Here is a 50741-nt window from a genome sequence, read left to right as displayed (position 1 = left end):
GGGCAACACCGACCGAGATGTACGATTCGGCGACCGTCGCCGAGCAGCCCAACGCGGCCGCCATCTCGGTGCGCCCGTACCGGCTGTAATGCTTGAACTTGGAATCGTGGGTGATCCAGGTCCGATGAACGTCGTAGCAGGCGGCAATCTTGCGGAACGCATGCTGGTTTTCTGCCTGCGCAGCGGCGGTCAACGCCTCCAACGACACGATCGGTACTGCACCCATTTTTCACCCCCCGGTGAGCAACTATTCAGAACATGCGTTCGAACTGAATGAAGACTATCTCGACCCACCGACAAGAACGCGCAAGCCGCAAAAAGGTCGGCTGGCCTGCCACTATTCGCCGAATCGTTCTACACTCCGACCCATGACCGAGCCCGACTCCACAGCGGCTGAGCTGGCCGCGTTACGCGCCCAGGCAAGCGAAGGCGATCAGGATGCACTCGACCAGTTGGTCGAACTCGCAGGCTCTCGGAACGACCTCGACGAACTGCGCTCCCTCGCCGACGCAGGCAGTACCGATGCCGTCGACATCCTCGTCGAACTTGCCGGAGAACGCGGTGATCGCGCCGAACTGCAGAGACTGGCGGAAGCAGGCAGCCAGGACGCCGCAGACATTCTGGACGAGCTCGACAGCTAGCCGGGGCTGGGCCGCTCCCCCAGTTGCACTGTGAGTCGGTGCGCCGCGTCGAGGAGCATCTTTCCCAGCTCCCGTCGTCGATCGTCGCGAAATCGCGTCTCGACACCCGTCAAACTCAGCGCCCACGCCGGCTTCTCGGCGCGATCGAACACGGCGGCACCGAGTCCCCAGCTACCCTCCACGAGCAGTGCCGGATTGACGGCAAATCCCGTGGTACGGGTATGCGTTATCCGTCTGCGTATCTCCGCCGCGCAGTGGCTCTCCCCCCACTCCGACACCAGGTCCACGCCATCGAGATACTCGTCGACCTCCCGATCCGGTAAATGCGCGAGAATGGCCAACCCTGCGGATGCCACTCCGAGCGGCAGCCGAATTCCCTCGTAGAGCACGTGCGAGCGCAGGGGAAAACTACCCTCCACTCGAAGTAAGCACACCGTCTCCGAACCACGTCGAGCAGACAGGAAGGCACTCTCACCACTGTCGGTCGCCAACGCCTGCACCACTTTTCGCGCTTGGTCCGTGATGTCGTACCGCAGAGCCGCCATGGACCCCAGCAGGTAGATCTCCGGTCCCAGCGACCAGCGACCGGTACCGGCGTCGCGATCCACGAATCCCTGCTCGGCGAGTGTGGACAGCAAGCGGTGGGTGGTGGGCCGCGCGATGCCTGCCGCCCGCGCGAGGGCCGTGGTGGAGGCCCCGGACGGCTCCTCGGCTCCGGCTGCACGCAGCAACGAACAGATCTTTCCGATCACACTCGCGTTGGCTTCCGCTGACGTCACCCCAGGATCATACGTCCACTCAATGGACACCAACTGCAGAACTGTTCATCGAACGAGCAATCCGGGCCATTCCTGCCACATCGAACTGCAGCTCAGGTTCACTGACAGTCATCGTTTGCTCAACGAACACACCAGGAGTTCTTGTGACAGGAAAGACCTACGCGTCCGCTGCCGACGCGGTCGTGGACATCGGCCGTGGGGCGACCATCGCGGTCGGCGGCTTCGGGCTCTGCGGTATTCCGGACGCTCTCATCGAGGCCATCGCCAACACCGACGCCGACGAGCTCGAGGTGTTCTCCAACAACTGCGGCGTCGACGGCTACGGACTCGGAATACTGTTGGCCGCCGGACGTATTCGCCGAGTCACCGCCTCGTACGTCGGAGAGAACAAGGAGTTCGCCCGGCAGTATCTCGCCGGAGAACTCGAGGTCGAACTGACCCCTCAGGGCACGCTCGCCGAGCGACTTCGCGCCGGCGGCAACGGCGTTCCCGCATTCTTCACCCCCGCCGGGGTCGGCAGCCCCATCGCCGACGGCGGAATGCCGTGGCGCTACAACGCGGACGGTTCGGTGTCCATCGCATCGCCGCCCAAGGAAACTCGGGTGTTCGGCGACAAGCGCTACGTCCTCGAAGAGTCGATCAATGCCGACTTCGCGCTGGTGCACGCCGAAACTGGCGACACAGCAGGAAATCTCGTGTTCGACAAGACCGCGATGAACTTCAACCCCCTCGCCGCGATGGCCGGCAAGATCACCATCGCGCAGGTCGAGAATCTCGTGGAGCCGGGCGAGATCGACCCAGCACACGTACATCTGCCCGGCGTGTTCGTCCAACGCGTCGTCCACACCGGCCCCCAGGACAAGCGCATCGAAAAGCGCACCGTCAGTTCAGGAGTTCGAGCATGAGTGCAGGATGGACCCGCGAACAGATGGCCGAACGCGCGGCGGCGGAGATGGTCGACGGCGAGTACGTCAACCTCGGCATCGGACTGCCGACGCTGATCCCGGGCTACCTGACCGATGACGTCAAGGTCACCCTGCACTCGGAGAACGGCATCCTGGGTACCGGGCCCTACCCCACCGAGGACAAGGTCGACGCCAATCTCATCAACGCGGGCAAGGAGACCGTCACCGTCAATCCCGGTGCCGCATACTTCGATTCGTCCCTGAGCTTCGGCATGATACGCGGCGGACACATCGATACCGCGGTACTCGGCGGCATGCAGGTCTCCCGCACCGGCGACCTCGCCAACTGGATGGTCCCCGGCAAGATGGTCAAGGGCATGGGCGGCGCGATGGACCTCGTACACGGTGCCCGACGTGTCATCGTCGTCATGGAACACACCGACCGCGAGGGCAATCCGAAGATCCTGGACGCGTGCACTCTGCCGCTGACCGGCCAAGGCGTGGTGGATCGCATCATCACCAACCTCGCCGTCATCGACGTGGTCGGCGATGGCACGCTCGAACTGGTGGAACTCGCACCGGGTGTGACAGCCGAGCAGGTCACCGCCGCTACGGGATCGACTCTGAAGCACTGATCACCTGAAGCACCGATCGAACGAAGCACCGAGAGAACGAAGCACCGAGAGAACGAAGCACCGAGAGAACAACTGTGGGCCCGAACGTCCGAAGACGTTCGGGCCCACAGTGTTACGAACTAGTCCGGAATCATGTCGAACGTGTCCGGGTTCGGTCCGTTACGTCCCTGCTCACCCTTGTCCAGAGCCGTGATGGCGTCGACATCGGCAGAGCTGAGCTCGAAGTCGAAGATCTCGAAGTTGGCCTTCACCCTCTCCGGCGTCACCGACTTCGGGAAGATGATGTTGCCGCGCTGAATGTGCCAGCGGAGCACCACCTGCGCGACGGATTTGCCTGCAGCGTCGGCGATTCGCTTCAGTTCCGCGTCGTCGAGGACGTTGCCCTGGGCGATCGGCGACCACGCCTCGGTGGGGATGGCGTGCTCGCGGCCGTAGGCCCACACGTCGTTGTTGACGAAGTACGGGTGCACCTCGATCTGGTTCACCGCGGGGACCGTATCGGTCTCCTCCGCCAGGCGATCGAGGTGGGCGGGCTGGAAGTTGGAGACACCGATGTTGCGGGCGCGGCCGTCGGCTGCGAACTCCTCCAACGTCTTCCACGTGGAGACGAAATCGCCGTCGTAACGGGTGGGGAGGGGCCAGTGGATGAGGAAAAGGTCGACGTAGTCGGTTCCGAGGTCGCTGAGCGTCTTGTCGAATGCCGAGCGCGCGTCGTCGGGTCGATGGAAGCCGTTGTTGAGCTTGCTGGTGACGAAGACCGATTCGCGATCGAGTCCGGAGTTACGGATGCCCTCGCCGACCTGCTTCTCGTTGCCGTACATCTCGGCGGTGTCGATGTGCCGGTAGCCGATCTCGAGCGCCGTTTCCACGGCCTTCGCGGTCTTCTCCGGGTCGATCTGGAAGACACCGTAGCCGAGCTGGGGAATCTGCTTGCCGTTTCTGAGCGTGACGTTGGGTACCTGAGTCATATCGCCGGGGTGCCCGCCCACTGGCGCGTTCAAACCGGGTGAAATGATGCCCACGTGATAGTGCAGCGCATCCGGCGCGTCGTCGACGGAGTTGCCGAGAAGTTCGGCCGGTCCACCTCCGCTCTGATCGCCCCCGAGCGCGATTTCGACCCGGCGCACCCGTGGTTCCTCACCGCGCCCGAGCGTGGCAACGACGACACCCGGATTTCGGCGTGGACCGAGGGCAACCGCGTCGAGAATCTGGTGCACGGCAAGACGTACTTCGCGGCGCTCGCCGGGGCACTCGAGCAGACCGAGCGCGACGATCTGGTGCTGTTCACCGATTGGCGCGGAGACCCGGAGCAGCTGCTCACCGACGACGGTGTGACCGTCGAGGATGCCCTGGCCGCCGTCGCGCACCGCGGTGGCGTCGTCAAAGGCATGGTGTGGCGCTCCCACATGGAGACCCTGGGTTTCACCGGACCGAAGAACCGCAAGCTTGCGCTGCGGCTGGAGGAAGCGGGCGGCGAGGTCATTCTCGACCAGCGTGTGCTGGTGACCGGAAGCCACCACCAGAAGTTCGTCGTCATCCGGTACGGCAGGAAAGATCTGCCCGACGTCGCGTTCGTCGGAGGCATCGATCTGGCCCGTGCTCGACGCGACGATGCCGATCACTTCGGTGATCCCGTCTCTCGTCCCTTCCCGCCCGAGTACGGCGAGATTCCCGCCTGGCACGACGTGCAGGTGCAGATCGAGGGCCCGGCGGTACGAGACGTGGAGGACGTCTTCCGCGAACGCTGGGAAGATCCCGCGGCTCTCTCACGCCTACCGTGGCATGCGATACCCGACTTCCTGCGCGGAGTGACGCGTGAGCCGTCGGAACTTCCTCCTGCTGCGCCGGCTCCGGATCCACAGGGCACGTGTTCGGTGCAGTTGTTACGCACCTATCCCCGCCGACGCCCCGCATACCCGTTCGCCACGAAGGGCGAGCGCAGCGCGGCCCGCGCGTACGCCAAAGCGCTCGACAGGGCCACCGAGCTGATCTACATAGAGGATCAGTACCTGTGGTCGGTCGACGTCGCGAGGGTGTTCGCCGCGGCACTGCGGCGCAAGCCTGACCTGCGTTTGGTGGTGGTGGTTCCCAAACACCTCGACGACGACAGCAACTTGACCATTCCTTCTGCGCTGCTGGGACACTCGGCCGCGCTCGGGGTCATCCGCGCGGCCGGTGGTGATCGCGTATTGGTACTCGACATCGAAAACGACCGTGGCATACCGGTATACGTGCACTCGAAGGTCTGCATCATCGACGACGTGTGGACCGCGGTGGGATCGGACAACTTCAATCGCCGCTCCTGGACCCATGATTCGGAGCTGACCGCGGCCATCGTCGACGAGCAGCGTGACGATCGGGCACCCTTGGACCCGGCAGGCCTCGGCGACGGTGCCAGAACCCATGCACGCAACCTCAGACTCGAACTGATTCGCGAGCACCTCGGACGGGCCGACGGCGACGACGCAGACCTCGTCGACCCGCAGCAGTTCTTCGATGTGATCGCGGCCAGCGCGACCGCTCTGGACAACTGGCATCGCAACCCGTCCGCGAAGTCCCGGCCCGTCGGCCGACTGCGCAAGCACGAGATCTCGGTGCCGCCCGTCTGGCAGCAGCGACTCGCAGCGCTCGCCTACCGGTTGTTCGTCGATCCCGACGGACGCCCGATCGGGATGCGCCTGCGTCGTCGATTCTGATGTGCTTGCCGTTTCGGACCTGACAAATCGGGCATTCGCCATCGGTGCCTTCTTCCTCTCGTACACCCACTGCCCTCGTCTTCGCACCGTCTCCGCTTCTGACGGTGACTCTCGACGCCGCCCCGAACGGCAGTACCGAACTGCACGTACACGCAGGTGGTCAGGGTCATTGGATCGCCCGGATGGCGTCGGTGCTCGGTCTCGATGTCACGCTCGCCGGAGTCTTCGGCGGCGAGATCGGCACGGTACTGCGCGGTATCGTCGAGAGTGAGGGCATCTCCGTCGTCTCCATCGATATCGGCCAGGAGAGTGGCTCCTACGTGCACGATCGACGCAGCGGCGAACGAGAGGTGCTGGCCACGGTGGATCCACCGCCGTTGGCCAGGCACGCGCTCGACGATCTGTTCGGCGCGGCACTCGCCACCGGCGCCCGCAGCGACGTCGCCATCCTCGGCGGTCCGCATGCCGACGAGATCGTGCCGCCCGAGGTGTACGAGCGGCTGTGCGCAGACCTCCGTGCGCTCGAGGTACCGGTGATCGCCGACCTGTCGGGACCGACGATGCAGGCCGCGATCTCCGGCGGACTCACGGTGCTCAAGGTCAGTCACGAGGATCTCATCGCCGACGGCGAAGCCGAATCCGAGGACCCCAAGCACCTGATCGATTCGATGAAGAAGATGCACGACGCCGGAGCGGAGGTCGTCGTGATCTCCCGGGCGGGAGATCCCGCGTTGGCATTGGTGGACGGAGACGTACTCGAGATCGTCACCCCGGGTCTACGGATGGTCGACCATCACGGCGCAGGCGATTCGATGAGCGCCGGTATCGCCGCTGGAATTGCTCAGGGAATGTCGATGCCGGAGGCGCTACGACTGGGCGGAGGCGCGGGCACCGCCAACGTCACCCGCCGCGGACTGGGCAGTGGCCGAAAAGATCTGGTGCTCGGGCTGACCGAATCGGTGGACGTTCGCCCGTACGGCAAGGCGGGCAAGAAATGAGAGCCCTGATCACCAACGACGACGGCGTGCGAAGCGACGGCATCGCCCTGCTGGCACGGGTGGCCCTCGATGCCGGCCTCGACGTTGTGGTGGCCGCACCCCACGAGGAGCGCAGTGGCGCCAGCGCATCGTTGACGGGAATGGGCGTCGACGACCACCTCGGTATCGAAGTGACCGAGATCGAGGGGCTACCCGATGTGACGGCCTACGCGGTGCAGGCCTCGCCTGCCCTCATCGCGTTCGTCGCCACGAGAGGAGCGTTCGGCGACGCCCCGGACCTCGTGCTCTCGGGTATCAATCACGGCCCCAATACCGGTGCTGCCGTTCTGCATTCGGGAACGGTGGGCGCGGCGCTGACCGCCCTGACGCACGGGGTTCCTGCTATGGCGTTGTCCTCGCTTGCCACCCGGCCGTCGCACTGGGAGACCGCCGAACACGTCGCACATCTGGCCGTGACCTGGATGGTCACGCACCTGACCGTCGATGCCGTGGTCAACGTCAACATTCCCGACGTTCCCCTCGCCGACTTCGCCGGCATCGTCCCGGCGTCTCTGGCTCGCTACGGCGCGGTGCAGGCCGAAATAGGAGACCGTGGAGAGGATTTCGTCACCGTCCGGTTCGACGCGATCCACGCGGAGGACGACGACTCCGACGCCTCCTTGCTGGCCCGGAACTGGGCGACCGTCACCGCGCTGCGTCCCCCGAGCGAGGTGGAGAGCATCGATCTGTCGACGCTGCGTGAGTGAGTCTGCGGTTGGAGATCAGGAATTGTCGGTGGTCTCGGGCACACTGGAAACCATCACCGCACATGCCACGGACCTAGGGGGTCACCGCGTATGACGTTCCATTCGGTAGTTCCACCGTTTCTGCTCGAACGGCTCCAGGGAGCCGGTGCCCGCGCAACACTGCTGGCCGACCGCGAGATGCGGGCCGGACGAGAAGTCGTCCAGGCACGTACCGCCATCGCGCCGCGGACCGGCGGCACACTCGAACGCACCATCTCCGACGCGAAATCGACCCGCGACCTCCCGGGCCGGCAGGTTCGCGCCGAGGGTGAGGACCCCACCGGCGATGCCGCGACCGACGAGGCATACGACGGTCTCGGCGCGACCTACGCGTTCTTCCAGGAGGTCTACGGCTACTCGAGTCTCGACGGCAGCGGCCTACCGCTCGATGCGACGGTGCACTACGGCCAGGACTACGACAACGCGTTCTGGGACGGCTCACGCATGGTGTTCGGCGACGGTGACGGTGAGGTGTTCGCGCGATTCACCGTCTCGGTCGGCGTCATCGCGCACGAGCTCGCACACGGGTTCACGCAGTACACCACTCCGCTCGAGTACAAGGACCAGGCCGGCGCACTGAACGAATCGGTCTCCGATGTGTTCGGCGCACTCGTGGAGCAGTACACCGCGAAGCAGAACGCCGAGGACGCGTCCTGGCTGATCGGTGAAGGTCTGTTCCTGCCTGCTGTGCAGGGAAAGGCTCTGCGCTCGCTGCTCGAGCCGGGCACCGCGTACGACGACGATGTGTTGGGCAAGGATCCGCAGCCGGCAAGTATGGACGACTTCGTCGTCACCACCGAGGACGACGGCGGGGTGCACATCAATTCTGGTATCCCCAACCGCGCGTTCGCCGTTGCAGCCACCACTTTGGGAGGTCCCGCCTGGGATCGCGTCGGGCAGGTCTGGTTCGACACGATGACCGTCGGCGGACTCGCGCCGACGGTGGACTTCGCCGGCTTTGCCGCCGCAACTCTCGCGGCGGCGAACAAGCGGTTCGGTGCCGATTCCGATGTTGCCGAGGCCGTGGCCACCGGTTGGTCTACCGTGGGAGTTCAGTCAACACGGGAGCCGAGCGACGATCGGGTGTGATCGAGGGGCATGAGCCTGCGCATCGAGGTACTGCGAACCGGCGGGATCGCTGGGATGTCCAAGCGCGGAGTGGTCGAGACCGACGAGCCGGAATGGCAGTCGCTGGTCGAGGCTGCGCGCCCGTACCTCGCTGAGCCGCCCCCACCCGAGCCGGCCGAGTCGCAGGCCCGCGACACCTTCGTGTGGAACGTGTCGGTGGGCGAGCAATCGTGCCGGGTCGGCGATTCGGCCCTGACCGGTCCCCTACGCGACCTCGCGGAGCGCACGCTCCGCGAGGGCCGCATCAGGTAAGCCCTGCAGTCGGGCCGTCAGGCCTTCCACTCCTCGCTGCGCTCTTCGGTTGCCTGGCTCAATGCCTCGATGGTGGCGTCGACTCCGAAGTCCTTGCCGTAGACCGGCGAACCCGGCTGCTGTCGCCACGAGTCTTCGAGAGTTCCGGCATCGACCGGGTCGAAGCCGAGCTGGTCGATGACAGTGAACACGAACTTCTTCGAGTCGGCGTCGTTACCGGCGATCGGCAGCGCGATACGCCCATCGGTCCCGGCCGGTACGCCCTTCTCGAGCAAGTGCTTGTACCAAATTCCGTTGAAGGCCTTGATCACCGGCTCACCGAGTTGTTGGGCCACCCAGACGCTTTCGGGTGTTCCGCCTTCGATCTCCTCGATGAGCCCGTCGCGCTGTTGCGGGTAGTAGTTGTTCGTTTCGATGATCGGCGCTCCGGCCTTGCGAGCACCGGTGATTCCCGGAGCGAGATCCGGAACGTTCTTCTGCGGGATACTCAGAATCACGAGGTCTGCATCCTCCGCGGCATCCGCGGCCCACACCGCGGTCGCTCCGGTTTCTGCCGCCAGGTCGGCGAGAGTCTCCGGATCACGCGAGTTGGAGAACCGAACCTCGTGACCGAGTGCTGCGAGTCGGCGCGTGAGCGTGCCACCGATCTGTCCACTTCCGATGATGCCAATTTTCATGTCCGGAACAAACGATCCAGGACGAGATCTATTCCCGTCAGGAACCGACAGAGACCTTCGTTCGAGGCCGCCCGAACTTCATGGCCTTGTCCACGAGCTTGCCGTACCGCAGAACCGGTAGGTCGCGGAAGTAGTTCATTCGCAGCTTCCACGGAGTTTCGCTGCCCTGCCTCGGGAAGTTGTCGACGGCGCGCAGCACGTAACCGGCGGCGAAGTCGAGGAACGGTTCTTCGTCGACGGAGGGATCGCGTTCGAGCTCGACGGTGCTGTACCCGTTCTCGTCCATGTGCACGAGGAGTCGCATGACGTAGTTCGAGACCATGTCGGCCTTGAGCGTCCACGATGCATTGGTGTACCCGACGACGAAAGCGAAGTTGGGGATTCCGGTGAGCATCATGCCCTTGTACGCCATCGTGCTGGGCAGATCCACGTCCTTGCCGTCGACGCGGAAGGTCGCGCCGCCGAGTGCGGACAGGTTCAATCCCGTTGCGGTGACGACGATATCGGCGTCGAGGTGCTGGCCGGACTTCAACTTCAGGCCGGTCTCGGTGAAGCTGTCGATGTGATCGGTGACGATCGAGACCTCGTCCTTACGGATCGAGCGGAACAGGTCGTTGTCGGGCACCAGGCACAAGCGCTGATCCCACGGGTTGTACGACGGCGTGAAGTGGGTGTCGAGGTCGTATCCCTTCGGCAGCCAACCCTCCTGCAGCTTCCGGATTCGCTTCTTCATGAATTCCGGGTACTTCTGACTCAAGGAGAAGATCAGCATGGCCATCGACACGTTCTTGAGCCGAGTCACGCTGTAGGCCAGCTTCTTCGGCAGGCGCTTGCGCAGTGTCTGCGCGATCGGGTCCTTGGAGGGCAAAGACAGGATGTAGCTCGGCGAGCGCTGCAGCAGAGTCACATGCTCGGCCTCGCGGGCGAGGTTGGGTGCCAATGTAATTGCCGTTGCACCACTGCCGATGACGACGATCTTCTTGCCCGCGTAGTCCAGATCCTCCGGCCAGTGCTGCGGGTGGATCACCTGCCCGCCGAAGTTCTCCTGGCCGACGAACTCGGGACTGAAGCCCTTGTCGTAGTTGTAGTAACCGCTGCAGGAGAAGACGAACGACGCGGTGATCGTGACGGTCTCGTTCGTATCGCTACGCTGCGCAGTGACCGTCCAGAACTGCTGCTCGCTGGACCATTCGAGGGCAACGACCTTGTGGTGGTACCGAATATGCTTGTCGACGCCGGCTTCTCGGGCAGTTTCGACGATGTAATTGCGAATGTCGGTGCCGTCGGCGATGGACTTCTCGCCCATCCACGGCTTGAAGCTGTACCCGAGGGTGTACATATCCGAATCCGAGCGAATACCGGGGTAGCGGAACAGATCCCACGTGCCACCGATTGCCCCGCGGCTTTCCAGGATGGTGTACGTCTTCCCGGGCAGATCGTGCCCGAGGTGACGCGCGGCCCCGATCCCGGACAGGCCGGCACCGATGATGAGGACATCGACCTCGGGGGTAGTCAATACGGCAGTCATGGCAACGATTCCTTCGGTGGGGGTCAGCTGGTCTTGTTGCGTGCGCTCTCGGACCTACCGAGGCGCGCTACTTCTTCGTCCATCTTGGGCAGGATCGTCGGCACGTGCTCGAGCATGCTTCGATCACCGACGCGGGAGGTGATGACGGCCTTGAACCAGGACGCGGCACCCACCCATCGCGGCACGTACACGCGACGCTTGCGCTTGGCCAGGCCGTCGACGAACGCGTCGACGCACTGCTCGACGGTCATCGTCTTGCCCAGGGGGCCGGGCAGCACCGCGAGCAAATCCTGGAACGCCGTGAGATCGGATTTGGCGTCCTGCACCATCGGGGTGTCGATCCAGGCCATATGAGCCGAGCCGACGTCGACTCCCCGGTAGTTCACTTCCAGCCGAAGCGCATTCGCGAAGTGTTCGGCCGCGGCCTTGCTCGCGTTGTAGGCCGCCAGGCCGGGGCACGGGGTGAACGCCGCGAGCGAGGAGACGACGAGGATGTAGCCGTTACGTTCGATCAAGGACGGCAGGGCCGCGCGGACGGTGTTGAACACGCCCATCACGTTGATGTCCATGACGCGTTGGAACGTGGCCGGATCCACCTGCATGATCGATCCGTAGCTGGCGATTCCGGCGTTGGCGAGCACCAGATCGATGCCCCCGTAGGCCGCGATGCCGCCGTCGACCGCGCGCTGCATGTCGTCCAGATTTCGGACGTCGGCCACGAACGCCTCGGCCTTCAGTTGCGTCGCCAGCTCGCGCAGCGGGGTCTCGTCGACGTCGACGAGTACCAGCCGGGCACCCTTGCCTGCCAGGTCACGCGCGGTGGCGGCACCGATTCCCCGTGCTGCTCCGGTGATCAGAACCACCTTGTTTCGTAGCGTCGACGCCGCCATGTTCTCCCCCTCGATCCGAATGCTTGTCTGCCAACACTTTGCATCTGATACCGAGCGGTGTCAAGATCTGTGTGTGACCAACCATCACAGTGAAGTCGGCCGCACCTACCGAGGTGCCGATCCGCAGCAGCGGCAGCAGGAGCGTCGGATCCGCCTGCTCGACGCAGCCGTCGAGGTCTTCGGCACCACCGGATACCGGACAGCGACTGTGGAGAAGGTATGCACCGAGGCCGGGCTGACCAAGCGCTACTTCTACGAGTCCTTCACCAACAGCGAGGACTTGCTGATGGCCACGTACGCCCGGGCCACCGACGCGATGCGCGAGAGCATCCTCATCGGAGCAGCCGCAGAAACGGATTCCAGCGAACAGGTACTCCGAGGGGCCCTCACCGGCTTCTTCACGTTCGTCGCCGAGCAGCCCAAATCGGCTCGAATTGCCTTCGTCGAGATCCTCGGCGTATCGCCTACCGTCGACGCGCTGTACCGCAAGACCACCACCTCGTTTTCCACGACCGTGCTACAGGTGGCCGAGACCGTGGGGTCCAGCCGTGGCCTGGCCGGGCCGAACCGTCGGACCCTGGCCATGGGTCTGGTGGGTGCCGTCCTCACCATCGCTCAGCAGTGGCTGCTGTCCCCCGAACGCGAACCTCTCGATTCCGTGATCGCGAGTGCTCACACCATCCTGGCCGCGGTGGTGTTCGGACGCGTCGACGGCTGAGCAGTTGTCAGGCCCTGCTCTGCAGCGGCTCCACCGGCTCGTCGGCGGTGACGCGTTCACCGGATTTGACGACGACGACGCCGAGCAGAATCAGTGCGCCACCGGCCAATTGGATCGGTCCCGGTGCCTGGCCGAGCAACAGCCACGCGAACACCAGTGCCGCAACCACTTCCATCAAACCCATGAACGACGCCAGCCGAGAGCCGAGGCGTCGACCGGCCGCAATTCCGAGCACGTAGGCCAACGCGGCAGTCACCACACCGAGGCCGATGATCGGAACCCACCACGGGACAACAGCATCGACGAACGCGACGTCGGTCAGCGGGGCCGCGAACGGGACGATGCCGACCAGACCGGCGGCGAGCAGAATGAGTCCACCCGCGAGCAGGCCGCCCCCAGCAAGCACGATCGGCGGCAAACCGTTGCTCTCGTCGGCCGAGAGCACCCAGTAGACGGCCGCTCCCGCCATCGCACCGAGCGCCCACAGCACCCCGACGGTGTCGACGTCCGCGCCGGAGATCAGGTCGAGCACCAGGACGAGACCCATCGCGGCCAACAGTGCGCCCACCAAAGTCAGCCGGCCGGGACGCTGCTGGTGCCGAAACCACATCCAGCCGATGACGGCCACGGGCGAGGTGAATTCGATCAACAGCGCCACGCCCACCTCCATGCGTCCGACGGCATTGAAGAAGGCGAGCTGGCAGCCGGCGACCGCAAATGCTCCGTACGCGGCGATCAACTTCCAGTTCTTGGCCAGCAAGCCCCATCGGCCGCGCAGTGCCAGGATCGACGGAATCAACAAGACGGCAGCAGCGAGCAGGATGCGCGCGGTCACCGCAGCGCCGGCAGTCCAGCCGGCGTCGAGGAGGCCGGTGGCCAGCGAGCCGGACAGGCCGAACGACGCGGCGGACGCCAACGCGAACACGAGACCGGACAGGCGCCTGGACCGCGCAGCAGCGGTGGTGGACGCGAGCTGCGCGTCTGCGTCATGAGTGAAAGCCGTCATGACATGTGACAGTAGAGGGCGGCTTGGTAAGGTGTCAATGTGCTTTTCGCTCATGACACCGAACTGTCGTTGCTGGCGGCCGTGGCGTTGGTCAATTCCGCGGAGGACCCGGACACGTTGACCACGCGCGAGGAACTGGCCGAGTTCTTCACCGAGCAGGGCTACTCCGGAAGATTCGACGGTGACGACGACGAGCTCGACGCGGTCAGAGCACTGCGGCCGACGCTGCGATCACTGCTCACCAGCAGCCGCGACGACGCCGTGGTCGAGGTCAACCGACTTCTGGCCGAGTCCTCCGCCCTGCCTCGACTGGTCCGGCACGACACACTCGACTGGCATATCCACGCCGTCGCAGACGACAGTCCCCTGGGAACCCGCATCGTCGTCGAAACCGCGATGGCAATGATCGACGTCATCCGCGCCGACGAGCTGTCCCGCTTCGACGTCTGTGCCGATCCGGACTGCAACGGTTTGGTTCTCGACCTGTCCCGAAACCGCTCTCGACGGTTCTGCAGCACCACCTGCGGAAACCGCGCGGCCGTTGCTGCATACCGGGCACGTAAGGCCCAGTAACGGGTATCACTGGAGGACCGGCGGCATATTCGACCGACTTTCGGGTAATCCTGCGATCGAGCTGATCGAAAGGAACTACCCCCATGGTCGAGAAAAGGCCTCCCGTATCAAGCATGTCCAGAGCTGTCGTGAACATGCTGGCCGTCCTCATGATATTTGCCGGAATCGCCGCAGCCGGCGGATTGATCGCAGCACTCGCCGGCGGTTTCGAGGGCTGGGCAATCGTTGCCGGCATCGCTGTGATCGCGCTGTTCACCGGCGGCTTCTTCGCAGTTCGCGAGGGCGCGCGCCGTCGGGCTCTCGAGTCCAGCCAGGTGGTCTACGCACCCGACAACACCGACCAACTGTTCGACGTCGACCCGACAACAGGTGAGCGCACTCCGCACCGGGATTAGTGCGCCACCCGCTGCCACGCGTATCGGATTCCCCACACCAGTTGTGCTCACTGTCCACAATTTGCCTCGCAAGGCCGAATCCCGTCGTTGACGGCGAATTGTGGACACTCAGCACACCTGCGACGTCGGAGAGTTAGCCCTTATCCGCCCGCAACGCCGCCAACATACTCGAGCTGTTCGCGCGGCGACTGATCCACGTTGCCTGAACCGCGTGATAGAGGTCCGGCTTTCCGCTCCACACCGCGGCCGCCGGCGAGTTGTCGGAGTCGAGTTCGTGATGCCAGGACCCACCGACGTAGTCGATGAACGATTCGGCGGCGACGTCCCACCATTCGCGATAGTCGTTGTCGTACCGATCTTCTCCGGTGTGTCGGCCCAGCGTTGCAGCAGCGGCAATTGCCTCGCACAGAACCCAGTGCAGACGCTCGGTGACCACCGGCTTCCCGGCCCAGTCGGTCGTGTAGACGAAACCGGGCGTCGGTCCGGCCTGCCAACCATCCTGCGTCGCACGGTGGTACAGGGACGCGGCGCTGGCTACGTAGTCGTGTCCGCCGGGGCTGGCGGCCACCGAACTCGCTTGAACGAGAAGCCGCGCCCACTCGAATCCGTGACCGACGGTGGCCCCGTACGGCTTGAACTGATTCGCGGTGTCGTCGCTGTTGAATTCGAGCATCGGTACCCACCCTGCGGTGAAGTGCTCGGGAATGCGATGTTCGTTGGCCTGCGACCACCCGATCACGTTGTCGCAGATGCGTACTGCGCGGTTCCGCCAGATTTCGGGTGCACCTGCGTCCGCCGCCGCCAACAGCGCTTCGACCATGTGCATGTTGGCGTTGATACCGCGATAGCCGTCGAGCTCGGTCCAGTCCGCGTTCCAGGTATCCGCGCACATTCCGTACCCGTCGTCCCAGAATCGCCGGTCCACGATATCGAGGGCTTCGTCGAGAAGCGCGCGTCCTCTCGCGTGGCCGGCCGCCGTGGCTGCTGCCGCCGCCAACACCACGAAGGCATGTGTGTAGGCCGTCTTCGTCGCTTCGGGTGACGAGGCATCGGCGCTCGACTCGAACCACCCGCCGTTCGCGTGGTCCCGCAATGTCGTCAGCAGACCGTCGAACACTCGATCGGCTTTCCTACGAGACCCGGGATACCCCTGGACCGACGCCAGGAAATGCACGTGCGCCATCCGCGCAGTGATGTAGGTCAGTGCCGGGTGATCGAGATCGGGGTTCCCCCGATCGTCCAACCACGCTGCGCCACCGGCAGGGTGCTCGAGTGAAGTTCCGAACCGAAGGAGCCGAGCTGCTTCGGCATCGAGCCACAGCTGGTGCACGGGCAAGGTCCACCACTGACGGTGCTCTCGGAATGTCATGCTTTCATTCTGCGTGATCCGGCGCGATCACCGAACCACTTTGTAACGCAAATACATCCAGCCCGTCGAGGGGAAGTGCTTCTGTTCTTCCAAAACGAGGTCCAGGCGGTGACCCACGGGAAAGTACGGCTTTCCACCACCGAGGATCGTCGGAACGAGGATGACCTCGTATTGGTCGATCGAGTCGACCAACGAGGCGGCCAAGCCCGCCCCACCGACGGCCAAGGTCCCCTCGGTCTCGCGCTTCAGTCGCTCCACTTCGGCGACGGCATCTGCGCTGCGGACCAGTCGACAACCGTCGGGCACCGCGGTGAGGGTGTCGGAGAAGATCACCCGAGGAGTCGCCTTGTAGAGCTCGGCGAACTCGGCCTCGACGGGGTCGCCGCCCACACGTTCGGGGTCGGTCCAGTAATCCTCCATGGCCTCGTACAGCCGCCGGCCGAACAGAAAGGTGCTCGTCGCCTCGGTCTGCCGGTTGGAGAATTTATGCGATTCCTCGTCGGGCACCGAGAAGTCGAGGCTGCCGGCTGGGTCCTCGATGTAGCCGTCGAGGGAAACATGCATGTTGTAGGTCAGAATGGCCATGTCACTCCTGAAGTCGGGTGGGTTTGTCAGTATCGACCGCCGCACCGGCGAGAAGTAACCGGCCTATCCGCGTATTCAGTCCAGAATGGCCGTTGCCTCGATCTCGACGAGTACGTCGGGCTCGAAGAGATAGTCCACCCCGATCAGTGATGCCGGCGGCATCGGAGTCGGCAGTCCGATCTCGTCGGCGACGCGTGTGACGCCGTCCATGAACTCACCGATCTGTTCGGGAGCCCAGTGCGTGACATAGAACGTCAGCCGGAGGACATGGTCGAAAGTTGCTCCGGCACCGGTCAATCCGATTGCGGTATTTCGGAGCGCCTGCGCAACCTGACCGGCGAGGTCGTTTTCGGCAATCGCTGACCCGTCATCGCGCCGGCCGATCTGACCACTGACGTGGATGTGTCGAGAACCCTGACCCACCGCCACGTGGTGATACGGGGTCGGTTGCATCATGCCTGACGGGGTGAATCGAGTGACGCTCATGGCGTTCCCTTCGTCGTTGAAATTCAGGTATAACGTTGATACCTGGTACACAAAGGACACTTCAAGGGAACCTGGTTTCATGACCGATACCACCGACGGCGACGCAGAACTGACGATCACCGCCCCCCACCGCGAACTGCTGGAGCAGGTGCTCGACAAATGGTCGCTGCACGTACTGAACGAATTGTGCGAGCGCCCCTGCCGATTCAACGATCTGCGCCGAGCGATTCCCGAGGTGACTCAGAAGTCCCTCACCGCAACTCTGAGAAAACTCGAACGCAACGGGATCATCGAACGCACGGTTCTGAGCACCCGCCCGGTGGCGGTGGAATATCGAATCACCCCACTCGGCAAAACGCTTCGAGCTCCCGTCGACGTTCTGCTGGCGTGGGCAACCGCGCACATGGACGACATCGAGCGAGCGCGAGACCGATTCGATGCCCTATGACGGTTCACGTCCAGTAGAGCAGCTGTGCCTCGGGCAGAACGCTACGAAGTTCGTCGGTGAACCAACTGCGCATCTCCGCCATCGTGTCCTTCGGATAGACGTATTTGACTCCACCGAACTTGTTTCTCTTCGCGGTGCGAGCATTTTCGTCCATTTCCAGTTTCGTTCCTGGATACCAGCTCAGCAGCACGTCTTTGCTCGACGGCGTGAACCGATGAGTGATGATTTCGGCGGTCAGGTCAAGGTCGGGGACGTCGCGCAACGCGTACGCGACATCTGAGAGCAGCCGGCCGTATTGCTCGCGCCACTGCGGAATCGGCATGATCGGCGCGATGGTCAAGCCCACGCGGTAACCGGCCAGCGCCAAGTGTCGAAGCGCGGCGATGCGGGCAGGCATGCGTGCAGTGCCACCCTCGAATCGGTGTGCGATGTCATCTGCGTTGACCGACAAGCGAACTCGAGTACGTCGACCGTGATCGAGCGTCACCAGCTCGTTGACGTCGTCGAACTTGGTCGTGAAACGCAGCGATACGTCGTCGCCGTACGCACCCGCGCCTACTCTGCGAATGGCCTCCGCAAGGGACCCCGTCACGTGTTCGATCCCCAACGGATCTGTGTAGCAGGACAACTCGAAGGTGGTGCCCTCATGGCCCCGTTCCTCGGTGCCGGAGGTGATGGAACCGCGGCCGGCATGCGTACCGATACCGGCCAAGACGTCGTCGAGATTGGCAAACACTCTGGTGATCGGGGGGCCTGACAACGAGCCCGCGAGATAGCAGTACTGACAGTGCGCCGGGCAACCCTTCGCCAGATCGATACGCCAGTCTGCACTCGGCGGAATGGGTTGGGGTTTCAACACACTCGGCGGCGCGACCACGACGGCCATGGTCGTCTTGGCACGCGCGTAGGTCTCTCGTTCGGACTCACCACGCAGTCCGGTCAGACGATCTCCCGGGAGGATGTCGATGTCGGCAACCCCTGCCGCCTCGCAACGGCGAAGGATTTCCGCAGTGTGCGGCAACTCGGACGCGGACTGGGTGACCAGGACACGAGAGGGCGTCCAGAGTCGAGTGGGGGCAACCAGGAGATCATCCATTACCCGTGTTCAACACAGCCGAGCGCGCAAAGCTTCCCGTTCACCGCCGTTCACCGCCGTTCACGCGAGAAATTCAGGAACCCCAGCTGTCCGACGGGATCTCGTTCGGTCGACCCAACAGGTAGCCCTGTCCTCGAACGGAATTCGGCAATGCATCGAGTTGGTCGAGAGTCTCGATGCCTTCCACCACACAACCCAGATTCAGATCGCGGGCGAGATTGATGATCGCCAGAACGATGCTGCTGCTCGTCGAATCGCTGGTCATGGTGGCGGTGAACGAACGGTCGATCTTCACGGCGCTGACCGGGAGAGTGGCGAGGTACCGCAGGCTCGCGAACCCGGTGCCGAAGTCGTCGATGGCGATTCCTACCCCCGATGCGCGCAGTTCACCGATCTGACGCAGCATCGAAGAACCCGACTCGAGCAGCACCGACTCCGTCAGCTCGAGGACAAGATCCACCGGTGCCATGTCGTGCCGAGCGAGGGCTGCACCCACCGCTGCGGACATGTCGACGTGTTGAGCCTGCCGGGCACTGAAGTTCACTGCCATAGTCACCGGGGCGTTGGACGCAGAGGTGGGCGGGTTCGCGGAGCGCCATTGCACGAGAGTGCTCAGCGCGTCGTCGAGCACGCGCTCACCGAGCTCGGAAATGAGCCCGGTGTCCTCTGCCACCGGGATGAACCTGTCGGGTGCGATGTCTGTTCCGTCGTCGTCGCGCAAGCGAGCCAGCGCCTCGAAACTCGCCAGTTGCCGACTCTCGAGGTCGTAGACGGGCTGATAAGCGACGCTCAGCCTCGCTGCACCGGTCCGTCCGGAATCGAGTGCACTCCGCAGAGTCTGCTCGACATAGGCACGCTCGAGCGCGTTCGCGCGCAACGCGTCGTCGAACAGTTCGATTCGGTCCTTGCCGAGTTGCTTCGCCCGGTACATCGCGGAGTCCGCGTCCCGCAGCACCTCCTGCGCGCTTGCCCCCTTACGAACCAGCACCATCCCGACACTGGCGGACACCACGTACTGACGTCCTCGATGAACGATCGGCTCCGCGAGCACCGTTCGGATGCGCTCGGCCACGCGCTCGGCCAATCCGCCTCCCGCTCGCTTGCCGAATCCGCGGTCGGCGGGCAGCGATTCGATGACGAGCACGAACTCGTCACCACCCACTCGGGCGATCGAATCGTTGGCTCGCAGCACAGAGCGCAAACGTCGAGCAACCTCTACGAGTACCGCGTCACCGGCAGCGTGCCCGCCGGTGTCGTTGACTCGTTTGAATCCGTCGAGATCGCAGAACAACACCGCAGCAGCAGCCCCCGTACTCGCGCCGCGCTCGATCGCCGAGCCGATTCGGTCCAGCAACAGCATCCGGTTGGGAAGACCGGTCAACGGATCCTGCAGGGCTGCCCGCTCCAGGGCGCGCTCTGCCTCCACGACGTCGGTCACCTCCCGCACTACCGAGAGCACCTCCGCCGCGGCACCCGACTGCCCATGCCGAAACGGGGTGCTGCGTCGTGAGAGCCACCGCACGGTGCCGTCGGACGCCCGTACCCGATACCGAATGGTGATGCTTTCACCCTCCGGCAGCGATACCGCTTCCCGGTCTGCGGCCCGGACGACGTCGACATCTTCTTCGACCACCCCGTCCAGTCGATCCTCACCGGCACTCGCATCGTCGGGCAGACCGAGCCCGTTCCACGGTGCCCGATCTTCGTCGACCGATCCGTCCGCGGGCGGTCCGTCCAACAGCGATCCGAGGCTACGAGAAGCCCACGTCACACGCCCGGTGTCGACGGCCGTCACGGTGGTGATGTCCGGAGAAGCCGTCAACACCGCGTCACGAAAAGCTCGGGCCTGTTCGAGCTCGGATCGTGCCTGCCGCTCGGCGGTGACGTCCTCGGACAGCACCATCGCGCCGATGATCCGACCTGAACTATCACGCAGCGAACTGGCCTTCACCTGAAAAATTGCGCCCGTTCGCACACTGACCGTGTCGAAAGAGGACTCTGTGCCGGCGAGAGCCGACCGATAGTGCGGCTCGAGTCGGGCATAGACATCCGGTGGCACGATGTCCCGGAGCAACTGCCCCTCCATCCGTTTCGGGTCGTAGCCCTCCTCCACCAGGTTCGCACCTTCTACGAGGACGAATCGCAAATCCGTATCCACAAGGAAAACCGCTGTGTGCGGCAGATTCGCGGCCAGTTGTCGGTACCGGGCTTCGCTGGCAACGTCGAACATCGCAGGCGAGCCGAGCAACGGACCGTAGAAGCGACGCATCCCCAGGTAGACGACACCGGCGATCGCCGTCGACGCCGTCACCGCAACGTCGACGCTTCCACCCATCGACTCGCGCATCGCGTCGAGCATGCTCGTGTCGGAGCCTGCCCCGAGATGCGAGGCGTGACTGTCGAACCCCGCCAGCAAGTGCACCGCGTGAACCAGGTGATGAGCGGCGCAGGTCAGGAAGATCGCTGCCGTCGCGACCGCCAACCGGTTGGTTCGGAGCTGCCCTGTTCGCAACAGTCCTCTGACGATGAACAGCACGATTCCCAGATATGCCGCCGCGGTGATTCCGTTGAGAATCACCACCGAAAGCCATCCGCTCACGGTGACACTTCACCCGATCGGAACGAGAGACTTACGTCTCGGTTCGACTCGGCATCGACGACTGGAACCACGCGCCCCCCAGGGTTGTAGCTCTCCGCGCAGAATGCCCGAGCCGGAACCGGAGTCGATATGTCCCCACTCGAAACCCGAGTCGACCAGCACTTCAGCGCTTTGTTGTTGCGCGAAGGCTATCCCACTCCGATTCATACCGTTGCTATTGTCTCAGCTTCGAAGAAGATTGTTGCCCTGGTGATTTCAGACTTGTGCGATGCCGGCAACGACCGGTCGGGCCCCCCTGCCACGTAGAACTCTATCTGCAAACCGCCAGCAATCGCTACCGACGCGGCTGTTCAGGGCTCGGCCTTCAGTCACGGAGTCACGGAGTCACGGAGTCACGGAGTCGACTGGGACGCGTCGCACCCTCAGGTGGATCAGCGCGCGCCCAGTCAGTTGCGCGGCGCCCAAGGCAGTCGCAGCCGCAAAGTACGCCGAGGAGTCCAGTCGATCGGCGCACCGCCTCGCTGAGCTGTCCAGTGAAATCGGACCGAATTGCTGACGCGCCTCGACGGGAAAGTCGTCTGGGAACTGGGCGGTGAGCATGTCATCGGGTCGCGGGTCCACTACGGACCCACAGGCGACCCTCCGTGGGTCCGTGGTGTCACCGACGCGAATGCTTTTGTCCCCGAACAACTCTCTTCCCGCTATTCCGAAGAGGCCGAGGGCGCAGACGCTGAGGACGACGGCAGACGTCCAACGCCATATTTGCCGTCGCCGCCCCATCGATATTTCGGAGTAGGGCTTCGACCATGCGACGAGGGCGGCCACGGCCACCGCAGTGATCCCGACGGTCCACCACCACTCGCCAGTCATGGCAAACAGCGAACCGTACAGCGACACCGGAACCGTGCACCAGAACAGCGCCGACCACGGCCACGACCGATCGCGGAGTTTCAGTACAACCGACACGTTGCGGACTGTACTTCCTGCCCAACCCTGCGGCGTTCGGGGATCAACAGCACGTGGAGTAAGAACCTCTCATGCCCTTCGCCGACGAACTCATCGGACCGGACACCGCTCGCGCGCTGTATCGGACCGTTCGCACCGCCGCACCGAGCGCTGATCTGTCGTCACTCGACGCCGCGTCAGGTCTTCTGGGCCCACTCGCGCTTCGAGCGCGCGCCGATCTTCTGCGTGATGCGCTCCTGACCGGACTGCCGGGCAACTACGTCCACTTCGCCGGCATCATCCGACGGGCAGCCACGGACCCGGACTTCCAGGGCTGGTTGGTCTGGCCGGTCACGAGCGCTGTCGCAGCGAAGGCCGTCGAGGAGAACACCACGACCGCGTTCGACGACGGGATGTCGTTGCTCGCCGAGCTCACCGGCCGACTCAGCTCGGAATTCGCCATCCGCACTTTCCTTCGAGCCGATCTGGATCGTGCTCTCGCCATCGCGCTCGACTGGACGCAGTCACCGGACGAGCACGTCCGCCGTCTGGCGTCGGAAGGGACCCGCCCGTATCTGCCGTGGGCAGTGCGTGTCCCGGAGATACTTGCGCGTCCGGGGAGCACGGTGCCGATTCTGGACCGGCTGTACCGCGACGACAGTGACTACGTTCGGCGTTCGGTTGCCAACCATCTCAACGATTTCAGTCGAGATGTCCCGGACGTCGTCGTCGGGGCCGCAGCACGATGGCTCGACGACCCGGATGCGAACACCGGCCGGCTCGTTCGGCAGGCGCTGCGGACGGTAATCAAGAAGGGAAACATCGATGCGCTTGCGCTACTGGGGTTTGCGCCGGCCGAACTGGCAGTGACGGGCCCGGCCCTCGACGTTCCGAAACTACTCATCGGGGGAAGCCTCGAATTCACAGCCTCGATCCGCAACCTGGGCCTCGAACCCGCACAGGTCGTGATCGACTACATCGTTCATCACACGAAGGCCAACGGTCGGATGACCGGAAAAACGTTCAAGCTGAGGACAACAACGATTGCGCCCGGCGAGAGCGTCGATGTGCGTCGGCGACATTCGTTCAAGGCGTTGACCACACGCAAGTACTACCCCGGCCCCCACGCGATCGAGCTCCAGATCAACGGTGTGAGTTACGGACGCGCGGACTTCGAGCTCGGGAGCGAGCAGCAACGGTGAAACGAACCGTCTGCGGAGAAAAGAGTCGACCGCGGTGCTCACGCCTGCTACTTCGGCGCGGCGGGATTCGTGGAACGTTCGGATGCGGCCATACGGAAGCGGCGAGGAGTGGTGTTCCACCATCGGTTCGCGTAGCGGCTCAAACTGGCGGGACTTTCGAGTCCGACCACGGCGGCGACCTGACTCAGTGGCAATGTTGTTGTGCGCAGGAAATGTTCGGCTTGCTCGCGTCGGGCCTCGTCGAGACACGCACCGAAGGTCGTGCCCTCGGATTCGAGATGGCGTTGCAGTGAGCGCGGCGCCATCGCCATCTCGCGCGCCGTCGCATCGAGGGAGGGTCGGACGGTTCCCAGCGTTCGCCGAAGATACGCCTTCACCCGCGTCGTCACAGCAGCAGTGCTGTTGTCCTGATGCTGCAGGTATCGAAGTGCGAGGTCGTGAGCTGCTCGACTACGGCCACTGATCTGTTGCACGGCAAGGCGATCGGGCACCCGTAGCAACGCAGCAGAACAGTGGAACTGTACGGCGGCGACGCCGAACAACGACTCGTACCGTGTCGGCTCCGCCGCGGGCGCGTGGGGAATCTCGACACTCCGCAAGCCGTACGGGCCGCCGGCAAGGTTGGTTATCGCTCGGTGTAGAAAAAGTAAGCCCATGTCGACGCTCTGCGGCGGGGCATCGACACCAGGCGGGTAACCGTAGCGATATGCGACCACACCGCGGGCCCCGTGGGGGTCGGGAATCGCTGCGACACTGAGACCCCGGGCATGCACGAACAGGTATCGCGACGTGCAGTCCAATGCTTCTCCGATCGACTCCGAGTTTCCCACCGCAAGCGCGAGCGGCCCGAGCAAGTTCAGATCCTGACGGAGCGCGACCCTCAATCCGAAATCGGGGCAGCCGAGTTCGGACGCCGCGAGTTCCAGGAGCGCGGCAACAGAGGTATCCCTGACCAAGATTTCATCGTCGTCGAGTACTCCAGGCGGGAGCCCCACGCGCGTCGTCAGCCCCACCGCATCGCCGTCCAAGCTCTCGATCACCTGCCGAACGCCGCGTAGACCCGCCGAACGCACCCATGCCATACCTGCCATCGTATGGCGGGATCGGTCACATCTGTGGCGGGATCGGTCAACTTCGACGGTCGCCGACCGTGCAGCGTGAAGGCATGGACTTCACCCCGTCAGCACGCGCCCGCGATTCGGCCGAAGGGTCCGCACAATGAACACAGCACCGAGGCCTCGGCGAGGCTCCATCGTCATCACCGGTGCCAGCGCAGGACTGGGCTCCGAGATGGCACGCCAATTCGCCGCCCTCGGTTACGATCTCGGGCTGGCTGCCCGCAGGCTCGACCGTTTGGACTCGCTGAGGGACGAAATCACAGCGCGCTACCCCACCCGCCGAGTCGAAGTCATCGAACTCGACGTCACCGACGGCGACGCGGTTCACGATGCCGTCAACCGGTTCGATGTCCTACTCGGCGGAATAGATCGACTCATCGCCAACGCCGGCAGCGGCAAGGGTGCCGCCCTGGGGACCGGCGGCTGGGAAGCCAACCGGCAGACGGCAGAAACGAACTTCGTCGGTGTTCTAGCGCAAGCAGATGCAGCGATGGGCGTGTTCCGCCGCCAACGGAGCGGCCATATGGTGCTGATCTCGTCGATGTCGGCCGTCCGGGGCATGCGTCGATCGATGACCACGTATGCCGCCAGCAAAGCCGGTGTGGCCGCTATCGCCGAGGGGTTGCGTGCGGAGAACCTCGAGGGCATCGACGTCTCGGTGATTCTCCCCGGCTACATCGCGTCGGAGATGAACGCGCATGTCCGCGAACGCACCCCATTCCTTGTCGACACCGAAACCGGAGTCGCGGCCATGGTTGCCGCGATAGAGCGTCGACGCGCCAAGGCCTTCGTGCCCGCCTGGCCCTGGGCACTGGTGGGCATGGCCATGCGGATTCTTCCACTTCGAGTAGTCAGGAAACTCACGTGAGCGGTGTTCGCAGTGAGGACGAATTCGACGTGTGCGCCGCGGCGAGTTGGATCCGTGCCAACATCGGGGCGCCGCAGCTGAGCACGCTGCTGAACGACTTGCCGACCGTGACTCAATTCTCCGGCGGCGCATCCAACCTGACCTACCTGCTGACCTACCCCAGCGGAGCCCGGATGATTCTCCGGCGTCCACCGACAGGCAGGAAGTCCGTTGGTGCGCACAACATGTCGCGCGAATTCCGGCTACAGAAAAGGCTGCACCCCCACTTTTCACTCATCGCCGAACCGTATGCACTGTGCGAGGATTCGGGGGTAATCGGAAATCCGTTCTACGTGATGGAATACGTCTCCGGTCCCATCGCGCGACGGGAGCTTCCGCAGCGACTCACCGAAGATCCGCGCGCGGTGTCCATTCTGTGCCGACGGGTGGTGGACATTCTGATCGATCTGCACGCGGTGCCGGTGGAGGACGCCGGGCTGAGCGACGTGGACCGAGGCGGCGGCTACGTCGCCCGGCAAGTGGAGGGGTGGGCCGCGCGGTACGCCGAGGCGCGCACCCGCAACGTGGGATCGTTTGCCACCGTTGTCGAGTGGTTGCGTGCACATCGACCCGAGGATCTTCCGAGTGTGATCGTGCACAACGACTTTCGGTTCGACAACATAGTGCTCCAGCCGGAGGACCCGACGGTACCGAAGGCGTTGCTGGACTGGGAGATGGCCACCGTCGGCGACCCCTTGATGGATCTCGGCGGCGCACTGGCTTACTGGGTTCAGGCCGATGACGGCTGGTTGTTTCGCCGGTTTCGTCGTCAACCCACCCACGTTCCCGGCATGATGACGCGACGTGAGGTGATCGCGTACTACAGCAGTCGCACCGGACTGCCTGTGACGGAGGAGCAGTGGTCGTTCTACGAAGTGTTCGGGCTGTTTCGACTGGCAGCGATCTGCCAACAGATCTACTACCGCTACTACCATCGTCAGACCACCAACAGCTCGTTCAGATTCTTCGGGATCGCCGTGGTAGCACTGGAATTACGCTGTCGACGCATCATCAGGCGAATCGAGCGGCAACGCCGGCGGGGTACCGCCGACTCCCCCATCGTGTCGGGAAGACCTCGATGACGACTCAGACTGCCGCACTGCTCGGTTCGAAGACCCGGAGGTATCGATGACCGATCACTTCATCCCCACGACGCTGGGGACTGTTCACGCGCAAGTGTCGGGTACGGGCGACCCGATGATGTTGTGGCCGAGCATGCTCACCGACCACTCCCTGTGGGACCGGCAGGTCGAGTACTTTGCAGACCGTTACACGACAATCGCGATCGATCCGCCTGGACATGGGCGCAGCGAGCCTGTGACGCGTCACTTCGATTTCGCGGAGTGTGCGCGCTGCTATGTCGAGATCCTGGACGCGCTCGGTCTCGAATGGGCTCACCTCGTCGGCAACTCATGGGGCGCGATGATCGGCGCGACCATCACCGCCACTTATCCGGACCGGGTCGGCTGCGCAGTGCTGATGAACGGTACGGCGTCGGTGGCACCGCCACTGCAACGGGTGAAGGTCATGGCGCAGGCCCGACTGGGGTGGCTGAGCGCCCGTCTGCCCGCAGCCTTCGAATTGCGTGTGTCACGGCCGCTCGTCGACCGCAGCGTCCTGCGGATGTTTCTCGGTCCGACCGCACGGCGAGACAAACCCGAACTGGTGGAACGTATCTCCGCACTCGTTCACAGCCATGACGTGAGATCGGTCGGCCTGGCCGGGGAGAGCGTCGTCTCGCGTCGGCCGGATCAACACCGCCTGCTCGCCTCGATCACCGCGCCCGTTCTGGTGCTCGCCGGCCGCGAAGACACGACATTCCCCGTCGACGAGGTTTCTCGCATGGCGGCCGCAATCACCGACAGCGAGTTCGTCGTCATCGAGAACGCGGCACATCTGTTGGCAGCCGAAATGCCGGACGAGGTGAACGCGCTCATCGCGGATTTCTTGAACCGGCACCCGATCGACCGGTAGTCACCGACCCTCGTAGTACGCCTTCCGATGTCGGTGAACGCGGCCGTCGCCTCGGCCGGAGATTTCGTCGCGCGTGTACGTATATCCGTAATGTGACGCGAATGAGCAACGAGGGTCATCGGACCTTGATGCGTGCGGACCGAATTCTCGAGTACGTCGCGCGCTGCGACGAACCGCCCACACTGTCCGCGCTCGCGCGTTCGATCGAGGCACCGGTGAGTTCGACGCAGGACCTCGTCAAGGAATTGTGTGCACTCGGATACTTGACGATGGCCGGCAAGCGGTATGCCCTCGGCCTGCGCGCGCACATGCTGGCAACGATCGCCGGATCGGCGACCGCGTCAGGGGTGGACCACGCCGAGCTCGTCCGCCTGAGCGAAGTGGCCAGGGCACCGATCGGTATCGCTGCCCTGGTGGGGCACGAGATCTACTACCTCGACCACGCAGGGCCGCGCGCACCCGACCACATCCAGATAGTGGCCGACGACCACCGGCCGCGACCCACATTACGCACTGCGGCGGGACGACTCCTGCTCGCCAGCGCCGATGAGCCCGCACGTGAAAAGATCCTGAGCGGACTACGTGGAGACGACCCGGAAGGAGCCGCGCAGTTTCAGCAGGAGCTCCCGAGAATTCGTCGAGATCGATTGGCTCGAAGCGACGGACTCGCCGATCCCGACATCGCCGCGATCGCCGTCCCCACCTCTGGGGCCACCGCGGCGTTCGTTCTGTTCGCGCGGCGCGCGCCACGAGGTGGGCGAGTTCCTGCCCTCGAATCGGCCGCCCGGCGTCTGCAGAACGAACTCGGTAGGTGAAGCGGTTCCGGACGCCTTCGACGGCCGTGACCACTGTCGGACCGCGCCTTTGGGCCGCAACGGGTTTTAACGGTTGTGATCACTCGATCTCTATCCCAGGATGTCGTCCAGTTCGGTCAGGAATCGATCGGCGTCGCTGAGCCCGAACGTCATCGGAGGCCTGATCTTCAGTACGTTCGCGTGTTTTCCTGAAGCGCTGATCAGGATGCGGCGCGTGCGTAGCTCGTCGACGACGAAGGCGGCGATAGCAGGGTCGGGGGTGAGACCGTCCTCGGTGACGAACTCGGCTGCAACGAACAACCCACACCCACGGACATCACCGAGGGCCCGATGGCGTGCTGCGATGTTTCGGAGCCCGGTATCGAGGTGCTCGCCGACGCGACGAGCGTTGTCCAACAACGACTCTTGTTCGATGACATCGAGGACCGCTGTGGCGGCCGCGATGCTGACGGGGTTTCCACCGAAGGTGTTGAAGTACCGGATGTCACGACCGAAGCTGTCCATCGCGTCCTCGGTTCCTACGACCGCGGCGACGGGGACTCCGTTCCCCATGGGCTTTCCCAACACGACCATGTCGGGTGCGATGCCGTGGCGAGCGAATCCCCACCACTGCACCCCGAGTCTGCCGAAGCCCGGCTGTACCTCGTCGGCGATCCAAAGACCACCGGCTTCGTGGACAACGTCGACCGCCTCGCGAAGAAGATCGGTTGGGTGCGACTGCACTCCGTCGCTGGAGAGGATGGAATCGACGATCATCGCGGCGATACCGAGTCCGCGGGCGTTCAACTCGTCCACCGCCTGGCGGACACGGGAAGCGAAGTCCGCCGCGGCGGTCTCGCGGTTGTCGCGCAGGAGATCCGGGGCATCGACCAGCACCACGTTGGGCCCGATCAGGTTGTTCGGCCCCAGGCTGGGTGACACTTCTGCTGCCGCGGCGGTCGTACCGTGGTAGGCGTGTCTCGTGCAGATCACTCCGGTCGCGCCGGTGCGGTATCGAGCCATGCGTAACGCGAGGTCGACCGATTCGCTACCGGTACAGGTGTATACGACCTTCGACAACTCTTGGGGGAACAGCGCGAGCAGTCGCTCGGAGTAGGCGACCACAGGTTCCGTCAGGTAGCGCGTGTGCGTGTTCAGTACACCGAGTTGTTCGGAGACGAGCCGCTGAACATGGGGGTGACTGTGTCCGATCGCGGGAACGTTGTTGTAGACGTCGAGGTATTCACGTCCGTCTGCGTCGTAGAGGTATACACCCGAACCTCTCACCGGGACAACAGGATCGCGGTAGAACAAACGATAGCTCGTGCCCAGTACGGCGTCGCGGCGCTCGATCAGCGCCCGCGTGTTCGGATCCAGCGACGCCAGGTTGGACCCGTCGTAGGCGTTGGCCATGTACATCTGTTTGGGATTCATCTTCTCTTCCTCGTCGATTTCCGCAGGTGCGACGTCCTGCATGATTCGGTCAGTCTCGGGCAGCGTGATAGAGCCGCTCGATTCGTGCACCGCGTTCTCGTCGTGCCTGTAGGGCATCGTCTATGCCGATCTTCGAAAGGCGCACGCAATCCGGTGCTTTCATCTGCGCGAGGCGGTCTATGTCGCAGTTGATGATCGTGCCGACCGTGGCGTATCCGCCTCCGGTGACACCGTCCCGAAGCAGGCAGATCAGTTCCTCGCCGCCCGGTACTTGAATGGAACCCACGGGGTATCCCAAATCGACCACGTTGCTCGGGTTGTCGCCGGCACCGAATGGTGGTTCTCGTTCCACGAAGTCCAACTGCGGACCGCTGAGACGGTATCCGACGCGATTCGCTTCTGTTCCGACCGTGAAGGGCGATGTGAACATGCGCTCCAAGCTCTCGGGCGTGAAGCGGTAGCTGCACAGGCCGAGTACCACTCGTACGTCCTGTGTTCGGCCGAGATCGGGTCGGTCGTCGTGTTCGACCGAAAATCCGAGCTTGGGGTACGGACCGAGGTCGACTCCGCTGGGGAGGACATCACCGGCACGAAGTGCGCGCCCGTCGAGGCCGCCGATAGCCGAGGACAGATACGTCGATCGGCTACCCATGACCGGTGTCGTTCCGATGCCGCCGCGCACCGCGACATAGCTGCGGGCACCACGGAGGGCGGAGCCGACGGTCAGGACGGAACCGGCGGTGACGGGCAGAGTCGTCCACGTCGGCATGGACCTGCCGTTCACCCGCAGATCGACATCGGCCCCGGTCACTGCGACGACGGTGTCGCGACGGAAATGCAGTTCGGGACCCACGTACACCGATTCCAAGGTCGCGGCGTCCGGTGAGTTGCCGACCAACGCGTTGGCCGCGTGGTGAGACCACAGGTCCATGGGGCCCGATGGTGGGAGTCCGATAGCGAAATGTCCACTGCGCCCGGAGTCCTGGACGAGGGTCTGCACACCCGGCGCGCCGACATCGATCACGAGTTCAGCTCCTGGAGCAGAGTTCGGTTGTACAGCAGCGGATCCTGGGTGAACTCGGCCAACGAGAACGACACCGGCCGCCGTAGATAGCGATACGAGCAGGCGTCGACTTCTTGTCTGATGTCGTCGTACTCGTCTCGGACGATCGGGCGGTATTTCACCAGCATGCCGGCCCGGGCGAGAACCGGGTTCTCGGCGAAATCCGGGAGCGATTGCGACAGGTCGAACACCGGCGTAGCTGCGCGGCCGACCAGTTGGTAGCCGCCCGCTCCGCGTGCCGGGTAGATCGTCGCGAACGCACCTCCGTGCCCGAGGGCGCGTTCGGGTGTGTCGGTGCGTGGCCTGATGTACTTCGGTGCCTGCAGCTGCATGTCGTGGTTCACCAGTTGCATCGACTCGGCGTTCCCGGGGACGAAGCACATGAACGTCACGATGTAGGGATTGCGCGCGTGAGCCACCACGAAATCGGCTGTGGTATCGAAACCGTTGATGCGCGTGATGTATTCGAGGTCGGTCTCTGTTCGAGACTGATGTCGATCTCGGAATCGCATGACTGTTTCGGTACTCCACGGGTCGTCGTACAGCACCGGCACTTCGAGGATCTCGGTCTCGAGCACCACGTCGGAGGTGTCCTCGAAGCGTCGGTGTAGGTCACGCAGAGGATCGACGAGCGATCGTGGATCACAAATGTCGGGATCGACGCGGAGCATGTAACTTGCGTTCGACGGGCAGATGTCCAACACGCCTTCGATCGCGGCAGTCGTCAGGGAGTCGGTGATGGCCTGTATCCGGAGTGCGCCCGACAGCGACATGTGTTCGGTGAGTTCGACGAAGACGAACTCCTCACCACCGAACGAGAGACGAGACCCGTCGTTCAGTTGGATCACGAGGCCCCTCGTGTGGTTGCTGTTCCGGTCCGATCGACCGCAGATCGGACCTCGACTCCGGCACCGGTGAGTGCGCGCTTCACGGCTCGCGCGACCTCCACGACATTGGGTCGATCCCCGTGTACGCACACAGAGTCCACAGGCATGTCGATCTCCCGACCGGAAACGGTCAGCACCGTGCCGTGTGCCATGCGAAGAGCCTGCGCTGCAACTACTTCGGGGTCCCGTTCACCCGGCCTGGGCTCGATGATGTTGTTGCCGTCCTCGTCGAAATCGAGATCGCACGCGTTGTCGGCAACGGCGGGAAGTCCGGCAGCGCGGATCGCAGCGAACCCGACGCCCGGAGCGATCAACATCGGTAGCCCGAGCTGGAGAGTTTGAAGTGCCGTGGCGATCGCAACAGCACGATCCGCACTGCGAGCGATTGTCCCGTAGAACGCACCGTGCGGTTTCACATGGGTCAGTGTCGCGCCGGCTCGCGAGGCGACTCCCATCAGCGCACCGACCTGATAGAGCGTGTAGTCGACGGCGTCACTGTCGGAGATCGCCATTGCGCGACGTCCGAAACCCAGCAAATCCGGAAACCCAGGATGGGCACCGATGTTCACGCCTGCACGGACACCGCTTTCCACTGCCTCGCGCATCGTGGACGGGTCACCGGCGTGCCAACCGCACGCCACGTTGACCGACGTGACCAGCTGCATCAGTTCGCTGTCGGAACCGAGGTTCCAGCGTCCGAAGCTTTCACCGATATCTGCATTGATGTCGATTCGCTTGTTCATTTGCTGCCCTTTCACGGACGTTCGGGTGGAGCGGTTCAGGATCGAACGCAGCCGGTCAAACCGGACGGGTTCTGGCCGTCGGTCACGGTTCCCACCGTCCAGCCGTCATCACACGATTTTCGGGTGTACATCCGACGAGACTCCGGTTGCGCAAATTTCGAAATGTCGCCGAGCGGTTCGAGGCCCTCCATCGGCTGCCCGGTCAGCGCAGCTGTGAGGGAGCTCTGCGGCAACAGCTCCCGCTGGAAAATCTCGGTGACGAACGTGTCGGACTCGTTCGGGAAGAAATTGCATCCGTCGACGAATTCGCTTCCTGGACAGGCTTTAGCCGTGTCCGTGGTCACCCAGGGTAGCGGCATTTCGATGTCGTGCGGTACCGAGTCGGGCCCGTTCTCGAGGATACGAAGACCCACTTGCATCGCGACCGCTGCCTGGGCCGGTGGTGAACCGGAAGACACTCCCGGCCACCCTTCGCTCAGCATTTTGCGGAAATAGTTGCCGTTCTCGCCGGTCACGGGAATCTCCAACCCCGCCGCCTGCAGTGCTTTGACAACTCCTACTTCGCCGTCCTGCGACCACACCCCGTCGACGTCGGGGTGCGCCGCCAATGCTTTGGCAGTTTCTTGTTGACTGACCGCACTGTCCCATTTGCCGTAATACTCGGACACCACGTCGATGTCGGGGTACCGATCGAACACCGCCTTGGCGGTGTCGTAGTGGACTTGATCGGTCGAGGTGCCGGCAACGCCGCGATTCATGAAAATTCTTCCCTTGCCCCCGAGTAGGTCGACGAGGGCTTGGGCAGTCTGAGCTCCGAAGAACGCGTCCTGCGGCTTGTCCGCGCGGGCGCCGGTGATGAACGCGACGTTGTATGCGCACGGCTCTCGCACGGTGGAGTCGTAGACGACGAAGGTGACACCGCGCTCACACCCTTGGCGAATGGTCGGGTTCAGAGCGGTCGGTGACAGCGGGTACAGAACCACCAGCTTCGCCTCGGCAGCGATCATGGACTGCACATCCGAAATTTGTTTCTGGATGTCGGTTCCCGAAATCTGCTTCGTGACGCTGTATCGATCGGCATACGGCGCGGAACGAGCCACGGACAGCGCGAGATTGGCGGCTTCGTCCTGCCAATTGTTCCCGCTGTAGCTCAAGTCGAGATAAATTTTGTCCTTACCGGTCTCCGGAGCCGAGCACGCGCTGAACGGAACGATCGCGGCCAGTGCGGCGAGCGCCGCGAGGTGTCTTCTCGTGAGGATGCGTCTCATCGTGAGTGCCTGTTCTGTTGAGTCCGAAATCGAGTGGTACTCATTGACGCCGCCCGGCGAGTCTCGCTCCGAGCAACGCGAGGACGATCACCAGTCCGTACACGATCTGCTTGTACCCCTCGGCAAGTCCGGTGGCGCTGATGTCGATGCCGATCAGTGTGAGCAGCAATGCTCCTGCCAGCGTGCCGCTGAACGAACCGGCACCTCCTCGGATGGAGGATCCACCCACCACCACGGCCGCGATACTCGGCAGCAACCACGGCTCACCGACGTTGAGATCCGCTCCTGACGAGTACCCCAGTAGCATCACGCCGCCCAAGCCGTAGGCCACACCGGACACGCTGTAGACCGAGACGGTCGCGCGGTGGACACGCACACGTGCGTTCTTCGATGCGGCAACACTGTTCCCCAGTGCGTAGGTACGCATGCCGAGGGTCGTGCGGTGTTGCACCACGAGACCGACCGCGGCAATCACGACGAAGAGCCAGATCGCGACCGGAATTCCCAACAACGTCGTCGATCGAGCGAACAGCTCGCTCAAACCGGCCGGGGACGATTGCGCCGGGGCACCACGCGCCATTCCGAGCAGCACGGACGCGAGCACGGTCCCGACAGCCAGCGTCACGATGAACGGGGGAAACCCGAGCCGGGTGACGAGAAGACCATTGGCGGCACCGACCACTCCACACAGGGCGAGGGCCGCGAGAGCCGCGCCCAGCACCGGCACTCCGTTGTCACACAGCGACCCCGTGACGAAGGCACCGAGGGCAACCTGTGAAGCCACGGACAGATCGATGCCACCGGACAAGATCACCAAACCCTGGCCGAAGGCGATCACCGCAAGGAACAAGCCGAGCACCAACACGTTGACGACGAGATTGACGGACGGGAAACTGTCACTCACCAACCGCGACAACGGGAAACACACGATCAGCAGCGCCCAGATCACGAAGGTCTGACTTCGCATCCACTGCGGCACACCGGCCCGGCCCGGCGAACTCACCCTGCTCGATGCTTGATCGGGAACAAGAGTCGGACTCGCACTCATCGAATAGTCCCTTCCGCGAGACGCGTTCGCGCCGTGCGCACGTTGGTGTAATACGTTGCGGCCAGTGGGAGAGCAAGAGCGATGAGAATGACGGCGCCCTGCACGGCACCGGACCAGAAGTCTTCGACGCCCGCAGCGAACAGTAACTTCGGGAGCGCGATGAGGCTCGCCGCACCGAACACCGCGGCAACAACGCTTCCCGACCCGCCGCGAAAACCGACGAGGCCGAGCGCCATTGCGGCAAAGCACGTCAGCAGGAACGGGCGACCGGAATTCGGGTCCCCCGAGGCAGTGATGGCAGTCAGATACAAGCCGGCAGCCGAATACAACCCTCCGGCAAGGGTGTAACTCAGAATCTCGACCGCGTCGACGCGGATCCCCGACATGCGCGCAGCCTGACGATCTGCCCCGATGGCAAACGCCGATATGCCTGCCGTTGAAGTGCTGAACCACCACCAGCCGGCGGCCAGCAACACGAGGGCGATCAGCGCAACCGGCACGGGCCCGAGCGGATCGGTCAAGGCCAGAGCGTACGACTCGGGGACCTCACCGCCTGGTGCCGGTAGCACGATGAGGGCGATTCCGGTCAGCACGATGAACGCTCCGAGTGTCACCGCCAACGACTGCAGTCCCAGGCGGACGATCAAGAGTCCGTTGATCAGGCCTACCGCCAGGCCGAGAACGACGACCCCGATGATGACGAGCCACAACAGATCCGGATTCGTGGCCATGGTGGTCGCCGCGACGACGTTGGACAAGCTCACCGTTCCGGCCACCGACAGATCGAATCCGCCTACCAACAGCACAAGGGTGGTTCCTGCGGCGGCAAGCGCCAACGGGGTCAATAGCACGACGTAGTTGTTGAAGGCGTAGGCATTTCGCTCGTACGGATTCACGAACAGCACCGCTCCGTAGCACGCTGCGAAGATGGCCAGTGCGACGAGAGTTTCCTTGCGGCTGCCGTAGCTTCGCCTTGTCAGTGAATTCAGGAGAGTCATCGTGCCAGCTCCGGGGTGCGGCCCAGAATTGCGCGCAACACCGATGCATCGTCGAGGTCGCCTGCGGAGTGTTCGGCGACAATTCGGCCGTCGTAGAGCGAACACACACGATCACACAGTCCGACCAGCTCGGGTATCTCTGTGGAGTAGACCAGTACGGCATGCCCGGCAGCCGCGAAATCACGTGTCATCCTGTAGATCTCCAATTTCGTGGCGGCATCGACACCGCGGGTCGGGTCGAAGAGAAGAAGACAGCGTGGCGATTGTGCGAGCGCGCGTCCGAACACGATCTTCTGTTGGTTGCCGCCCGACAGATTCGATACGGTGCGTTCCAGCATCGCCTCGGGGAGGTTGATCTGTGCAGCCAACGAGCGGGCGACGTCGCGTCGGCGTCTGGTGGAGATGACCGAAGCAGTGGCGAAGCTGCCCGACAAAGGCAGAGTCAGGTTGAAATCCGACCGCATCTCCAGGAACAGTGCTTCCGTCTTGCGCTCCTCGGGCACCAGCGCGAAATCCACGCCCCCGTTCGAGTCGGAGACCGTCACCGAACCGGATTCGGGGGACAGTTCGCCGGCCAGCGTGTAGAAGAGATCGCGTTGACCTTGGCCTTCGAGTCCGGCGACACCGACAACCTCGCCGGCAGCGACCTGCAGGGATACGTCAGTGAGGCTGCCGACCGTGAGGTTTCGGACTTCGAGTACTGGTTGCGCAACCTCGGCCGTGCCCTTGGCCGGAAAAGCGTGGTCGAACGACCGTCCGATCATGAGCTCGACCAATTCGTTCTCGGACAGTTCGTTCCGGCCGAACTGCCCCACTGCTCGTCCGCTACGAAGGACTGTTCCCCGCGAGCAGATGGTCCCGATCTCGTTCAGTTTGTGACTGATGTAGATCACCGAAGTTCCTGTGGCAGTGATGCTTTCGAGCTGACGAAAGAGCCAAGACGGGTCGGGGAGAGCTGCGGTCGGCTCGTCCAGAACAAGCAGTCGCGGCGCACCGGACAGGGCAGCAACTATCTCGACCTCCTGTCGAGCGGCCAGGCTCAGCTCGCCCATGGTCGCAGTGGGATCGAGATGTCCTGCCTCCCACTGCTGCAGGCGATCAACCGCTCTGGCGACGAGTTCGCGCTGCGACACCGTGAAACCGAATCGAGTCGGCAAAGACGGCAGACACAACTTGGTTGCGACCGTGATGTTGGCGGGTGAGCTGAGCTCTTGGTAGGCCATCGCCAGGCCGATGTTTCGCGATGCCTGCGGTGAACCCAGAGTCAGGGGCTTGCCTGCGATGGTGACGGACCCACTGTCGGGCACGACGATGCCCGACAGCACTTTCATCAGAGTCGACTTCCCCGCTCCGTTCTCACCCAGAAGTCCGTGCACCTCACCGGCATCGACGGCCAAGGACACCTCGGACAAGGCTGCGGTTGCACCGAACCGCTTGCTGATGTTGTCGATATGTATGTGTGTCATGTCCTGTCCCTACGATGAGCTGTCGGTGTCGGCGGGACGGATGTCCGCCATGGTGAAGACGTCGGCGAGGCGAGTGACGAGAAGATCGACGTCGGAGTGCGAGAACGTCATCGGTGGGTCGACGGTGAGAACGTTGTCCCCCTTGCCCGACTGTCCGATCAACACACTGTGTCGCGCCAAGCGGCGGCGCACTGCGCGGGCGTACCTCGCGGCAGCGACGCTCGTCATCGACCCACCGCTCAACTCCATTCCGGCCATCAAGCCCCAACCACGCACGTCGGACACCGCTGAGACATCCGATGCGAGAGCCGTCAACTCGGTCCGTAGATAAGCTCCGACCGCATGTGCGCGTTGCATCAGGCCGTCTGCCTCGATGATGTCGAGTGTCGTTGCGGCGATGGCAGCGGGGACTGGGTTGGCGTTGTAGCGGGCGACGTCGACCCCACTGTTGTGCGCGATCTCCGAGTTGGTCACCACGGCGGCAATCGGGTGTCCGTTCGCCAACCTGCGGCCGAGCACGACGATGTCGGGAACGATGCCCAACGCGTCGAACTGCCACAGGTGAGTTCCGCTTCGACCCGGGCCGCTCGTGGTCTCGTCGACGATCACCACACTGCCTGCGGCGTTCGCACCGGCACAGGCGGATACACAGAATTCGTGCGACGTCGGATGCACGCCGTCGGCTACGACGGCTTCCAGGATCACTGCGGCCGGCAGAGCCGACCGGTCGAATTCGGCCGTCGGGTGTTCGTTCGGTCGTGTAGTCGAGGCGCGCCCCGTAACTCGACTCGCCAACCGTTCGGCCAGGCCCAGTGCTTCGTCAGCAGTGTCGGTGAACAGCACGGTGTCCAAGCTTTCGGGCATCGTGGACAGGATTCGCCGGGTCAGAAGTCGACTCGCCACCGTGACATCGCTCGCTACGTCGAGAGAGAGCATCTGCCGATTGGCCGCAGCGACGATGCGCCGGTCGCCGTGCGCTACGTGGACGCCCCCCTCCGATCGTGCGTCCAGATAACGCACACCGCGGTTGTCGTGCAACCAGACACCTTGACCCCGCACGAAAGCGGAGACGTCGGAGCCCTCGTCGGAGTTCTCGGACCGAGTCCTGTCGAACCACGGTGCGGGGTCGATGCACACGTGCGCCCAGTACGCCGCATCCGTTGCCGACACGTATGACGGCATCCGCAGGGCGAGATCGTGTGTGGCGACGATCTGCACACGCAGGGTGGGAGCCCCCGAGGAGTGCAGGTCGATTGTCTCCCCAAGAGGCTCGCCCGCCGCCAGACTTTCACCGACACCTACCAGCGGCCGCACACCGGACCACACCGAATACGCCAACGGTGCACCACCGACACCGCCGTGTTCGATGACAACGGGCTCGATCTCGACAACGCGGCCCTCGAGAGGAGTGCACAGCACGGTGCTGTCGGCCAGCCAGAACGTGGAGCCGAGTGACACGGTCTCGGGCTCTCCGATGTCCGGTCGCCAGATATCCGACCGGTGCTGATGCACCGCCAAGTGCGGTGAGTAAGTAGCGGGTTCGCCCACAGCGGGTCGAACAGGAATATCGGCGTTCTCGCCCGTTGAAGACGTCCGGGACTCACCCAGAATCGTCACAGCCGTTGCGTTCGCAACGAAATATCGGGCGGCGTCGGTCGCCGTCGACGCGACTCGACCGCACACCGAGCGCAGATGCGCCGACGCCACCGTGGGGTCCAGGCGCGCGACTGCAAGAAGAGTGGGCAGGGTGTACTGCATTCGCATGCGTCCGTACGCGGTGGGGTCGACACGACCACGGCTCGTCCAGGTCAGGACCTGCACACACAGTCGTGCAGCGGAGAGTGGAAATACGACGTCGATCTCGTCGTCCGTCAGGGACGAGACGTCGTTGTATCCCGCAACCACGAGGCCGAGAGCACCGAGCGGATCGGACTTACGCAGCATTGCGTAAGCCCCCGCTACAGCGAGTTCGGCAACTCGGGCACTGCGTAAAGCATCGTTGAAATCGAGCACTCCGGACACGTGTTGGTCGTCCCCATCGACGCTGACCAAAACGTTGTTGTCGTTCAGGTCGTGGTGGACCACTGCGGTCGGCAAACTCGGCAGACGCGGCTCGACCGAGTCGAACCACGCAAGGACGGTGCGCACGTACTCCAGGTCGGCCAGGCCGGGATCATCAGCGATGCAGGACTCGATTGCGGACCGAGAATTCGTCACGTCCCAGTGGTGCGTCGGGAGGAGGTCGGAGGCAGTGAAGCCGTCCAAGGCCGCAGTGATGTGAGCGGCGGTGGAGCCGAGCTCGGTGAGCAGCACATCGGTGTGCTCGGCAACTTTGGCCAGCTCGGTGCCGTGCACCCACTCGAATACGCGAAGCGTTCCGAGCTCGGGACCGGAGTCGACCGCGAGGTTCGGGGCACCGGACACAGTGCGCACGACGGTTGGAACAGGTACGTGCAGATCCTGCTCCGCGAGGTGCAGCAAGATATCTTCCTGCCACTGCAGCTCGGCTCGGTCAGCTGCTCGCAGCTGAAATTTGGCGAGGTACGTCGCATCCGGAGTTCGGACCCGGTAGTTGCGATCCAGCTCGCCACCCAGAAATTTCATGGACGTCACAGTCAATCCATAGCCGTCGCGCAGAAGCGCTTCGAGGGTTGCTGTCGATTCGGCGAGCGAGTCGGTGGGCCGTGCCGGGGCGTCGGTCATGGTCGAACTTTTCCTTTCGGACCACGCGTGTGGCGAGAGTGAAAACGGCCGGTGTGTGAGTGATACACATCATTGAAGTGGCGCAAAACGCTGAGGTCAATGCGAATATTGACGCGCGTTAGCTAGGAATATGGTGCACACTGCACCACGTGGTCCAGATTTCACTGATCCCGTCACGGACCCGAGAACATCGTGTTGCCGCCACGTTTCGGACGTGCTGACGCGACCGAGGAGCACAGATGAGCACCGAGACACACACCGCTCGGCTGGTACGCGCCGCCGCGATGCAAGTACTTACATTGCACTTGGACGAACTGACCGACCTCGCCGTCGAACGCACCCTCGGGGACGAGCCTGGATACACCGGCGGTCCGGTGAGCAAAGACGATCTCCGTCATCACATGGACCGCACGTTGAGGTTGGCCCTGACACGACTGGTAGGCGGCCCGGTGCCCGAGACACTGGCAGGGGCTGCTTTCGACGTGGGCACCCTCCGGGCCCGACAACGCGTACCACTGCCGACGGTTCTGCACTCGTTCCGTATCGATCTGCGCATGCTGTGGGGGGCGTTGGTATCGGAGGGGCGGCTACTTTCACCCCTGGAGCGTTTGGACTTTCTCGAGTTGTCCTCCGTAATGGTTTGGGAGACGGTCGAAGCGAGCACCGAAGAGGTGGTACGGGGTTACCAGGTAGCTCAAGAAGGCATGGAAGAACTGCGGTCGGCAGCCTTCGATCAACTGCTCATCGAAGGAGCGCAGAACGAATTGACCGTCGACAACGCTTCTCAGCTTCTCGGACTGCCCGTGCTGGGGTCGTATCTGTGCATCGTCGGCAGTTTCCCTGTTCCGCGCCCCGATCTCATCGCAGACTGCACCGACCGATTGCACTCTGCCGGTCTTGCACACCATTTCGGTTGGTACGGACACGAACTGCGCGCAATCGTGCATCTACCGGACGATCGACCGGACGTAACCTCGCACCTGACCGCGCTGAGTGGCCACATTTGCGCGGTAGTCGACGCGAACGGGCTGACGCGGGTCCCTCGTGCCATCAGACTGGCCCGCACAGCGGTCGACGGACGCGGCGATCCAGGAGTGAGGCATGTCCGCGACACATGGTTGCAAGTGATCGCGGCAGGCAACGCCGAGATCTCCGACGCCGTCTACCAAGCAGCCTTCGGGCCCTTGACCACGCTGACCGAATACGAGCGCACAGCCATTCTCGAGACCGTCGGGGATCTGGTTGCGCACGGCGGAACCATTGCCGATATCGCCGGCCGCACTTACCGCCACCGAAATACTGTTCGACGACGGCTCAAGGACTTCACCGAACTCACTGGACTCGATCTTGCCCGAACGGCCGATCTCGCAACCACCGCACTCGCATTCTCGGTGTGGCACAACCAGAATTCTGTCCGTGCTCGTACCGCCAGTCAGACCTGATCGAGGACGACCGGTGGTACGAGCACGAACTTTCCGACATGGTCCTTCTCCAAGAACCGCTGCTGCGCCACCGCGATCTGCTCGAGCGGGAAAGACTCGGCCAGCAATGGCCGAATCTCACCGGCTTCGATGTACGACACGAGGTTCGGGAACACGTCCTCATCCCACGCTGTACACCCGAGCAGCGTGAGATCGTTCAGATACATCGTTCGTAGATCCAGCTCGACGAGGGGGCCCGCGATTGCGCCCGAGGATACGTACGTTCCCCCACGAACGAGAAGATCGAGCAACGGACCGAACCCTGCGCCGGCGACGTTGTCGATCACCACATCGACGCTGCGCTTGCCGAGGGTGCCCACCACGTCCACATCACGTCCGTAGACCTCGTCGACGCCGAGTTCGCGGAGCTGATCGTGCTTGGCACGGCTCGCGATTCCGATCACGCGCGCGCCGCGCCGAGCCGCGAGTTGCACTGCAGCAGAAACGACTCCGCCCGATGCGCCGGTCACCAACACCGTCGACCCTGGACGCACTCCCGCGCGGGCGATCATGTTCTCCGCCGTGCCGTACGCACACGGAATCGTCGCCAGCTCGGCGTCGGTCCACTCACAATCGACCACGAAGATCTCACTCGCCGGAACGACGACGAACTGGGCGAACGCGCCATTCATGTCCGATCCCAGCCAACGCGTCTCACCCGACGAGAAACCGTCGACACGCATGCAGGATCGAACCAGAACACGGCGGCCGACGATGGATTTGTCGGTCTCGGTGCCCGCGCACACTATCCCGCAGCAGTCGGTGCCCTGAATCAACGGGAACGGTGTCGTCTCGTTCCACCCGCCGTCCTGATACCAGCCCACCCGCGTGTTGATCTCGGTGTTGTTCATCCCCGCCGCCAAGATTCGAACAAGGACCTCACCCGGACCCGGCACCGGTCTCCGCACCTCGGACAGGACGAGCTTGTCGTATCCACCGGTGCCAGTGGTGACGATCGCGGTCATCACGTCACCGGCGCTGTGTACCTCGTCAGGTCGCATGGATCGATCTTGCAGGACCTACACGACAAAGCAAAAGGCCCCCGACACGTTGGTACGTGTCAAGGGCCTGCTGGTGGAGCCGCCTAAGAGAATCGAACTCTTGACCTTTTCATTACGAGTGAAATGCTCTACCGACTGAGCTAAGGCGGCGTGCCTTTCGGCGTTGGTGAGTCTAACGGAGCATCCCGTCGAAACGAAAATCGCCCTCCCTGAAGCCGAGTGGCGGGCTCGGCCACTAGCGCAGCACGTCACCCAGCGTTGCCACCATCGCATATATCGCGAACTTCGGTTTCGCGTTGACCGCCAACGACTCTCGACATTCGAGGATCGCCTCGATGCTCTTCAGAAGCGCCTCGGGCGAGACCGCTTTCGCCATCCGCTCGACCTGCTCGGCCATGTCGGGGTGAGTAGCCGTTGCGGTCGATCCGTACGAACGGGCGAGGGCATCTCGATACAGGCCCACAAGATCCATCAACGCCCGGTCCAACGAGTCGCGCCCGGTCCTGGTGGCCCGAGACTTCTGCCGCTTCTCGAGGTCCTTGAGCACACCCGCTGAGCCACGCAGTGCCCCTGCCGCACCCTTACCGGTACCGCCCGCGCCGAGGGCTGTTCGCAGCTCCTCGGTCTCGGCTTCGTCGCGGGAGGCACTCATCTCCTTGGCCTCGTCCTCGGCGGCCTTCACCAGTTCCTCGGCCGCGAGGTAGGCCTGATTGGGCCGGGCCGCGGCCGACGCGAGCGCCAGCGCCCGTTTGCGCCGCGCTCGTGCGTCCTCGTCGGTGGCGAGTCGACGCGCTCGGCCCACATGCCCGCCGCTGATCGACGCGGCCCACTGGGCGGTCTCGGCGTCGAGCTTGTCGCGGGTCTGCAGCACCTGGGCGATCGCCGGCACCGTGGGCGTCACCAAGGAGACGTGACGGCATCGCGAGCGCAGCGTCACCGAGATGTCCTGCGGATCGACCGACGGAGCGCACAACAGGAACACCGTCCGCGCCGGCGGCTCCTCGACGACCTTCAGCAGCACGTTTCCGGCACCTTCGGTGAGGCGGTCGGCATCTTCGACGACGACCACCTGCCACAAACCGGTGCTGGGACGACGCGAGGCGATGGAGACGATGTCGCGCATCTCCTTGGTGCTGATGCTCAGGCCCTCGGGTACGACGCGCCGCACGTCCCCGTGGGTGCCGGCCATGGTCGTCGTACACGCCTGACAGTGCCCGCACCCGGGAACACCCTCGGTGGTGCACTGCAGCGCCGCAGCAAAGCACAGGGCGGCGACCGAGCGACCGGATCCGGGCGGACCGGTGAAGAGCCACGAATGCGTCATCGCCGACGAGTCGACGCCCGTACGAGCAGCCACCGCGGCGGCCGTCAGATCGGCCTCGACATCTTCCTGACCGACCAATCGATCGAACACACCCGCCATGACACCAACCCTAGTGGTTGCGCCCGACAACCCGAACCCGCGAACTCGAAGCTATGGATGGATACGGCACGAAAATCGTCCATGACTTCGAGCTCGTCGGGCTATTCGCCGTCGGTCTTCTTCGCCGGGGCCTTCTTCGCGGCCGTGGTCTTGGACGCCGTGGTCTTGGTAGCAGTGGTCTTGGTGGCGGTCTTCTTGGCAGCGGCTTTCTTGGCCGGAGCCTTCTTGGCCGCAGTCTTCTTGGCCGGTGCCTTCTTGGCGGCCGCTTTCTTGGCCGGTGCCTTCTTCTTCACCGGACCACGAGCGCGCCTGTCCGCCAACAACTCCGACGCACGATCGTCGGTGATCGACTCGACCTCGTCGTCCTTGCGCAGGCTCGCATTGGTCTCTCCGTCGGTGACGTACGGCCCGAATCGGCCGTCCTTGATCACCATCGGCTTCTCACTGATCGGGTCGACGCCCATCTCACGCAACGGCGGCTTGGCCTCACCCTGACGGCCGCGACGCTTGGGCTCGGCGTAGATCTTCAGGGCCTCTTCGAGACTGACCGTGAACATCTGATCCTCGTCGGCGAGCGAGCGAGAGTCGGTGCCCTTCTTCAGATACGGGCCGTAACGACCGTTCTGAGCGGTGATCTCTTCCTTGGACTCCGGATCCACGCCGACGATGCGCGGCAGCGACAGCAGCTTGAGGGCATCGTCGAGCGTGATCGTCGCCAGATCCATCGACTTGAGCAACGAGCCGGTTCGCGGCTTGGGGCCGGTGGCCTTCTTCGCAGCAGCCTTCTTGGCCGGTGCCTTCTTGGCGGCAGCCTTTTTCACCGCAGTCTTGACGCCACCGCCACCATCACCGTCGCTACCGGACGGGATGGGCACTATGTCGGGCTGAGGCGGCGTCGGCTCGGGTTCCGGCTCGGGCAGGATCTCGGTGACGTAGGGGCCGAAACGGCCTTCCTTCGCGACGATGTCGTGGCCGGTCAGCGGGTCGACACCGAGCTTGCGGCCCTCTTGTGGTGTGGCGAAGAGCTTTTCGGCGAAGTCGAGGGTCAACTCGTCCGGCGGCAGATCGTCGGGCAGGTTGGCGCGCTGGCTGATCGGGTCACCGTCGGGATCGTCGTCGTTCTTGACCATCCGTTCCAGGTACGGACCGTAACGGCCCACGCGCACATGGATTTCGCGGCCCTCGGAGTCGTCGAACAGACGGATCGAGTTGATGGTGCGCGCGTCGATCTCTTCGAGATTCTGGCCCACCATCTTCTTCAGGCCGCCGGAGCGCGCCACCGAACCCTCGGCACCGGTCTCGCCGCCGAAGTAGAAATTCTGCAGCCAATCACCGCGTCGCTCACGGCCTCCCGCGATCGCGTCGAGATCGTCCTCCATGCCGGCGGTGAAATCGAAGTCGACCAAACGCCCGAAGTGCGCTTCCAGCAACGCAATCACCGAGAACGCCACCCACGACGGCACCAGGGCACTGCCCCGCTTGTAGACGTAGCCGCGGTCGAGAATGGTCTTGATGATCGACGAATACGTCGACGGTCGACCGATTCCCAACTCTTCGAGCGTCTTGATGAGCGACGCCTCGGTGAAGCGAGCCGGCGGGTTGGTGGTGTGGCCGTCGGGATCGAGCTTGGTGGCCGTCACTGCCTGGCCGGCCTCGAGCGCTGGCAGACGCGACTCGGCGTCGTCGGTCTGACCGCCCGCCTCGTCGTCGACGCTCTCGACGTAGGCCTTGAGGAAGCCGGCGAACGTGATGGTGCGGCCCGACGCGGAGAACGTGCACTCCTCGCCGGTGCCTGCGGTTCCGGTGATGCGCAGCGTCAGCGTGGTGCCGCGCAGATCCGCCATCTGCGACGCCACGGTGCGCTGCCAGATGAGCTCGTACAACCGGAACTCGTCGGTCTGCAGCGCAGAGTGCAGCTGGCCGGGAGTCTGGAACACGTCACCGGAGGGGCGAATGGCCTCGTGCGCTTCCTGCGCGTTCTTGACCTTGCGGGTGTACTGCCGCGGAGTCGGGTGCACGTACTCGGGGCCGTAGAGCTCGGTTGCCTGGGCCCGTGCCGCGGAGACCGCCGACGCGGACAGCGACGTCGAGTCGGTACGCATGTAGGTGATGTAGCCGTTCTCGTACAAACGCTGCGCCACGCGCATCGTGCGCTCGGAACTGAACCGCAGTTTGCGGCCGGCCTCCTGCTGCAGCGTCGACGTCATGAACGGCGGGTACGGCTTACGGGTGTACGGCTTGTCCTCCGCCGACGCAACCGTCAGATCGACGCCTTCGAGAGCATCGGCGAGGCGTCGGGCACGCGGTTCGTCGAGGACGGTCACGGACTCGGTCTTGAGCTTGCCGTCGGCTCCGAAATCGCGGCCTGCGGCGACGCGATTGCCGTCGACATTGACCAGCCGGGCTCCGAAACTGCGGGGACTCGCCTCGGCACCGGCGTCGAGAGTGGCGGAGATGTCCCAGTACTCGGCGCTGCGGAATGCCATCCGCTCGCGCTCACGCTGGACGATGATGCGGGTGGCGACGGACTGCACTCGGCCCGCCGACAGCTTCGGCATGACCTTCTTCCACAGCACCGGACTCACTTCGTAGCCGTAGAGACGGTCGAGGATACGACGGGTCTCCTGGGCGTCGACCAGGTCGTGGTCGAGGTCGCGAGTGTCGGCGGCGGCGGCAAGGATCGCCGGCTTGGTGATCTCGTGGAAGACCATGCGTCGAACAGGGACTTTGGGGTTCAGGGTCTCGAGGAGATGCCAGGCGATGGCCTCGCCCTCGCGGTCGGGGTCAGTGGCGAGGTACAGCTCGTCGGCGTCTTTGAGCAGGCTTTTCAGCTCTGCGACCTTGCCCTTCTTCTCGGGCGAGACGACGTAGAGGGCCTCGAAGTCGTGGTCGACATCCACGCCGAGACGCGCCCAGGGCTCGCCCTTGTACTTGGCGGGTACGTCCGCGGCACCGCGAGGAAGGTCGCGAATGTGGCCGACGGAGGCCTCGACGACGTAGTTGCTCCCGAGGTACGGGGCGATCTTCTTTGCCTTGGTCGGGGACTCGACGATGACCAGACGACGCGGCTCGGCGGAGCTGTCCCCCGTGCCGTTCTTACGTGCTGCCACCTTGCTGCCGAACCTTCCCTAGTGCGTTTTCACAGGCAGATTTGCCTGTCCCACTACTAACAGACTGACATACGTCGACCAAATACTCGCAGATCAGTCACATATAGGCCTACTCCGCGCGCGGCCAAATGGTACGTGCGTCCACGTTCCGGGGAGCCTCACCGACGTTCTCGGTCAGACGCAACAGCCGTCGTCGACCGGTGATTCTCAGTCCCGGATTGGAGCCGCGAGTGCCGATCAGCGTCGGCGCGATGCCGGCGCGCATCAGCGATTGTGCGAGGACGGAATGGGTCTCCGGTGCGTGGGGATCGAGTCCGAGCACGTACCGCTCACCCTCGGCCTCGGGACGACCGGACGCGAGCACCCAGGCGCGGAGTTCGCGCGAACCCGGTATCCACCCGGGAGGGACGGCTTTGACAGCACCCTTGGTCCACAGAGACGCCAGCGCGAACAGTTCGGGCACCGACGCGGTACGCACCAGCGGCCGGTCTTCTTCCGATCGCCCCACCTCTGCAGCCAGACCACACTGCTCGATGAGTTCGGCGATGGCATCCGCGCGCCACTGCGCGTCGACGACGACAGAAATACGGGCCGAACCCGCGGAGGTTACGACGTGACCGGTGGCGGCCAGCAGACCACTGAGATCGGTCACCGCGGGCGGCAACGATTCGGCGGAGAAGAAGGACAGCTGGTTCACAGCATGGACATTAGGACATCGGCGGCCACGCTCACGGCTTTCGCCGCACCCGGGTGGTTCGCAAATGCGTCATCCCCCTCCGTGATCGACCCTGAAGGGTGCCGATCGAGAAGGGGGATGACGTATCTCGACTCGATGAGACGAGGATCAGACTGCGCGAACGCCCGTTGCCTGAGGACCCTTGGTGCCCTGGCCGACCTCGAACTCCACGCGCTGGTTCTCCTCGAGGGTGCGGAAACCGCTGCCCTGAATCTCGGAGTAGTGGACGAAAACGTCAGCGGAGCCGTCTTCTGGTGCGATGAATCCAAAGCCTTTTTCGGCGTTGAACCACTTCACAGTTCCCTGTGCCATGCTTTTCCTTCTCTTTCTAACACCGGATTCGATGGAGCGCACTTTCGATCCATCGGGCCGGTTCCGACCGCTGCACTTGTACGAATCCCCCTCAGGATTCCCCCTGATGGACGAGCTCTCCCAGTACCGCGCCCGCAACATGAGATCCTGCGAAGCGTAGAACGAACACAGAAGCTGCGACCGCGTCAAGTGAACCATGAACTCCGCGTTCGCAACAGTCGAAAACCGACCCTTTTCGAACAATTTGCCCATGTTGTGGAAACGCACAACACGACACGGATGAATTGCGGCCCCCACCAGGGCGTCAACGGCTCGTTTCGGGCTGGGGATAGCATGGACAGCCCGGGTCGAATGGGTGGCCAGTAGATCGAACGAATGCTTGGAGATCGGCAGTGAGTGAGATACATCCGCACGGCGGTGCGGATGTTGTCAGCTACGGGCAGCGGCTGTTGAATCGTGCGTTGGCCGGTTCACCCGCCGACGAAAGCCCGCTGACCCACGTCGCCGAGTTGCCGGCGCGCGCCTCCCAGTTCGCACCGTGGCCGTCGTGGGTGGGCCCGGAAGTGGTGCAGGTGATCACCTCTCGCGGAATTGCGCGACCGTGGACGCACCAGGCGCGAGCGGCAACTCTCGCAGCCGAGGGCAGTCATGTCGTGCTCTCGACGAGTACCGCATCGGGCAAGTCCCTGGCCTATCAACTCCCCATTCTGACGACGCTGTCCGCGGACGCCCGCGCCACCGCGTTGTATCTGGCTCCCACCAAGGCCCTCGGCGCCGATCAGCTACGCACCACCATCTCGATCACCGACGAGTTGCGTTCGCTGTCAGACGAACTCGCGGAGGTGTTCCCCAGTGCGTACGACGGCGACACCCCGATCGAAATTCGCCAGTGGGCCCGCGCCAATGCGCGCTGGATCTTCACCAACCCGGACATGCTGCACCTCGGCATTCTCGGGTCCCACGAGCGATGGTCCCGGTTTCTGCGCAATCTCCGCTACGTCGTCGTCGACGAATGCCATTACTACCGAGGCGTTTTCGGATCCAACGTGGCTTTGGTGCTACGGCGGTTGCGACGCCTGTGCGCCCGCTACGGTGCGTCACCGGTGTTCGTTCTCGCCAGTGCCACGACATCGGAACCCGGACGAGCAGCGAGCCGACTCATCGGAGCGCCGTGCGAGGAGGTCACCGAGGACGGCTCCCCGCACGGAGCGCGCACCGTAGCCCTGTGGGAACCACCGCTGCTCAAAGAGATCACCGGCGAAAATGGCGCTCCGGTAAGGAAATCCGCCGGCGCGGAGGCGTCGCGCATCATGGCCGACCTGCTGGTGGAGGGTGCCCGAACGTTGGCTTTCGTTCGATCCAGGCGCGGCGCAGAGGTCACCGCGCTGGGGGCCCAGAGAATTCTCGCCGACGTCGATCCGCAATTGGTGCGACGCGTCGCCGCCTATCGCGCAGGGTATTTGGCGGAGGACCGGCGAAAGCTGGAATCCGATCTGTCCGACGGCACATTGTTGGGCGTTGCCACCACCAACGCGCTCGAATTGGGCGTCGACATCGCCGGCTTGGACGCGGTGATCGTCGCCGGCTTCCCCGGTACGGTTGCGTCGTTCTGGCAGCAGGGCGGCCGCGCCGGACGTCGCGGAGAAGGATCACTGCTGGTGCTCGTGGCGCGCGACGATCCACTCGACACATACCTGGTGCATCACCCGGCGGCTCTGTTGGACAGGCCCGTCGAGGCCACCGTCACCGACCCCACCAATCCGTACATTCTGGCCCCGCAATTGCTCTGCGCTGCAGTCGAACTGCCGATCACCCTGGTCGAGGCCGAGGAGCTGAGCGCAGAATCGGTACTCGAAGAGCTCGAGCTGAAGGGCTACGTACGCAAGCGTCCACACGGATGGTTCATCACCCCCGAGGGGCAGCAACTGTCACCGCACGGTGCGGTGAATATTCGCGGCGGCACCGGTGTGCAGGTGGCCATCGTCGACGGTGAATCCGGCCGCATGCTCGGTACCGTCGACGGCGGACGAGCACCTGCCACTGCACATCCCGGCGCTGTCCACATCCACCAGGGCGAGTCGTTCGTGGTCGACGAACTCGATCTCGACGCCGGTCTGGCGCTGGTGCACGCAGAGCAACCCGAGTGGAACACCTCGGCCCGCGAGATCACCGACATCTCGATCACGGCGGTGCACGAATCCGTCGACTACGGCGAGGTGCGCGTAGCACTGGTGCAGGTCAACGTCACCCATCAGGTAGTCGGGTATCTGCGACGCCTGCTCTCCGGCGAGGTTCTCGATTCAATCGAACTCGACATGCCTGCACAGACCCTCGACACCCGAGCTGTCATGTACACCATCACCCCGGAGTTGTTGGAGCACAGCGGAGTTCCTTACGAGCGATTCCCCGGATCACTGCACGCGGCCGAGCACGCCGCAATCGGATTACTGCCCCTGGTGGCGACCTGCGATCGTTGGGACATCGGCGGAGTGTCGACGGCTCTACACCCCGACACCGGCCTGCCGACGGTGTTCGTCTACGACGGATACGACGGCGGAGCAGGATTCGCCGACCGTGGCCACGTAGCCATCGCGGATTGGCTCGCGGCCACGAAAGACGCCATCGTCTCCTGCGAATGCCAGACCGGTTGTCCGTCCTGTGTGCAATCACCCAAATGCGGAAACGGTAACGATCCACTGGACAAAGACGGTGCTGTTCGAGTGTTGACCGCTGTGTTGGCGGCCATCACTCGGGAGGGGTGAGCACCTAGGACCTGTGCGCCGGAGACCGAGTGTGGGGTTCTCCCGCAAACGCGCGCGCACTCGCTGAATGCGCGCAAAATTCGGTAGTTGTCAACCTGTCTGAGACAGGTGGATGTTGATTCCGGTCGGTGTTGGTAACGATGGTGCGGTGGGTTGGGCCCGGAATCGTTCGGGGTG

Annotated in this window: 47 protein-coding genes, 1 tRNA gene and 1 pseudogene; 19 read left to right on the top strand and 30 right to left on the bottom strand. The window is 63.9% G+C overall.

Annotated features, from left to right (window positions below; genetic code table 11):
- The coding region (locus tag ASG84_RS16335; RefSeq protein WP_057478099.1) for a hypothetical protein at window positions 1–226 on the bottom strand (226 nt) is incomplete at its 3' end.
- 142 nt (window positions 227–368) lie between these two features.
- Here ASG84_RS16335 and ASG84_RS16330 point away from each other — a divergent pair.
- A complete protein-coding gene (locus ASG84_RS16330; RefSeq protein WP_057478098.1) occupies window positions 369–641 on the top strand; it encodes a hypothetical protein in 273 nt (90 codons plus the stop codon).
- Here ASG84_RS16330 and ASG84_RS16325 read toward each other — a convergent pair.
- Window positions 638–1420 carry an IclR family transcriptional regulator gene (locus tag ASG84_RS16325; protein ID WP_057478097.1) on the bottom strand — a complete coding sequence of 261 codons (783 nt, stop codon included), beginning with the start codon at window positions 1418–1420 and terminating at the stop codon, window positions 638–640. The genes ASG84_RS16330 and ASG84_RS16325 overlap by 4 nt on opposite strands.
- Window positions 1421–1563: 143 nt before the next feature.
- Between ASG84_RS16325 and ASG84_RS16320 the strand changes: the two genes are divergently transcribed.
- Both ASG84_RS16320 and ASG84_RS16315 read left to right on the top strand, forming a co-directional pair.
- A complete protein-coding gene (locus ASG84_RS16320; RefSeq protein WP_057478096.1) occupies window positions 1564–2325 on the top strand; it encodes a CoA transferase subunit A in 762 nt (253 codons plus the stop codon).
- Window positions 2322–2960 carry a 3-oxoacid CoA-transferase subunit B gene (locus tag ASG84_RS16315; RefSeq protein WP_057478095.1) on the top strand — a complete coding sequence of 213 codons (639 nt, stop codon included), beginning with the start codon at window positions 2322–2324 and terminating at the stop codon, window positions 2958–2960. The genes ASG84_RS16320 and ASG84_RS16315 overlap by 4 nt, the downstream gene beginning before the upstream one ends.
- A 119-nt stretch (window positions 2961–3079) precedes the next feature.
- Here ASG84_RS16315 and ASG84_RS16310 read toward each other — a convergent pair whose 3' ends face one another.
- Window positions 3080–3928, bottom strand: a complete 849-nt coding sequence (locus ASG84_RS16310; protein WP_057478104.1) for an aldo/keto reductase — start codon at window positions 3926–3928, stop codon at window positions 3080–3082.
- A gap of 54 nt (window positions 3929–3982) precedes the next feature.
- Here ASG84_RS16310 and ASG84_RS16305 point away from each other — a divergent pair, with 54 nt between their 5' ends.
- The 5 genes from ASG84_RS16305 to ASG84_RS16285 all read left to right on the top strand — a co-directional run bounded on the left by ASG84_RS16305 (window position 3983) and on the right by ASG84_RS16285 (window position 8819).
- On the top strand, window positions 3983–5656 hold the full coding sequence (locus ASG84_RS16305; protein ID WP_057478094.1) for a phospholipase D family protein: 1674 nt from the start codon (window positions 3983–3985) through the stop codon (window positions 5654–5656).
- Window positions 5657–5700: 44 nt separating this feature from the next.
- Window positions 5701–6654 carry a PfkB family carbohydrate kinase gene (locus tag ASG84_RS16300; RefSeq protein ID WP_235581695.1) on the top strand — a complete coding sequence of 318 codons (954 nt, stop codon included), beginning with the start codon at window positions 5701–5703 and terminating at the stop codon, window positions 6652–6654.
- Window positions 6651–7400, top strand: a complete 750-nt coding sequence (gene surE / locus ASG84_RS16295; protein ID WP_057478092.1) for a 5'/3'-nucleotidase SurE — start codon at window positions 6651–6653, stop codon at window positions 7398–7400. The genes ASG84_RS16300 and surE overlap by 4 nt, the downstream gene beginning before the upstream one ends.
- Window positions 7401–7490: 90 nt before the next feature.
- Window positions 7491–8528 carry a M4 family metallopeptidase gene (locus ASG84_RS16290; protein WP_057478091.1) on the top strand — a complete coding sequence of 346 codons (1038 nt, stop codon included), beginning with the start codon at window positions 7491–7493 and terminating at the stop codon, window positions 8526–8528.
- A 9-nt stretch (window positions 8529–8537) separates the two neighbouring features.
- Window positions 8538–8819 carry a protealysin inhibitor emfourin gene (locus ASG84_RS16285; RefSeq protein WP_057478090.1) on the top strand — a complete coding sequence of 94 codons (282 nt, stop codon included), beginning with the start codon at window positions 8538–8540 and terminating at the stop codon, window positions 8817–8819.
- 17 nt (window positions 8820–8836) lie between these two features.
- Here the strand turns inward: ASG84_RS16285 and ASG84_RS16280 are convergent, their stop codons facing one another.
- From ASG84_RS16280 to ASG84_RS16270, 3 genes are read right to left on the bottom strand one after another with little or no spacing between them, the layout of a single operon-like run.
- Window positions 8837–9547, bottom strand: coding sequence for an NADPH-dependent F420 reductase (locus ASG84_RS16280; RefSeq protein ID WP_268793488.1), 711 nt, complete (start codon window positions 9545–9547; stop codon window positions 8837–8839).
- Window positions 9534–11024, bottom strand: coding sequence for a flavin-containing monooxygenase (locus ASG84_RS16275; protein WP_057478088.1), 1491 nt, complete (start codon window positions 11022–11024; stop codon window positions 9534–9536). The genes ASG84_RS16280 and ASG84_RS16275 overlap by 14 nt, the downstream gene beginning before the upstream one ends.
- A gap of 23 nt (window positions 11025–11047) precedes the next feature.
- Window positions 11048–11914 (bottom strand): SDR family oxidoreductase, encoded by an 867-nt coding sequence (locus ASG84_RS16270; protein WP_057478087.1) that lies wholly within the window; start codon window positions 11912–11914, stop codon window positions 11048–11050.
- Between the two features lie 73 nt (window positions 11915–11987).
- Between ASG84_RS16270 and ASG84_RS16265 the strand changes: the two genes are divergently transcribed.
- Complete coding sequence (locus ASG84_RS16265; RefSeq protein WP_057478086.1) at window positions 11988–12632, top strand: TetR/AcrR family transcriptional regulator; 645 nt, start codon at window positions 11988–11990, stop codon at window positions 12630–12632.
- 7 nt (window positions 12633–12639) lie between these two features.
- On the opposite strand, the gene ASG84_RS16260 is transcribed toward ASG84_RS16265, so the two are convergent.
- A complete protein-coding gene (locus tag ASG84_RS16260) occupies window positions 12640–13638 on the bottom strand; it encodes an EamA family transporter (RefSeq protein WP_057478085.1) in 999 nt (332 codons plus the stop codon).
- Between the two features lie 39 nt (window positions 13639–13677).
- Between ASG84_RS16260 and ASG84_RS16255 the strand changes: the two genes are divergently transcribed.
- Both ASG84_RS16255 and ASG84_RS16250 read left to right on the top strand, forming a co-directional pair.
- Complete coding sequence (locus ASG84_RS16255) at window positions 13678–14211, top strand: CGNR zinc finger domain-containing protein (RefSeq protein ID WP_057478084.1); 534 nt, start codon at window positions 13678–13680, stop codon at window positions 14209–14211.
- Between the two features lie 113 nt (window positions 14212–14324).
- Complete coding sequence (locus tag ASG84_RS16250; protein ID WP_057478083.1) at window positions 14325–14606, top strand: hypothetical protein; 282 nt, start codon at window positions 14325–14327, stop codon at window positions 14604–14606.
- Window positions 14607–14739: 133 nt separating this feature from the next.
- Here the strand turns inward: ASG84_RS16250 and ASG84_RS16245 are convergent, their stop codons facing one another.
- From ASG84_RS16245 to ASG84_RS16235, 3 genes are all read right to left on the bottom strand, one after another.
- A complete protein-coding gene (locus ASG84_RS16245; protein ID WP_057478082.1) occupies window positions 14740–15975 on the bottom strand; it encodes an AGE family epimerase/isomerase in 1236 nt (411 codons plus the stop codon).
- Between the two features lie 27 nt (window positions 15976–16002).
- Window positions 16003–16560, bottom strand: coding sequence for a dihydrofolate reductase family protein (locus ASG84_RS16240; RefSeq protein WP_057478081.1), 558 nt, complete (start codon window positions 16558–16560; stop codon window positions 16003–16005).
- A 75-nt stretch (window positions 16561–16635) separates the two neighbouring features.
- The gene (locus tag ASG84_RS16235) at window positions 16636–17046 is read right to left on the bottom strand and encodes a RidA family protein (protein ID WP_057478080.1); all 411 of its coding nucleotides are present in this window, start codon (window positions 17044–17046) and stop codon (window positions 16636–16638) included.
- A gap of 79 nt (window positions 17047–17125) precedes the next feature.
- On the opposite strand from ASG84_RS16235, the gene ASG84_RS16230 reads away from it, so the two are divergent.
- A complete protein-coding gene (locus ASG84_RS16230; protein ID WP_057478079.1) occupies window positions 17126–17494 on the top strand; it encodes a winged helix-turn-helix transcriptional regulator in 369 nt (122 codons plus the stop codon).
- 4 nt (window positions 17495–17498) lie between these two features.
- Here ASG84_RS16230 and ASG84_RS16225 read toward each other — a convergent pair whose 3' ends face one another.
- The 3 genes from ASG84_RS16225 to ASG84_RS16215 form a co-directional block, all read right to left on the bottom strand.
- Window positions 17499–18590: a spore photoproduct lyase family protein gene (locus ASG84_RS16225; RefSeq protein WP_057478078.1), complete on the bottom strand. Its 1092-nt coding sequence runs from the start codon at window positions 18588–18590 to the stop codon at window positions 17499–17501.
- Window positions 18591–18663: 73 nt separating this feature from the next.
- Window positions 18664–21189 (bottom strand): putative bifunctional diguanylate cyclase/phosphodiesterase, encoded by a 2526-nt coding sequence (locus ASG84_RS16220; RefSeq protein WP_057478077.1) that lies wholly within the window; start codon window positions 21187–21189, stop codon window positions 18664–18666.
- Between the two features lie 384 nt (window positions 21190–21573).
- Window positions 21574–22155: a hypothetical protein gene (locus ASG84_RS16215; protein ID WP_156399555.1), complete on the bottom strand. Its 582-nt coding sequence runs from the start codon at window positions 22153–22155 to the stop codon at window positions 21574–21576.
- A 71-nt stretch (window positions 22156–22226) separates the two neighbouring features.
- Between ASG84_RS16215 and ASG84_RS16210 the strand changes: the two genes are divergently transcribed.
- Entirely contained in the window at window positions 22227–23336 is a 1110-nt protein-coding gene (locus tag ASG84_RS16210) for a hypothetical protein (protein ID WP_057478075.1), read from the top strand.
- A 47-nt stretch (window positions 23337–23383) separates the two neighbouring features.
- Here ASG84_RS16210 and ASG84_RS16205 read toward each other — a convergent pair whose 3' ends face one another.
- A complete protein-coding gene (locus ASG84_RS16205) occupies window positions 23384–24418 on the bottom strand; it encodes an AraC family transcriptional regulator (RefSeq protein WP_057478074.1) in 1035 nt (344 codons plus the stop codon).
- 136 nt (window positions 24419–24554) lie between these two features.
- Between ASG84_RS16205 and ASG84_RS16200 the strand changes: the two genes are divergently transcribed.
- From ASG84_RS16200 to ASG84_RS16185, 4 genes are all read left to right on the top strand, one after another.
- Window positions 24555–25322 (top strand): SDR family oxidoreductase, encoded by a 768-nt coding sequence (locus ASG84_RS16200; protein WP_057478073.1) that lies wholly within the window; start codon window positions 24555–24557, stop codon window positions 25320–25322.
- Window positions 25319–26443, top strand: a complete 1125-nt coding sequence (locus tag ASG84_RS16195; protein WP_057478072.1) for a phosphotransferase family protein — start codon at window positions 25319–25321, stop codon at window positions 26441–26443. The genes ASG84_RS16200 and ASG84_RS16195 overlap by 4 nt, the downstream gene beginning before the upstream one ends.
- Window positions 26444–26489: 46 nt before the next feature.
- Window positions 26490–27335, top strand: coding sequence for an alpha/beta fold hydrolase (locus ASG84_RS16190; RefSeq protein WP_082521037.1), 846 nt, complete (start codon window positions 26490–26492; stop codon window positions 27333–27335).
- Window positions 27336–27436: 101 nt separating this feature from the next.
- Entirely contained in the window at window positions 27437–28150 is a 714-nt protein-coding gene (locus ASG84_RS16185; RefSeq protein WP_057478071.1) for a helix-turn-helix domain-containing protein, read from the top strand.
- A gap of 90 nt (window positions 28151–28240) precedes the next feature.
- Here ASG84_RS16185 and ASG84_RS16180 read toward each other — a convergent pair whose 3' ends face one another.
- The 9 genes from ASG84_RS16180 to ASG84_RS16140 form a co-directional block, all read right to left on the bottom strand.
- Window positions 28241–29548: an aspartate aminotransferase family protein gene (locus ASG84_RS16180; protein ID WP_082521039.1), complete on the bottom strand. Its 1308-nt coding sequence runs from the start codon at window positions 29546–29548 to the stop codon at window positions 28241–28243.
- Window positions 29549–29612: 64 nt separating this feature from the next.
- On the bottom strand, window positions 29613–30587 hold the full coding sequence (locus ASG84_RS16175; protein WP_057478070.1) for a biotin-dependent carboxyltransferase family protein: 975 nt from the start codon (window positions 30585–30587) through the stop codon (window positions 29613–29615).
- A complete protein-coding gene (locus ASG84_RS16170; protein WP_235581694.1) occupies window positions 30584–31474 on the bottom strand; it encodes a 5-oxoprolinase subunit B family protein in 891 nt (296 codons plus the stop codon). The genes ASG84_RS16175 and ASG84_RS16170 overlap by 4 nt, the downstream gene beginning before the upstream one ends.
- Window positions 31471–32256, bottom strand: coding sequence for a 5-oxoprolinase subunit PxpA (locus ASG84_RS16165; protein ID WP_057478069.1), 786 nt, complete (start codon window positions 32254–32256; stop codon window positions 31471–31473). Before ASG84_RS16165 ends, ASG84_RS16170 begins: the two co-directional genes overlap by 4 nt.
- Window positions 32257–32291: 35 nt before the next feature.
- The gene (locus ASG84_RS16160; protein WP_057478068.1) at window positions 32292–33524 is read right to left on the bottom strand and encodes a sugar ABC transporter substrate-binding protein; all 1233 of its coding nucleotides are present in this window, start codon (window positions 33522–33524) and stop codon (window positions 32292–32294) included.
- Window positions 33525–33564: 40 nt separating this feature from the next.
- Window positions 33565–34572, bottom strand: a complete 1008-nt coding sequence (locus ASG84_RS16155; RefSeq protein WP_082521036.1) for an ABC transporter permease — start codon at window positions 34570–34572, stop codon at window positions 33565–33567.
- Window positions 34569–35570 carry an ABC transporter permease gene (locus ASG84_RS16150; protein WP_082521035.1) on the bottom strand — a complete coding sequence of 334 codons (1002 nt, stop codon included), beginning with the start codon at window positions 35568–35570 and terminating at the stop codon, window positions 34569–34571. The genes ASG84_RS16155 and ASG84_RS16150 overlap by 4 nt, the downstream gene beginning before the upstream one ends.
- Window positions 35567–37036, bottom strand: coding sequence for a sugar ABC transporter ATP-binding protein (locus ASG84_RS16145; protein ID WP_057478067.1), 1470 nt, complete (start codon window positions 37034–37036; stop codon window positions 35567–35569). The genes ASG84_RS16150 and ASG84_RS16145 overlap by 4 nt, the downstream gene beginning before the upstream one ends.
- Window positions 37037–37045: 9 nt before the next feature.
- A complete protein-coding gene (locus ASG84_RS16140; RefSeq protein WP_057478066.1) occupies window positions 37046–39739 on the bottom strand; it encodes an aminotransferase class III-fold pyridoxal phosphate-dependent enzyme in 2694 nt (897 codons plus the stop codon).
- A gap of 239 nt (window positions 39740–39978) precedes the next feature.
- Between ASG84_RS16140 and ASG84_RS16135 the strand changes: the two genes are divergently transcribed.
- Window positions 39979–41181, top strand: coding sequence for a helix-turn-helix domain-containing protein (locus tag ASG84_RS16135; RefSeq protein ID WP_057478065.1), 1203 nt, complete (start codon window positions 39979–39981; stop codon window positions 41179–41181).
- Here ASG84_RS16135 and ASG84_RS16130 read toward each other — a convergent pair.
- The 7 genes and pseudogenes from ASG84_RS16130 to ASG84_RS16105 form a co-directional block, all read right to left on the bottom strand.
- Window positions 41172–42221 (bottom strand): zinc-binding dehydrogenase, encoded by a 1050-nt coding sequence (locus tag ASG84_RS16130; protein WP_057478064.1) that lies wholly within the window; start codon window positions 42219–42221, stop codon window positions 41172–41174. The genes ASG84_RS16135 and ASG84_RS16130 overlap by 10 nt on opposite strands.
- Before the next feature lie 74 nt (window positions 42222–42295).
- Window positions 42296–42371: transfer RNA gene (locus ASG84_RS16125), tRNA-Thr, on the bottom strand.
- Window positions 42372–42456: 85 nt separating this feature from the next.
- A complete protein-coding gene (locus ASG84_RS16120) occupies window positions 42457–43593 on the bottom strand; it encodes a DNA polymerase III subunit delta' (protein WP_442970968.1) in 1137 nt (378 codons plus the stop codon).
- Window positions 43590–43628: pseudogene (locus ASG84_RS28775) on the bottom strand (hypothetical protein). The gene ASG84_RS16120 and the pseudogene ASG84_RS28775 overlap by 4 nt, the downstream one beginning before the upstream one ends.
- A 117-nt stretch (window positions 43629–43745) precedes the next feature.
- Window positions 43746–46754 carry a type I DNA topoisomerase gene (gene topA, locus ASG84_RS16115; RefSeq protein WP_057478062.1) on the bottom strand — a complete coding sequence of 1003 codons (3009 nt, stop codon included), beginning with the start codon at window positions 46752–46754 and terminating at the stop codon, window positions 43746–43748.
- A 109-nt stretch (window positions 46755–46863) separates the two neighbouring features.
- On the bottom strand, window positions 46864–47451 hold the full coding sequence (locus tag ASG84_RS16110; protein WP_057478061.1) for a hypothetical protein: 588 nt from the start codon (window positions 47449–47451) through the stop codon (window positions 46864–46866).
- A 147-nt stretch (window positions 47452–47598) separates the two neighbouring features.
- Entirely contained in the window at window positions 47599–47802 is a 204-nt protein-coding gene (locus ASG84_RS16105; protein ID WP_005248460.1) for a cold-shock protein, read from the bottom strand.
- 392 nt (window positions 47803–48194) lie between these two features.
- Between ASG84_RS16105 and ASG84_RS16100 the strand changes: the two genes are divergently transcribed.
- Window positions 48195–50564 (top strand): DEAD/DEAH box helicase, encoded by a 2370-nt coding sequence (locus tag ASG84_RS16100; protein WP_057478060.1) that lies wholly within the window; start codon window positions 48195–48197, stop codon window positions 50562–50564.
- Window positions 50565–50741: the final 177 nt, after the last annotated feature.

This window comes from Rhodococcus sp. Leaf278 (assembly GCF_001426085.1).
Taxonomy (GTDB): domain Bacteria; phylum Actinomycetota; class Actinomycetes; order Mycobacteriales; family Mycobacteriaceae; genus Rhodococcoides.
Note: the sequence above shows the minus strand (reverse complement) of the source record. Positions and strands in the feature narration are given on the sequence as shown.

Excerpts from the sequence above, each read along its gene's own strand:
- surE (WP_057478092.1), top strand. The coding sequence starts at position 6,651 with ATGAGAGCCCTGATCACCAACGACGACGGCGTGCGAAGCGACGGCATC.
- ASG84_RS16230 (WP_057478079.1), top strand. The coding sequence starts at position 17,126 with ATGACCGATACCACCGACGGCGACGCAGAACTGACGATCACCGCCCCC.
- ASG84_RS16210 (WP_057478075.1), top strand. The coding sequence starts at position 22,227 with ATGCCCTTCGCCGACGAACTCATCGGACCGGACACCGCTCGCGCGCTG.
- ASG84_RS16185 (WP_057478071.1), top strand. The coding sequence starts at position 27,437 with ATGAGCAACGAGGGTCATCGGACCTTGATGCGTGCGGACCGAATTCTC.
- ASG84_RS16200 (WP_057478073.1), top strand. The coding sequence starts at position 24,555 with ATGAACACAGCACCGAGGCCTCGGCGAGGCTCCATCGTCATCACCGGT.
- ASG84_RS16130 (WP_057478064.1), bottom strand. The coding sequence starts at position 42,221 with ATGCGACCTGACGAGGTACACAGCGCCGGTGACGTGATGACCGCGATC.
- ASG84_RS16155 (WP_082521036.1), bottom strand. The coding sequence starts at position 34,572 with ATGAGTGCGAGTCCGACTCTTGTTCCCGATCAAGCATCGAGCAGGGTG.
- ASG84_RS16160 (WP_057478068.1), bottom strand. The coding sequence starts at position 33,524 with ATGAGACGCATCCTCACGAGAAGACACCTCGCGGCGCTCGCCGCACTG.
- ASG84_RS16285 (WP_057478090.1), top strand. The coding sequence starts at position 8,538 with ATGAGCCTGCGCATCGAGGTACTGCGAACCGGCGGGATCGCTGGGATG.
- ASG84_RS16205 (WP_057478074.1), bottom strand. The coding sequence starts at position 24,418 with ATGGCATGGGTGCGTTCGGCGGGTCTACGCGGCGTTCGGCAGGTGATC.
- ASG84_RS16135 (WP_057478065.1), top strand. The coding sequence starts at position 39,979 with ATGAGCACCGAGACACACACCGCTCGGCTGGTACGCGCCGCCGCGATG.
- ASG84_RS16290 (WP_057478091.1), top strand. The coding sequence starts at position 7,491 with ATGACGTTCCATTCGGTAGTTCCACCGTTTCTGCTCGAACGGCTCCAG.
- ASG84_RS16260 (WP_057478085.1), bottom strand. The coding sequence starts at position 13,638 with ATGACGGCTTTCACTCATGACGCAGACGCGCAGCTCGCGTCCACCACC.
- ASG84_RS16270 (WP_057478087.1), bottom strand. The coding sequence starts at position 11,914 with ATGGCGGCGTCGACGCTACGAAACAAGGTGGTTCTGATCACCGGAGCA.
- ASG84_RS16330 (WP_057478098.1), top strand. The coding sequence starts at position 369 with ATGACCGAGCCCGACTCCACAGCGGCTGAGCTGGCCGCGTTACGCGCC.
- ASG84_RS16225 (WP_057478078.1), bottom strand. The coding sequence starts at position 18,590 with ATGGATGATCTCCTGGTTGCCCCCACTCGACTCTGGACGCCCTCTCGT.
- ASG84_RS16310 (WP_057478104.1), bottom strand. The coding sequence starts at position 3,928 with ATGACTCAGGTACCCAACGTCACGCTCAGAAACGGCAAGCAGATTCCC.
- ASG84_RS16105 (WP_005248460.1), bottom strand. The coding sequence starts at position 47,802 with ATGGCACAGGGAACTGTGAAGTGGTTCAACGCCGAAAAAGGCTTTGGA.
- ASG84_RS16150 (WP_082521035.1), bottom strand. The coding sequence starts at position 35,570 with ATGACTCTCCTGAATTCACTGACAAGGCGAAGCTACGGCAGCCGCAAG.
- ASG84_RS16190 (WP_082521037.1), top strand. The coding sequence starts at position 26,490 with ATGACCGATCACTTCATCCCCACGACGCTGGGGACTGTTCACGCGCAA.
- ASG84_RS16140 (WP_057478066.1), bottom strand. The coding sequence starts at position 39,739 with ATGACCGACGCCCCGGCACGGCCCACCGACTCGCTCGCCGAATCGACA.
- ASG84_RS16145 (WP_057478067.1), bottom strand. The coding sequence starts at position 37,036 with ATGACACACATACATATCGACAACATCAGCAAGCGGTTCGGTGCAACC.
- ASG84_RS16180 (WP_082521039.1), bottom strand. The coding sequence starts at position 29,548 with ATGTACATGGCCAACGCCTACGACGGGTCCAACCTGGCGTCGCTGGAT.
- ASG84_RS16275 (WP_057478088.1), bottom strand. The coding sequence starts at position 11,024 with ATGACTGCCGTATTGACTACCCCCGAGGTCGATGTCCTCATCATCGGT.
- ASG84_RS16245 (WP_057478082.1), bottom strand. The coding sequence starts at position 15,975 with ATGACATTCCGAGAGCACCGTCAGTGGTGGACCTTGCCCGTGCACCAG.
- ASG84_RS16315 (WP_057478095.1), top strand. The coding sequence starts at position 2,322 with ATGAGTGCAGGATGGACCCGCGAACAGATGGCCGAACGCGCGGCGGCG.
- ASG84_RS16235 (WP_057478080.1), bottom strand. The coding sequence starts at position 17,046 with ATGAGCGTCACTCGATTCACCCCGTCAGGCATGATGCAACCGACCCCG.
- ASG84_RS16240 (WP_057478081.1), bottom strand. The coding sequence starts at position 16,560 with ATGGCCATTCTGACCTACAACATGCATGTTTCCCTCGACGGCTACATC.
- ASG84_RS16250 (WP_057478083.1), top strand. The coding sequence starts at position 14,325 with ATGTCCAGAGCTGTCGTGAACATGCTGGCCGTCCTCATGATATTTGCC.
- ASG84_RS16165 (WP_057478069.1), bottom strand. The coding sequence starts at position 32,256 with ATGAACAAGCGAATCGACATCAATGCAGATATCGGTGAAAGCTTCGGA.